This is a genomic window from Bacillus sp. FSL W8-1141 (assembly GCF_038593205.1).
Lineage (GTDB): Bacteria > Bacillota > Bacilli > Bacillales > Bacillaceae > Bacillus > Bacillus altitudinis.
On record NZ_CP151973.1, the window covers coordinates 3,205,998 to 3,263,668 of the forward strand.

The 57,671-nt window shown below is 40.0% G+C and carries 55 protein-coding genes and 1 other annotated feature (2 of these 56 cut by a window edge); of the genes, 14 read left to right on the forward strand and 41 right to left on the reverse strand.

The annotated features are described in order from the left end of the window. Both NSQ52_RS16570 and NSQ52_RS16575 read right to left on the reverse strand, forming a co-directional pair. Positions 1-949, reverse strand: the 5' portion of a protein-coding gene (locus NSQ52_RS16570) for a DUF4097 domain-containing protein (protein WP_076821163.1). Its footprint begins 143 nt before the window's first position; only the first 949 of its 1,092 coding nucleotides appear in the window; the start codon lies at positions 947-949; its stop codon lies off the left edge, out of view. Positions 950-960: 11 nt separating this feature from the next. Continuing rightward, the gene (locus tag NSQ52_RS16575; protein ID WP_024719900.1) at positions 961-1,296 is read right to left on the reverse strand and encodes a hypothetical protein; all 336 of its coding nucleotides are present in this window, start codon (positions 1,294-1,296) and stop codon (positions 961-963) included. Between the two features lie 197 nt (positions 1,297-1,493). On the opposite strand from NSQ52_RS16575, the gene NSQ52_RS16580 reads away from it, so the two are divergent. Continuing rightward, entirely contained in the window at positions 1,494-1,724 is a 231-nt protein-coding gene (locus tag NSQ52_RS16580) for a hypothetical protein (RefSeq protein WP_008348188.1), read from the forward strand. Positions 1,725-1,955: 231 nt separating this feature from the next. Here NSQ52_RS16580 and uvrA read toward each other — a convergent pair whose 3' ends face one another. The 3 genes from uvrA to NSQ52_RS16595 all read right to left on the reverse strand — a co-directional run bounded on the left by uvrA (position 1,956) and on the right by NSQ52_RS16595 (position 7,361). Next, positions 1,956-4,832 (reverse strand): excinuclease ABC subunit UvrA, encoded by a 2,877-nt coding sequence (gene uvrA, locus NSQ52_RS16585; protein WP_017357887.1) that lies wholly within the window; start codon positions 4,830-4,832, stop codon positions 1,956-1,958. 7 nt (positions 4,833-4,839) lie between these two features. Beyond that, on the reverse strand, positions 4,840-6,825 hold the full coding sequence (gene uvrB, locus NSQ52_RS16590) for an excinuclease ABC subunit UvrB (protein WP_058336968.1): 1,986 nt from the start codon (positions 6,823-6,825) through the stop codon (positions 4,840-4,842). A gap of 290 nt (positions 6,826-7,115) precedes the next feature. After that, entirely contained in the window at positions 7,116-7,361 is a 246-nt protein-coding gene (locus NSQ52_RS16595) for a CsbA family protein (RefSeq protein ID WP_008348197.1), read from the reverse strand. Positions 7,362-7,645: 284 nt separating this feature from the next. Between NSQ52_RS16595 and NSQ52_RS16600 the strand changes: the two genes are divergently transcribed. The 8 genes from NSQ52_RS16600 to NSQ52_RS16635 all read left to right on the forward strand — a co-directional run bounded on the left by NSQ52_RS16600 (position 7,646) and on the right by NSQ52_RS16635 (position 18,846). Beyond that, the gene (locus NSQ52_RS16600; protein WP_342473603.1) at positions 7,646-10,171 is read left to right on the forward strand and encodes a PEP/pyruvate-binding domain-containing protein; all 2,526 of its coding nucleotides are present in this window, start codon (positions 7,646-7,648) and stop codon (positions 10,169-10,171) included. 90 nt (positions 10,172-10,261) lie between these two features. Further along, positions 10,262-10,834, forward strand: a complete 573-nt coding sequence (locus tag NSQ52_RS16605) for a TetR/AcrR family transcriptional regulator (protein ID WP_008348201.1) — start codon at positions 10,262-10,264, stop codon at positions 10,832-10,834. Positions 10,835-10,874: 40 nt separating this feature from the next. Next, positions 10,875-12,209 carry an MFS transporter gene (locus NSQ52_RS16610; RefSeq protein ID WP_017357883.1) on the forward strand — a complete coding sequence of 445 codons (1,335 nt, stop codon included), beginning with the start codon at positions 10,875-10,877 and terminating at the stop codon, positions 12,207-12,209. 268 nt (positions 12,210-12,477) lie between these two features. Further along, a complete protein-coding gene (locus NSQ52_RS16615; RefSeq protein WP_342473604.1) occupies positions 12,478-13,461 on the forward strand; it encodes a YncE family protein in 984 nt (327 codons plus the stop codon). Next, positions 13,458-14,144 carry a response regulator transcription factor gene (locus tag NSQ52_RS16620; protein WP_342473605.1) on the forward strand — a complete coding sequence of 229 codons (687 nt, stop codon included), beginning with the start codon at positions 13,458-13,460 and terminating at the stop codon, positions 14,142-14,144. The genes NSQ52_RS16615 and NSQ52_RS16620 overlap by 4 nt, the downstream gene beginning before the upstream one ends. Beyond that, complete coding sequence (locus NSQ52_RS16625; protein WP_342473606.1) at positions 14,141-15,559, forward strand: ATP-binding protein; 1,419 nt, start codon at positions 14,141-14,143, stop codon at positions 15,557-15,559. The genes NSQ52_RS16620 and NSQ52_RS16625 overlap by 4 nt, the downstream gene beginning before the upstream one ends. Before the next feature lie 148 nt (positions 15,560-15,707). Further along, a complete protein-coding gene (locus NSQ52_RS16630) occupies positions 15,708-17,822 on the forward strand; it encodes a glycosyltransferase family 39 protein (RefSeq protein ID WP_342473607.1) in 2,115 nt (704 codons plus the stop codon). 31 nt (positions 17,823-17,853) lie between these two features. Continuing rightward, positions 17,854-18,846, forward strand: a complete 993-nt coding sequence (locus NSQ52_RS16635) for a glycosyltransferase family 2 protein (RefSeq protein ID WP_058336974.1) — start codon at positions 17,854-17,856, stop codon at positions 18,844-18,846. Between the two features lie 48 nt (positions 18,847-18,894). Here the strand turns inward: NSQ52_RS16635 and NSQ52_RS16640 are convergent, their stop codons facing one another. Both NSQ52_RS16640 and NSQ52_RS16645 read right to left on the reverse strand, forming a co-directional pair. Next, the gene (locus NSQ52_RS16640; RefSeq protein ID WP_008348215.1) at positions 18,895-20,244 is read right to left on the reverse strand and encodes an amino acid permease; all 1,350 of its coding nucleotides are present in this window, start codon (positions 20,242-20,244) and stop codon (positions 18,895-18,897) included. Positions 20,245-20,319: 75 nt separating this feature from the next. After that, positions 20,320-20,544 (reverse strand) — a binding site (T-box leader). Between the two features lie 91 nt (positions 20,545-20,635). Next, positions 20,636-21,310 carry an NAD(P)H-dependent oxidoreductase gene (locus tag NSQ52_RS16645; RefSeq protein WP_035701558.1) on the reverse strand — a complete coding sequence of 225 codons (675 nt, stop codon included), beginning with the start codon at positions 21,308-21,310 and terminating at the stop codon, positions 20,636-20,638. 220 nt (positions 21,311-21,530) lie between these two features. Here NSQ52_RS16645 and NSQ52_RS16650 point away from each other — a divergent pair, with 220 nt between their 5' ends. Beyond that, positions 21,531-21,896: a winged helix-turn-helix transcriptional regulator gene (locus NSQ52_RS16650; protein WP_017357877.1), complete on the forward strand. Its 366-nt coding sequence runs from the start codon at positions 21,531-21,533 to the stop codon at positions 21,894-21,896. 9 nt (positions 21,897-21,905) lie between these two features. Here the strand turns inward: NSQ52_RS16650 and NSQ52_RS16655 are convergent, their stop codons facing one another. From NSQ52_RS16655 to NSQ52_RS16665, 3 genes are all read right to left on the reverse strand, one after another. Beyond that, on the reverse strand, positions 21,906-23,078 hold the full coding sequence (locus tag NSQ52_RS16655) for a PDZ domain-containing protein (RefSeq protein ID WP_082055543.1): 1,173 nt from the start codon (positions 23,076-23,078) through the stop codon (positions 21,906-21,908). An 83-nt stretch (positions 23,079-23,161) separates the two neighbouring features. Then, positions 23,162-23,515 carry a swarming motility protein SwrAA gene (locus tag NSQ52_RS16660; RefSeq protein ID WP_007500014.1) on the reverse strand — a complete coding sequence of 118 codons (354 nt, stop codon included), beginning with the start codon at positions 23,513-23,515 and terminating at the stop codon, positions 23,162-23,164. A 344-nt stretch (positions 23,516-23,859) separates the two neighbouring features. Further along, positions 23,860-25,305 carry a S41 family peptidase gene (locus tag NSQ52_RS16665; RefSeq protein ID WP_342473609.1) on the reverse strand — a complete coding sequence of 482 codons (1,446 nt, stop codon included), beginning with the start codon at positions 25,303-25,305 and terminating at the stop codon, positions 23,860-23,862. A 153-nt stretch (positions 25,306-25,458) separates the two neighbouring features. Here NSQ52_RS16665 and NSQ52_RS16670 point away from each other — a divergent pair, with 153 nt between their 5' ends. Beyond that, a complete protein-coding gene (locus tag NSQ52_RS16670) occupies positions 25,459-26,199 on the forward strand; it encodes a sulfite exporter TauE/SafE family protein (protein ID WP_017368130.1) in 741 nt (246 codons plus the stop codon). 48 nt (positions 26,200-26,247) lie between these two features. Here the strand turns inward: NSQ52_RS16670 and NSQ52_RS16675 are convergent, their stop codons facing one another. The 5 genes from NSQ52_RS16675 to NSQ52_RS16695 all read right to left on the reverse strand — a co-directional run bounded on the left by NSQ52_RS16675 (position 26,248) and on the right by NSQ52_RS16695 (position 30,803). Beyond that, positions 26,248-27,510 (reverse strand): peptidoglycan DD-metalloendopeptidase family protein, encoded by a 1,263-nt coding sequence (locus tag NSQ52_RS16675; protein WP_342473610.1) that lies wholly within the window; start codon positions 27,508-27,510, stop codon positions 26,248-26,250. A gap of 114 nt (positions 27,511-27,624) precedes the next feature. Beyond that, positions 27,625-28,515, reverse strand: a complete 891-nt coding sequence (gene ftsX, locus NSQ52_RS16680) for a permease-like cell division protein FtsX (RefSeq protein WP_025208057.1) — start codon at positions 28,513-28,515, stop codon at positions 27,625-27,627. Then, entirely contained in the window at positions 28,508-29,194 is a 687-nt protein-coding gene (gene ftsE, locus NSQ52_RS16685; protein ID WP_008348229.1) for a cell division ATP-binding protein FtsE, read from the reverse strand. The genes ftsX and ftsE overlap by 8 nt, the downstream gene beginning before the upstream one ends. A 382-nt stretch (positions 29,195-29,576) precedes the next feature. Beyond that, on the reverse strand, positions 29,577-29,906 hold the full coding sequence (gene cccB / locus NSQ52_RS16690) for a cytochrome c551 (protein WP_008348231.1): 330 nt from the start codon (positions 29,904-29,906) through the stop codon (positions 29,577-29,579). Positions 29,907-29,954: 48 nt separating this feature from the next. After that, entirely contained in the window at positions 29,955-30,803 is an 849-nt protein-coding gene (locus NSQ52_RS16695) for a YitT family protein (protein WP_041091479.1), read from the reverse strand. 189 nt (positions 30,804-30,992) lie between these two features. Between NSQ52_RS16695 and NSQ52_RS16700 the strand changes: the two genes are divergently transcribed. After that, positions 30,993-31,727: an alpha/beta family hydrolase gene (locus tag NSQ52_RS16700; protein WP_342473611.1), complete on the forward strand. Its 735-nt coding sequence runs from the start codon at positions 30,993-30,995 to the stop codon at positions 31,725-31,727. 17 nt (positions 31,728-31,744) lie between these two features. Here the strand turns inward: NSQ52_RS16700 and NSQ52_RS16705 are convergent, their stop codons facing one another. From NSQ52_RS16705 to NSQ52_RS16820, 24 genes are all read right to left on the reverse strand, one after another. Further along, entirely contained in the window at positions 31,745-33,538 is a 1,794-nt protein-coding gene (locus NSQ52_RS16705; RefSeq protein WP_268417758.1) for a M3 family oligoendopeptidase, read from the reverse strand. A gap of 124 nt (positions 33,539-33,662) precedes the next feature. Continuing rightward, a protein-coding gene (gene prfB / locus NSQ52_RS16710) for a peptide chain release factor 2 (protein WP_096881918.1) occupies positions 33,663-34,764 on the reverse strand; the annotation gives its coding sequence in 2 pieces (ribosomal slippage) (positions 33,663-34,691 and positions 34,693-34,764; 1,101 coding nt in all). Between the two features lie 67 nt (positions 34,765-34,831). Then, positions 34,832-37,357, reverse strand: coding sequence for a preprotein translocase subunit SecA (gene secA / locus NSQ52_RS16715; protein WP_047945628.1), 2,526 nt, complete (start codon positions 37,355-37,357; stop codon positions 34,832-34,834). Between the two features lie 198 nt (positions 37,358-37,555). Beyond that, complete coding sequence (raiA, locus tag NSQ52_RS16720) at positions 37,556-38,119, reverse strand: ribosome-associated translation inhibitor RaiA (RefSeq protein WP_007499992.1); 564 nt, start codon at positions 38,117-38,119, stop codon at positions 37,556-37,558. Between the two features lie 189 nt (positions 38,120-38,308). Continuing rightward, on the reverse strand, positions 38,309-39,994 hold the full coding sequence (locus NSQ52_RS16725) for a methyl-accepting chemotaxis protein (RefSeq protein ID WP_342473612.1): 1,686 nt from the start codon (positions 39,992-39,994) through the stop codon (positions 38,309-38,311). Positions 39,995-40,027: 33 nt separating this feature from the next. Further along, positions 40,028-40,408, reverse strand: coding sequence for a hypothetical protein (locus tag NSQ52_RS16730; RefSeq protein WP_008348244.1), 381 nt, complete (start codon positions 40,406-40,408; stop codon positions 40,028-40,030). A 13-nt stretch (positions 40,409-40,421) separates the two neighbouring features. Next, positions 40,422-40,763: a flagellar protein FliT gene (locus tag NSQ52_RS16735; RefSeq protein WP_008348246.1), complete on the reverse strand. Its 342-nt coding sequence runs from the start codon at positions 40,761-40,763 to the stop codon at positions 40,422-40,424. After that, on the reverse strand, positions 40,760-41,164 hold the full coding sequence (gene fliS, locus NSQ52_RS16740) for a flagellar export chaperone FliS (RefSeq protein WP_008348247.1): 405 nt from the start codon (positions 41,162-41,164) through the stop codon (positions 40,760-40,762). The genes NSQ52_RS16735 and fliS overlap by 4 nt, the downstream gene beginning before the upstream one ends. Before the next feature lie 17 nt (positions 41,165-41,181). Further along, a complete protein-coding gene (locus NSQ52_RS16745) occupies positions 41,182-42,696 on the reverse strand; it encodes a flagellar hook-associated protein 2 (RefSeq protein WP_342473613.1) in 1,515 nt (504 codons plus the stop codon). 20 nt (positions 42,697-42,716) lie between these two features. Further along, positions 42,717-43,058 (reverse strand): flagellar protein FlaG, encoded by a 342-nt coding sequence (flaG, locus tag NSQ52_RS16750; RefSeq protein ID WP_007499987.1) that lies wholly within the window; start codon positions 43,056-43,058, stop codon positions 42,717-42,719. A gap of 153 nt (positions 43,059-43,211) precedes the next feature. Continuing rightward, entirely contained in the window at positions 43,212-43,436 is a 225-nt protein-coding gene (csrA, locus tag NSQ52_RS16755) for a carbon storage regulator CsrA (RefSeq protein ID WP_008348252.1), read from the reverse strand. Next, on the reverse strand, positions 43,430-43,864 hold the full coding sequence (gene fliW / locus NSQ52_RS16760) for a flagellar assembly protein FliW (RefSeq protein WP_203143732.1): 435 nt from the start codon (positions 43,862-43,864) through the stop codon (positions 43,430-43,432). Before fliW ends, csrA begins: the two co-directional genes overlap by 7 nt. 28 nt (positions 43,865-43,892) lie before the next feature. Further along, complete coding sequence (locus NSQ52_RS16765) at positions 43,893-44,471, reverse strand: DUF6470 family protein (RefSeq protein WP_342473616.1); 579 nt, start codon at positions 44,469-44,471, stop codon at positions 43,893-43,895. A gap of 46 nt (positions 44,472-44,517) precedes the next feature. Further along, positions 44,518-45,429, reverse strand: coding sequence for a flagellar hook-associated protein FlgL (flgL, locus tag NSQ52_RS16770; protein ID WP_039169789.1), 912 nt, complete (start codon positions 45,427-45,429; stop codon positions 44,518-44,520). Positions 45,430-45,437: 8 nt separating this feature from the next. Next, complete coding sequence (gene flgK / locus NSQ52_RS16775; protein ID WP_099496871.1) at positions 45,438-46,958, reverse strand: flagellar hook-associated protein FlgK; 1,521 nt, start codon at positions 46,956-46,958, stop codon at positions 45,438-45,440. 15 nt (positions 46,959-46,973) lie between these two features. After that, positions 46,974-47,456 (reverse strand): flagellar protein FlgN, encoded by a 483-nt coding sequence (locus tag NSQ52_RS16780; RefSeq protein WP_342473618.1) that lies wholly within the window; start codon positions 47,454-47,456, stop codon positions 46,974-46,976. Between the two features lie 18 nt (positions 47,457-47,474). After that, a complete protein-coding gene (gene flgM, locus NSQ52_RS16785; RefSeq protein ID WP_003213252.1) occupies positions 47,475-47,738 on the reverse strand; it encodes a flagellar biosynthesis anti-sigma factor FlgM in 264 nt (87 codons plus the stop codon). A gap of 79 nt (positions 47,739-47,817) precedes the next feature. Beyond that, positions 47,818-48,237 carry a TIGR03826 family flagellar region protein gene (locus NSQ52_RS16790; protein WP_017357864.1) on the reverse strand — a complete coding sequence of 140 codons (420 nt, stop codon included), beginning with the start codon at positions 48,235-48,237 and terminating at the stop codon, positions 47,818-47,820. Between the two features lie 56 nt (positions 48,238-48,293). Continuing rightward, positions 48,294-48,980, reverse strand: coding sequence for a ComF family protein (locus tag NSQ52_RS16795; RefSeq protein WP_172793290.1), 687 nt, complete (start codon positions 48,978-48,980; stop codon positions 48,294-48,296). Then, a complete protein-coding gene (locus NSQ52_RS16800; protein WP_008348267.1) occupies positions 48,977-49,270 on the reverse strand; it encodes a competence protein ComFB in 294 nt (97 codons plus the stop codon). Before NSQ52_RS16800 ends, NSQ52_RS16795 begins: the two co-directional genes overlap by 4 nt. Positions 49,271-49,334: 64 nt before the next feature. Continuing rightward, a complete protein-coding gene (locus tag NSQ52_RS16805) occupies positions 49,335-50,462 on the reverse strand; it encodes a DEAD/DEAH box helicase (RefSeq protein ID WP_342473620.1) in 1,128 nt (375 codons plus the stop codon). A gap of 371 nt (positions 50,463-50,833) precedes the next feature. Beyond that, the gene (locus tag NSQ52_RS16810) at positions 50,834-51,676 is read right to left on the reverse strand and encodes a DegV family protein (RefSeq protein WP_342473622.1); all 843 of its coding nucleotides are present in this window, start codon (positions 51,674-51,676) and stop codon (positions 50,834-50,836) included. A 211-nt stretch (positions 51,677-51,887) separates the two neighbouring features. Next, positions 51,888-52,577 (reverse strand): two-component system response regulator DegU, encoded by a 690-nt coding sequence (gene degU, locus NSQ52_RS16815; RefSeq protein ID WP_008348273.1) that lies wholly within the window; start codon positions 52,575-52,577, stop codon positions 51,888-51,890. A gap of 64 nt (positions 52,578-52,641) precedes the next feature. Next, positions 52,642-53,817 (reverse strand): sensor histidine kinase, encoded by a 1,176-nt coding sequence (locus tag NSQ52_RS16820; protein WP_024719243.1) that lies wholly within the window; start codon positions 53,815-53,817, stop codon positions 52,642-52,644. 221 nt (positions 53,818-54,038) lie between these two features. Between NSQ52_RS16820 and NSQ52_RS16825 the strand changes: the two genes are divergently transcribed. Continuing rightward, the gene (locus tag NSQ52_RS16825) at positions 54,039-54,707 is read left to right on the forward strand and encodes a YigZ family protein (RefSeq protein WP_017357860.1); all 669 of its coding nucleotides are present in this window, start codon (positions 54,039-54,041) and stop codon (positions 54,705-54,707) included. Further along, positions 54,692-55,789, forward strand: a complete 1,098-nt coding sequence (locus NSQ52_RS16830) for an LCP family protein (protein WP_024719244.1) — start codon at positions 54,692-54,694, stop codon at positions 55,787-55,789. The genes NSQ52_RS16825 and NSQ52_RS16830 overlap by 16 nt, the downstream gene beginning before the upstream one ends. Before the next feature lie 37 nt (positions 55,790-55,826). Here the strand turns inward: NSQ52_RS16830 and NSQ52_RS16835 are convergent, their stop codons facing one another. Continuing rightward, entirely contained in the window at positions 55,827-56,894 is a 1,068-nt protein-coding gene (locus NSQ52_RS16835) for an MraY family glycosyltransferase (protein WP_007499956.1), read from the reverse strand. Between the two features lie 134 nt (positions 56,895-57,028). Beyond that, a protein-coding gene (locus tag NSQ52_RS16840) for a glycosyltransferase (RefSeq protein WP_144666230.1) crosses the window boundary here: on the reverse strand, positions 57,029-57,671 show its 3' portion. The gene runs 605 nt beyond the window's last position; 643 of the gene's 1,248 nt are visible here — the last part of the coding sequence; its start codon lies off the right edge, out of view — the gene reads right to left on this strand; it ends in the stop codon at positions 57,029-57,031.

Consider the following 57,671-nt stretch of genomic DNA (forward strand, 5'->3'; position numbering starts at 1 on the left):
CATCAAGCAGCTCATGAGAGATCGATCCGAGATTGCTTTTCAGCTCCGCAGTCACTGCACAAGCACGCGGAATCTGAACGTCCACACTGCCTGTTGTCGTTTTTGCATAGATCGAACGGCATTTCTCATCTGACAGCTGAACAGCAATGTTCCCATTGAAGCTCTGTGCATCAATTGATTCACTTTTCCCGCGCAGGTCAATGAGCCCATTAATGGTTTCTACTTCAATCATACCACACTCGTGATCAGCCAGTTTGATTTGTCCATTTGCTGTTTCAATTCCGACTTTTTCTGCTTGTAAAGAGGCAAAAGAGACGACGCCATTTGTTGTTTTTGCAGCCAGTTCTTTTGTCTTTAGCTTTTCCCCGCGAATCGGTCCATTAAACAGTTTGACTTTGATTTTATCGTATTGGATACGTGGTACATACAGGGTGACATTGACCTTCATGGTCTTCTTTTCAGTTCGGATAAAAAATTTGTCCCCTTCAAGTCCGCAATCCAGATGTTGAAGAAATTGATGTCTTGCCTGCTCTCCATCCTCTGCACGGTAAATTTTCGCATGACACTCTGCTCGAACATCCCCATCATCCCAAGGCATCAAATTGAGACTGCCGTTTGCCAATTGAATATCTAAATGGGACAGTGCCGCGTCTTTGAATTGAAAAATGTGTTCAACGTCGACGGACTGTCCAAAGTTCAAATCAAGATCTACATCTTTGACCTTTTTCACCGCCGAATCTAACCATCCAAACAGCTTTGCACCGAGGTTTTCAGTACCAGTTCCTTTATTCTCTGTGCCAGCTTTTTCTTCATGAAAGGTATGATCAGCCGTTGATTTTTCTAGTGAAATGGACTGATTTTCTTCTAATTTTTCAAGTAGCGTAATTGCTTCTTTTGCAGATAATGTCCCGTCTTCTACTAATTTTAAAATGCGCTCTTTTTCATTCATACAAAGCCCTCCTACGATTTGATGGATTGAAGCACTTTAATACCTTGAATGATATTCCAAATGACAGAGATCAAAAAGCCAATGGCGACTAAAAAGGACAAGATAAGTACGGTGAACACTGGAACGAGTGAGTCGCTTGCCTGTGTCGTCAATAAAAAGGGGATAGATCCAAAAACCAGCAGCACACACGCTGCGACTGGCAAAACATGTGACCACAATGCACGCAACGAATGCCGTTTCGTTTCCTTTTGATCCACTACAAAATATGCCACGATCGGTACAATAAACGGCATGAAAAATACACTAAAATAACAAATAGATGCAATGATCGACTGATCTCTGTTCATATATATTCGCTCCTTCATGATGAAAATTCCTTTCTAACTCATACGTTTATGGCGTATAAAAAGTTTCAAACTCATTCGATTTACATATGACCTTAGACACAAATTATTTCTTTTTGCACCTAAGTGTAGATTCTTCATGGATTACCCTTTAAAATATGTTGAAAAGATGGTGATTATCATTATAGGGGGTAATTATTTTGACAGATCATCATAATGCTAACCACACGGCGCAAACGCTTTTAGACCTTATACAGAAACAGAAAAGCATGAACAGCGATATGATCAAGGAGCTAGAGGCCATTCATCCGTCTCATCCGAAGTATGGTGATATCCGTTATTTAAAAGTACTGCTCGATAGTAGCAGCACTCATATTTTAAAGGATTTAACGCACCTCAGTAACTTAATGCCAAAGGAAGATGTGCAATAAAAGGAAAACCCCTCTTTCGGAGGGGGTTCAGATTGTTGACAAAGGGCTAAAATGAACTTGATTTTAGCCCTTTGTCTTCTTTTCAGCGTGATAGAAAACCTTTGCAGTCTAGGAAGGACGAGTACTGGCGCGGAGCGAATTTGACATTCGTGGAGCACCGGCACGCAGGACTGACAAAGAATGCGAGGGTTTGTCTACACGCTGAAACCCCTCTTTCGGAGGGGTTTTTCTTTATGAGGATGTCACACTTTCTGTTTCTTTGACTAACTGTTTCATTCGCTCACGATCACGCTCTAAAATCGGTTTTAAGTATCGACCGGTGTAAGAAGCTTCTTCTTTAGCAATGTGTTCAGGTGTTCCTGAAGCAATAATCGTTCCTCCACCAGCACCGCCTTCTGGTCCTAGATCAACAAGGTAATCGGCTGCCTTAATAATATCAAGGTTGTGCTCAATGACCAATACCGTATCCCCGTTTTCGACCAAGCGCTGGAGCACTTTTAACAACCTAGCAATATCATCCACATGAAGACCCGTTGTCGGTTCGTCTAAAATATACAAGGATCTTCCGTTTGAACGGCGGTGAAGCTCGGATGCCAATTTCACGCGCTGCGCCTCTCCACCAGACAATGTCGTGGCAGGCTGCCCAAGTGTAATGTATCCTAATCCAACATCAAAGATCGTTTGCAGCTTCCGCTTAATTTTCGGGATATTCTCGAAAAATTGAAGTGCGTCCTCTACCGTCATTTCAAGCACATCGGAAATATTTTTCCCTTTATACGTGACCTCTAACGTCTCGCGGTTATAACGTTTCCCGTGACACACTTCACAAGGCACATATACATCAGGTAAAAAGTGCATTTCAATTTTAATAATGCCATCTCCACGACACGCTTCGCAGCGTCCACCTTTCACGTTAAAGCTGAATCGCCCTTTTTTATAGCCTCGTACCTTCGCTTCATTGGTTTGCGCAAAGACATCCCGCACGTCATCAAATACACCTGTATACGTAGCAGGATTGGATCTTGGTGTACGGCCAATTGGAGATTGATCAATATCAATGACTTTGTCTAAGTGATCCATTCCTTTGATTTCTTTGTGCTGTCCTGGCTTCGCTTTTGCTCTGTGCAGTTTTTGGGCAAGGGATTTCAATAAAATTTCATTCACAAGTGTACTTTTCCCTGATCCTGACACACCTGTCACAGCGGTAAAGACACCTAAAGGAAACTTCGCATTCACGTTTTTAAGGTTGTTTTCTTTTGCCCCTTTAATTTCAATGAATCGGCCGTCAGGCTTTCGTCTCTCAATCGGAAGCGGGATGAATTTCTCACCAGATAAATATTGTCCAGTCAACGATTTTGGGTCTTTCATGACTTCTTCTGGTGTTCCAGCTGAAATCACTTCTCCTCCATGAACCCCTGCACCTGGTCCAATATCAATGAGATAATCAGCGGCAAGCATCGTATCTTCATCATGTTCTACGACAATCAGTGTGTTTCCGATATCACGCATGTTTTTCAATGTTCCAATCAATCGGTCATTATCCCGTTGATGCAGACCAATCGATGGTTCATCTAAAATATAAAGAACGCCTGTCAGTCTTGATCCAATTTGTGTCGCCAAACGAATCCGCTGCGCCTCCCCGCCTGATAATGTGCCAGCAGACCGGCTTAATGTCAAATAATCTAATCCGACATTATTTAAGAAGGATAAGCGCTCTTTGATTTCACGTAAAATGAGCTGGGCAATCTGCAAATCTTTCTCAGATAACTCAATTTTCTCATAGAAATCAAGGGCATCAGATACAGACAAATCGGTCATTTCTCCGATATGTTTGCCATTGATGAGAACCGCAAGTGTTTCTTTTTTCAGGCGATATCCTTTACAGGTCGGACATGGCTGATTGGCCATATATTTTTCCATTTGCTCCCGGATATAATCGGAGCTCGTTTCCTTGTAGCGCCGTTCAATGTTACGAAGCACACCTTCAAACTCGATTTCATTTTCACGGACCTGGCCAAAATCATTTTCATATTTAAAATAAATCAGCTCAGAGCCGCTGCCATATAAAATTTTATCAAATAAATGCGCCGGAATATCTTTTACTGGAATATCCATGTCAATTCCATAGTGTGTACATACCGCCTCAAGAAGCTGCGGGTAATATTGTGAGCTTTGAGGCTCCCATGGGGCAATGGCATGCTGACGTAAAGTCAAATCCTTATTCGGAATCACAAGCTCTGGATCTACTTCTAGTTTAGAACCAAGCCCATCACAGCTTGAGCAGGCACCGAAAGGGCTATTAAACGAGAACATTCTCGGCTCAAGTTCCCCAATAGAGAATCCGCAGTGCGGACAAGCATGATGCTCACTAAATAACAGCTCCTCTTGTCCAATCACATCAATCATCACGCGGCCTTCACCAAGTCGGAGTGCCGTTTCAAGAGAATCAGACAACCGTGCAGCCACGCCTTCTTTCACGACAATTCGATCAATCACCACTTCAATGGAATGCTTTTTATTCTTTTCAAGCTCAATCTCTTCTGACAGGTCCTCCATCTCGCCATCAACTCTGACTCGAACGTAGCCCTGCTTCCGAATTTGATCAAGTACTTTCACGTGTGTTCCCTTACGTCCAGATACGATCGGCGCAAGCACTTGTAGTTTCGTTCGTTCTGGATACTCTAAAATACGGTCTGTCATTTGCTCAATCGTCTGTGATGTAATTTCGATCCCATGAATAGGACAAATCGGTTTTCCGACTCGAGCATATAATAGACGCAAGTAATCATAAATTTCTGTAACAGTCCCAACGGTTGATCGAGGGTTCCTGCTTGTCGTTTTCTGGTCAATACTAATCGCTGGAGAAAGCCCTTCAATCGCATCTACATCTGGTTTGTCCATTTGACCGAGAAATTGACGTGCATAGGCTGACAGTGATTCAACATACCTGCGCTGACCTTCTGCATAAATGGTATCGAAGGCAAGCGACGATTTTCCCGAACCAGATAAACCCGTAATGACCACTAGCTGATCGCGCGGGATATTAACATCAATATTTTTAAGGTTGTGGGCTCTTGCCCCTTTCACCTCTATTCGTTCCATAGCCATCTGGCATTCATCCTTCCGCTTTTAGCTCTAGCAATAGATCTCTTAATTCTGCTGCTTTTTCAAAATCAAGCGCTTTTGCTGCATCTTTCATTTCCATCTCGATGTTTTCGATCACTTTTTCTCGTTCTTTTTTGCTCATTTTTGACAACTTTGGTGCTGCTTTTGTTTCGTATTCTTCCGAATCCTCATGTACTTTTGTTGCCTTGATCACATCTCGAATCTTCTTATGGATCGTTTGCGGAGTGATACCAAATTTCTCATTATACGCTTCTTGCTGCTCACGTCTCCGCTTTGTTTCTTGTATGGCAATGTCCATTGATTTCGTCATATTGTCTGCATACATAATAACCCGGCCTTCTGCATTTCTTGCAGCACGGCCAATCGTCTGGATGAGGGATCTTTCTGAACGTAAAAAGCCTTCTTTATCCGCATCTAAAATCGCCACGAGCGACACCTCTGGAATATCCAAACCTTCTCGAAGAAGGTTGATCCCAACAAGCACATCATATTTTCCGAGACGTAAATCACGAATAATCTCAATCCGCTCTAGTGTCTTAATTTCTGAGTGCAGATAATTGACCTTGATTCCGATTTCTTTCAGATAATCTGTCAGATCCTCAGACATTTTCTTCGTTAAAGTCGTCACAAGCACACGCTCATTTTTCTCAACCCTTGCATGAATTTCCCCAATTAAGTCATCGATTTGTCCTTCAATCGGACGGACTTCAATGATTGGATCAAGCAAACCGGTTGGACGAATAATTTGTTCCACGACCTCTGGCGTTTTCTCAAGCTCGTATGGGCCAGGTGTTGCGGATACATGCACAATATGGTTAATGTGCTTTTCAAACTCAGCAAATGTGAGTGGTCTATTATCAAGTGCTGACGGCAGACGGAATCCGTGATCAACAAGCACTTGTTTTCTTGCCTGGTCCCCATTGTACATGGCGCGAATTTGCGGGATGGTCACGTGTGACTCATCGACAACAATCATAAAATCATCCGGAAAATAATCAAGCAATGTATAAGGTGTTGAACCAGGCGGACGTAAGGTGAGATGTCTTGAGTAGTTCTCAATCCCTGAACAAAAGCCCATCTCTCTCATCATCTCAAGGTCATACCTTGTCCGCTGCTCAAGACGCTGTGCTTCAAGTAGTTTTCCGTTTTCACGAAGCTTTTCCAACTGTTCCTCAAGCTCTTTTTCAATATTAATAATCGCTTTTTCCATCTTTTCTTCTCTTGTGACGAAGTGAGATGCTGGGAAAATAGCAACGTGGTCACGATCACCGAGAATTTCTCCAGTGAGAGCATCTACTTCACGAATACGTTCAATTTCATCACCGAAAAACTCCACTCTGATACAATGCTCATCTCGTGAAGCAGGAAAAATTTCAACGACGTCTCCTCGAACTCTGAAGGTTCCGCGCTGAAAATCTATATCATTACGAGAATACTGAATATCCACAAGCTTACGCAGCAGTTGATTGCGTTCAATTTCCATTTCAGTTCGTAAAGACAGCACAAGCTCTCTGTATTCCTCAGGAGAACCTAAGCCATAAATACAGGACACACTGGCAATGATGATGACATCTCTTCGCTCAAATAATGAGGATGTGGCGGAGTGCCTTAGCTTATCGATCTCATCATTAATGCTGGCATCCTTTTCAATAAATGTATCAGTTTGAGGCACGTACGCCTCAGGCTGGTAATAATCATAATAACTCACAAAATATTCAACAGCATTATTCGGAAAGAATTCCTTAAACTCGCTGTATAATTGTCCGGCAAGTGTCTTATTATGCGCAATGACAAGTGTTGGTTTGTTCACTTCTTTGATCAGGTTAGATACAGTAAAGGTCTTTCCCGTACCTGTAGCACCTAACAGCGTTTGATGCTGTTTCCCCTGATGGATGCCCTCCACAAGCTTTTCAATGGCTTTTGGCTGATCTCCTTGGGGCTGATAGTTAGAAACTAATTCAAAGCGGTCACTCACATCAAAGCCTCCGTTTCGTTACGAAATCTATCTAATGAATATATTATCATAAAAGAACACAAAAATACGAACTAAAGTTCGTGTCTGACTTGATTTTTATTTCCAATACAACCATACCCTCTCTGCCGTGGCTCATAACCCTCTAAAGAAACCTTCCTTTCAGTATGGAACATTTTGGAGCGAGATATTCGATCAGCAGAAAAACCACAAAAAAGAAAGCTGCACTCACTAGAATCGTAAGCACAGCTCCTGCAATCAAAAACATTTTCTTTTCATCAAGAGGGATCACATCAATGATGTTTTTCAGCCTTCTCTCTTTTTTCGACTTCTTTCTTGGCCATAAACAATGCCCCGGCCACTAAAGAAATAATATCTAATCCTACGATAAAGTAGGTTTCTGTATAGCCTTTCATATACGAAGCAAATAAAAGCGCTGCTGTTAATGCAATGCCAACGTAATGATTATAAGTAACCTTTGAAAATAAAATAACGAGCAAGAAAGGAAAAACAAGTGCAAATATGGCTTTTGTAATCACAAAAACCCTCCCTCTACATGGTCTACTCCCTTGATTATAGTAAAGATTGGCATAATGAACAATTCACAGTTTTCAATTTCAGCTTTTTTCTTCTCGGTTGAAGACTTTTGATATAGATGAGGAGGAAAATTAGTGAAAACGTCCCCTTTCTAAAGATAGGTCTTTACGTCTTTGACAGTTACATCCAATAAATTCTATGATGAAAATGATAGTGCGCACTATCATTTTAAAAAACAAAAAGAGACAAATGAAACCATTGGCTATTTGGATAAGGGGGCATTCCCATGTATTCAGTATTATTTCATGCGGCTGAAGAATCCGCATCACTCGCAGGGGCAAAAGGCGTGAATTTAATTAAATTAAACAATCACGGACTGCCAGTTCCAGATGGATTTATTATTAAAACGAACAGCTTTGCAAGCTTTCTTTCATATCACAATTTCCATCCAACTGATCAAAATCTTGCCCGAAAAATCACAGAAGCTTCGTTTCCTTCACAAATGGAGACAGAATTACTTTCATCCTTTCAATCATTGTTGAAAACATATCCGTCCGTTGCAGTGCGATCCTCTTCTGTTGCGGAAGATCTCGAAGGCGCCTCCTTTGCAGGTCAATACGAGACCTATTTAAATATCAAAACAAATGAAGAATTCTTGCAAGCCGTCAAAGAATGTTGGTCGTCTTACTTCGCAGCAAGAGTCACAGAATATAAGGAAGAAATGATTGAGAACGAGGAAGAGATGCCGCTCATGGCTGTTGTTGTACAAGGCTTGATCCATTCTGACATCTCTGGTGTCATCTTTAGTGAGAATCCTGTATCAGGAAAAACAAACGAAGTCATGATGACTGCAAGCTATGGACTAGGAGAAGCCATCGTCTCCGGCCTTGTGACGCCAGATACATTTATTGTAAACAAAGAAACGTACTCTATTGAAAAATCACTAGGAACAAAAGAAGTGCAAATTGTCCCCTGTCAAGAGGGCGTCGTTGAACAACCCGTAGGTGAGGAGATGGCTGGCCAATTTTGTCTTCGAGATGATCAATTGATCCAAATCACGAAAATGACAAAACAAGTAGAAGAACTTTATGGACATGGAGTAGATATCGAATTCGGCATGTCAGATGGTACTTTTTATTTACTTCAAGCAAGACCGATTACTGCTTCTTTTTCCAATACAGCAAATGGCTCCTCAGGTGCAGCCTTTCAAATGAAACCTGAAGAGCTGCAAGACTTCTGGATCTCAATGGACGATCATATGCCTGGACCCACAAGTCCTCTTTTTTCAAGTTTGATCATACCTGCTTTAAAAAACGGGATGAAGAAAAACGGAGAGAAGTATCAAGTACCAGACCTTAATATTAAAGATATCAAGCTTTATAGAGGTCATTTGTATTCTTCACCGTCTATGCCAGAAGCGTCAGAGGAACCAGTTTTTGACGAGAGCCTATTCGAAATGTTTCCTCGTTTAAGCGAAAGAATGTATCGCATTTTAAAGCAAAACTTGTTCCCATTATACGAAAAACTTGATCAGCAAATCACTCAACCGCTAACAATTGAGGAAGCCATTAATGGCTTTCAAGAATTAAAGGAGATTTATCTAAGAGCGTATGACGACCATTTTGATATTGTCATACCTCAAGTCATTCTATCAGCGATCATTGAAGACATGCTTGTCACATATACTGGGGATCAAACACAAGTCGTTCTGCTGCATGAAATGATGATAGGTGTGATGAACAAGTCTCTTGAAACAGATCAAAAGCTATCTCACTTGGCAAAAGACGTTCTTCAAGATTCCGAGCTTCTTCAGGCATTTAAAGATCATTCAACGAATGCTGAACTATTATTTGCCCTCAATCACACAGATAAAGGAAAAAACTTCATTTCCGACGTAGAAGCTTTTCTCCGAGTCTATGGTTGGCGGTCTGGTAAAAGCCATGATTTCACAGAGGAAACATGGGTGGAAAATCCTGAATTTGTCTTGGACATCATTAGAAACAACATTCGGTATCAATCTGATTTTGATGAAGAATTTGCACAAGCCGTGATCAAAAGGCAAGAAACGTATGAACAGTTTATCAGTCAAGTGACAGATGAAGCGTTTAAAACAAAATTTGAGGAACTTTATCATTTTGCACTCCATGCAGCCAATATTCGAGATGATCATCACTTTTACATTGATGCCATGTTAGATGCAAAAGCGAGACTCTATCTCTTAAAAATTGGTGAACTTCTTGTTCAAAAAGGAGCGATCCCTCATCAAGAAGACCTTTGGTATCTTTACGATGATGAAGTACTCAATGCGCTCACAACTTCGACCACATACGATTCGATCATTCAGCAAAGAAAAATTGAAATGAAGGAAAATGAATCCATCCAACCACCAGCTTATACAGGAACGCCTTCTGAAGCTGAATTGCAGCAAGTAGAAAGAATGCTCGGTTCGCTAAGGGAAAATGAAAACAACACAGACGATGCAATCTATGGAATTGGTGCATCTAGCGGCATTACTTCCGGAAGAGTCAGAGTCATTACATCTGCTGATGAATTTTCACAATTTGAGAAAGATGACATTTTAGTTTGTAAAACAACGACACCTTTATGGACCAGCTTATTTAGAGACGCAAAAGCAGTCATCACCGATTCTGGCGGCATTTTGTCCCATTCCGCTATTATCGCTAGAGAATATATGATACCTGCTGTCTTAGGTACACGGATCGCAACTGAAAAACTAAAATCTGGTGACCTCGTGACAGTAGATGGAGCCAATGGGCGTATCCAGTTATTAAATCAGCATTCACGGGCATAGTCGTCACTGTTTGGATCATATTGGCGGTCACAGATTTTATCGGTATACTTACTTTGTTGCAAACACATTCATAACCTGAGGTGAGTATGCTTGTTAAAATCAACAAATCAGCGGATCATTCGCGCAACAATGGAATTATTGTCTGAAAAGGGCTATCAAAAAACAACGACAAAAGAAATTGCGACAAAAGCGAATGTAAGTGAAGCGACAATTTTTCGTAACTTTAAAAACAAACGCGGCGTGATTGCTGCCATTATGAAAATGAAATCAACACCGACCAAAACCCTTGAAGCTGAATTTAAAGACGATTTATACACCGATTTAAAATTTCTCGGTAGCTATTTCCTTGAAGATTTGACTTCAAAAAAAGAATTTATCTATATCAGCATGAGAGAACCCGCTATGTTTAAAGATTTAACAGACCATGAAAAAATTTATCCTCAAGAATTGAGAGACATGCTGATTCATTATTTCAAAAAAATGAGTGCTCAGCATCGTGTATTAGAAGGAAAAGAAGACATCTATGCTGATATATTTATTAGCACGTATTTTGGCTTTTTCATTCAACAGCTAGAGCAAGACATTCAGCTTGTTTTAACACAAAAAGAAGACTTTATTGAGACATGCACACACATTTTCATGAGAGGAATTTCCCCCACTTAATTGGGTGGAATTCTTCTTTTTTACAAAGGTGGTAAACACATTGAATCTTAAAAAAGAGAACTTGATCATTTATTCTTTGCTGCTTGGAGCTATTTTAGTTCCAGTCAATTCAACCATGATCGCAGTCGCTCTATCATCCATATCAACTTATTACGATCAATCCATATCAAACATTACTTGGGTGGTCACGATTTATCTAATTGTCATGGCAGTCACTCAACCTATTGCGGGTAAGCTGGGAGATATATACGGCCACCGCAGCATGTATTTAGCCGGTGTGATACTCTTTTTGATTGGCTCCATTGGATGTGCTTTCGCACCTAATCTTGCTTTTCTTATTAGCTTCCGATCAATTCAAGCGGCAGGCGGAGCTATATTAACACCGAACAGCATTGCTTTAATTCGAGCAACAGTATCACATGAAAAGCTTTCTAAAACTATGGGTTTTTTCGGTTTTGGAGCGGGAATTGGTGCCGCACTTGGACCTTTTATCGGCTCTATTCTCATTCAGAGCTTTGACTGGCATTCCATTTTCCTAGTGAATATACCATTTTTGATTCTCACACTTGTGACAGGCGTTTTTATGATTCCGAAGATGAAACATACGCGTTTACAAGCCAATGTAGATATCATCGGTTCGTTATACTTAACAATCGGGATCGCCACACTCATTTTGTTTACTAAAAGCCAATTATTAAACGAATACATGATCTATGGCGTTCTAGCGGTCATTTCCATTCCTTTATTTTTCAAACACGTACGGAAAGTTACAAATCCCATCATTGATTTGACATTATTTAAAAACAGTACCTTTACGAACGCTAACCTTTCTATCATGCTTAGTAATTTTGTGATGTACGCGATTCTTCTCATTATGCCGCTGTTTATGGAGCAAAAACTTGCGCTTTCTCATACACAAAGCGGGATTTTCCTTTCGATCTTTTCACTCTGTATGTCTATTAGTGGATTACTCGGGGCAAAGCTCCATCCAATAAAAGGCGCCAAAAAAATGATTCGATTTTCATTTCTCTGTCTTACTTTATCAGGTGTTATGCTGATCACACTAAGCAGCTACCCAAATTTACCACTCCTTATCATCACATTAGTCGCTGGGGGGATCTCATCAGGTATTGGCATGACTAGCATGCAGATGGCTTCTTTAACATCTGTTGATCAGAGTTTATCCGGCTCTGCATCTGGAATTTTTTCTACCTTTAGATATTTCGGAAGTATCATTTCATCTACTTTAATTGGTATATTAAGTGGTTTTCAATCTTTATTTATCATATTAATGGGCGCAGGTATTCTTGGTTTCCTCCTCTCTCATCGTCTAAAAACGAAACCCACTTCTCATTCATCTGAACACTCTGCTTAATGACTCCCTTCGCTCTATTTAGGGCGGGGGAGCTATGATTATTTGTTACTGTAACCGATTATGGATACAATGATCAAACTGTGAAAATGATCTTTTACTCATGAAAAAATGTCATATGAATAAACGAAAAAGAAATTTCAGCTTTCATTTACCTCTACTTCCCCACCTAAAAACTTCTTTTCATTTCTTCCAGCATTCATAACTTCGATTTTTTTTCACAATTTTTGTGTTATGCTTTTTGAAAATAGAGCACCAAAGGAGCAGAAGGATGAAACGAGTGAAATATTTTTTAATATGCTTGTCAGCTCTACTATTTTTCCTAGCAGGCTGCGGAAAAGACCAGCAATTTACGCCCCCTGGCAGCTCTCAATCAATTGCTGTCATTTCTCAACTAAAAAAAGCCTCCTTTTCAATCGTTGATTTACAAAAAAATAAAATTGTCTCTTCCGTTGATTTAAAACATCCTCTCACTGATCTTGTTCACATCAACAAAGACGTGATTATTGCATCAAGTAAGGAAGGACAATCTCTTATAGAAATCAATTTAAAAAAAGGAACAGCAACGGACTATATGGATGTGAATAAAGGTCTGACTTCACTTGCGTATGATACGGATACCAACACTTTACTTGTGACCGATTCAGAGAAAAATGTCGTTTATTTTATCGATACAGTGCACAAGAAAATAAAAGCAACTGTGAAGACCGGGACATTACCCTCTTCTATGGCGTTGTCTTCTTCAGGAACGTTGTTTGTTTTAAATGCAAAAAGTCATTCTGTTTCAGTCATTGATATTGAAAAGAAAAAAAAGATACGAACGATTTCCGTACTAGAACGGCCATCTGGCATTCATTTTGATGGGCATTCTATTTGGGTTGGAGGACACGGTAAACCGGGCACATTAAATAAGAGCATTTTTGCTTACGACCCTAAAACAGGTAAGAAACAGCGAGAAATCAAACTAGGTGTTATGCCAGTCGCATTTTTTTCAGAAAAAAACTCTTCTACTTTATATGTATTATGTCATGGAGACCATACACTATATAAAGTAAATACCGAGAAAAACAAACTACTTTCCTCTGTTGAGACCGGTCAAAATCCGAATTATATCACTGCTGATTCCTCATCTATATATGTCAGTAACTTAGATGACAATTCAGTATCCGTCATCGACAAACATACATTTATGTTGAAGAACCGACTGAACATCCCAGCAGGACCTTATGCTATCATGTTGGAGGAAAAGAAATGAAAGAACAGATGAATATTTTAATAGTAGATGATGAATTAGATATGCTTGAGTTAATCGGATCCTTTTTGCAGAGACAAGGCTTTCACGTGATAACTACAAATAATGGCACGGGCGCCTTACATCAGCTTGAAAAAGAGGCCATTGACCTTGTTGTATTGGATATTATGATGCCAGATATGGATGGATTCGAAGTCTGCCAGCGCATCAGGCAAACCTCTCAAATCCCCATTTTATTTTTAACAGCTAGAAGTTATGAAGAGGATCGCATTAAGGGGCTGGAAATTGGAGCAGACGACTACATCATGAAGCCTTTTAGTCTACGTGAGCTTGCAGCTAGAATTGAAACGACATTAAGACGAATTAGAGGTCTTTCTTTAAAGCGCAGTCGAATCATGATTGGTGACTTGGAGATCGATCAAGATGGCAGACAAGTCTATCTCAAGCAAGAGCCCATCAATTTAACAAGAAGAGAATTTGATTTACTTATGTTTCTTCTGCTCAATCAAGGCCAAGTCTTTTCCCGTGAACAGCTCTATCAAAAATTGTGGGAATCACACTCACCTAGTGGCTCTTTAAGAACAGTCGATACACATATTAAAACACTAAGACTGAAATTAAAGGAAGCGGAACGGTATATTAAGACCGTTTGGGGTGTCGGCTATAAGTTTGAGGAGGACAAATGAAGCCATTATCTATTAAAAGGAAAGTGCTTTTCTTAATCCTTTCCGTTATAGGCATCGTTGCTGCCTCAGCTCTTGCCCTGACTTATTACTTATACCAGCACTTATATATAGATAAACAGATTGACTCTTTAAGTTTACAAGGAAAGAAGCTGGCAGAAATCTATCACAAACACGGGAAAGACACATATTTTACTGACAGAATGAAGTGGGCAAATGACTCAAGTCAGGCAAGTGTTATTTTTACTGATGATCCTATGGAGCTTTCAAGCGGTATTCCTTTCGATACGAATACAAACGATAACCTCATTACGTTTAAAGAACGCCAAAAGCTTCTTCAGGGGAAAACAGTTGTGTTAATTAGAGAACACCCCCAGTTTCATCAAGATATTCTCGGAATTGCCATCCCTGTGTTCTCAAACAAAAATGATTTATCAGGAACCATTTTCCTCTCTATGCCTTTATCTGATGTGTATGAACCGTTTGTTCAAATTCGATTAACGCTTGGCATCTCTATTTTAATTATCCTGCTTTTGATTTTCTTTATTGGATATAAAAGTTCTAATAAAGTCGTAAGGACGATCAATCAAATGAAAGAAATTGCAATGGAAATGGAATCTGGTGATTTTTCAAAACGCATGGCTGTGACCAAAAAAGGGGATGAGTTAAATCAGCTGAGCCGTTCCTTTAATAAACTGTCCTCTACCTTAGAAAAAGTTGAACAACATCGCAGAGAGTTCCTTGCCAATGTCTCCCACGAACTGAGAACGCCTTTAAGTTATATGAAAGGCTATGCTGAAGGAATTGAAGAAGGCATTATTGATCAAAAGAAAGGCATGCAGATTATTCAAGACGAATCCACACGATTAAGCCGGCTCGTACATGACCTTCTTGATCTCGCACAGTTAGAGGGGGAATCTTACCCACTAACGATGGAGCCGATCGTCTTTGCGCAGCTTATTCATGATGTTCTTGATCAAATGACATTCATTGCTAATCAAAAGAGAATCTCGTTCAACCGCGAACTCGAAGAGGATTGTATTATTTATGGTGATAGCGATCGACTTGAGCAAGTCGTTCGTAATTTATTGGACAATGCCATCCATTACACGCCTTCAGGAAAATCGATTTCGATTCAATTATTCGTTCACCAACAAACTGCTGAATTGAGAATTACAGATGAAGGCAGCGGAATTCCAAAAGGAGATCTCCCTCATGTTTCTGAGCGTTTTTATCGAGTGAATAAAGCCCGCACAAGAAAAGATGGCGGCTCTGGTCTTGGACTAGCCATTGTTTATCAAATTATAAAAAAACATCGTGGCACGTTCGTTCTTCAATCTGAACAAGGCCTAGGTACGACCGCTATTATACAATTACCAAGTGCAGAGACCACTGAAACTCCGCCTGTCTCCTCATAAAATAAGATGACATCTTAAACAAAACAGCTCTTTTCTAGAGCTGTTTTTATTCAACAGAAAAATAAAGAATTGGCCTTTTTTTATTAACAGTTTATTCATATTTGCTTGTTACACTTTTTTCAAGTTAAGAAAAAGGAGTGACAAGCTTTTGATTAGACGCTTTCAGAAATTTGATCTTTATTTATTTTTCATATTGATTTTATCTGCCATTTTAAACATTTATAACATTTGGAACGACGATACGGTGAACGCTTATTATACAGCGGCGGTCACAAGTATGATGCAAAGCTGGCATAATTTCTTCTTTGCTTCGTTCGATCCCTCAGGTTATGTCACGGTTGATAAACCACCGCTCGCCTTCTGGCTGCAAACGATCAGTGCCAAAATTTTCGGCCTGCATGGCTGGAGTGTGATCTTACCCCAAGCTTTAGCTGGCATTGGATCTGTTTATTTAATCTACCGCCTAGTCAAACCTACATTTGGCCAGGCTGCTGCAAGACTGTCAGCGCTTATTATGGCGTGTACACCAATCGCAGTTGCTGTATCTCGTACAAATAACATTGACAGCTTACTCGTCTTTATTCTTTTACTCGCAACAGCCATGATGTTCAAGGCTGTGAAACAGCAGAAAGTGCTTTGGGCGATTGCTTCTTTTGCAATGATCGGTGTCGGTTTTAATACAAAAATGCTACAAGCGTATATGATTGTACCGGCTCTCGTCCTGTTTTACATCATTGCCTATCGAACGACATGGAAGAAAAAGTTGTTATCGCTGATGATTTCGATGATTGTTCTTTTAGGTGTATCTGCTTCATGGTCTATAGCGGTTGATCTCACTTCCAAAGACAATCGTCCTTATATGGGATCAAGTCAATCGAACTCAGCACTAGAATTAGCCTTTGGTTACAATGGTCTTCAGCGGTTGACTGGTCAACAGTCTGGCGGAGGAGGCGGCACAAATCAGGGTGAGGGACAGCCACCTTCACAGCAGGGTGATCAGCAAAATGACAATAATTCTTCCACCATGCCTCAGCCGCCATCAAATGGGACTCAAAACAACTCAGACAATTCAAACCAATCATCCAGTCAGGAACAGCCTTCCATGCAAGGACCACCAAGCAGTGCAAACGGCACAACACCACCTGATATGCCTTCAGGCGGTAATGGTGATGGACCGCCAAATGGTGGGGGCGGAAAAATGGGAAGTGGTTCTGGCATGTTTGGAACAGGAACAAAAGGGCCATTACGTCTGTTCCAATCTGAACTGTCCGATCAAATCAGCTGGCTGCTTCCATTTGCGCTCTTTGGTGCGATTGGTATCTTCTTCTCGACAGCCTTTGAAAGAAGACGTCTCAATACAAAACAAAAAGAAACACTATTTTGGTTAGCTTGGCTTATACCTGTTGCTGCATTTTTCAGTGTAGCAGGATTTTTCCATCACTATTATTTAATCATGCTGGCACCGCCAATTGCTGTATTAGCAGGAGCCGGATGGGTGTCTATGACTCAATTGTTTCAAACGGGAACTGGCTTTAAAAAATGGCTACTGCCAATTGCGATATTCGTCACAACCGCATTTGAAATCTTTATCCTATCCACATTTACAAGCACAATCGGTCTTGGATTAAGCATTGCAGTCGGTATCATTGGTATTGGAACGATCCTTTCTCTACTTTTGATAAAAGGGAAAGAAAAACTAAAACAATTCATGTCTCTCATTGCCATCCTTGGGATGCTGATCGCACCCCTATACTGGGCAAGCACACCTCTTCTTTACGGAGGAAACAGTATGCTGCCAGAGGCTGGTCCTCAGCTTGCAACTTCAAGTGGCAGCATGAGTTCACAAGTCAATGAAAAGCTGATCAGCTATCTGGAGAAAAACAATACGGGAGAAGAATTCCTATTCGGGACAACAGATGCAACCACTGCTTCGCCTTACATTATTAAAACAGGAAAAGCTGTTATGGCATTAGGTGGATTTAGTGGATCTGATAACATTCTCACGCTTAATGAATTCAAACAGCTCGTTAAAGACGGCAAAATCAAATACTTCTATCTTTCTGGTATGAGAGGCGGCAGCTCTGACATTCTCACTTGGATTCAAAAAAATGGCAAAGAAGTATCTGCTTCTAAATGGCAGAACAGCTCTACATCCAAAACGAATCAGCAAACAGACAGCCAACAATCAAAACAAAATGATCAGTCAAATGGACGAATGGGCGGAATGGAGAGCGGTACTCTTTATGAACTATCCGTTGATTAATTCATCTATTAAAAGGGAGGAACGATGACTGATGGAAAAGAACATACAATACTCTGTTGTAGTCCCAGTGTATAATGAAGAACTTGTGATCCATGAATCGTATCAGCGCCTCAAGACCGTCATGGATTCGACGGGAGAAGCATATGAGCTTCTCTTCGTCAATGACGGCAGTATAGATCGAACAGCTGAACTGATTAAAGGGTACTGCCAGACCGATCCGCATGTGAGACTTATTGATTTTTCTCGTAACTTTGGGCATCAAATTGCCATTACAGCGGGAATGGATTATGCAAAGGGAGAAGCTGTCGTAGTGATTGATGCGGATTTACAAGATCCACCTGAATTGATTTTAGACATGATTGAAAAATGGAAGGAAGGCTATGAGGTCGTATACGCGGTCCGCACGCAACGAAAAGGCGAAACAGCTTTCAAAAAGTACACGGCTTCCCTTTTCTACCGAGTGCTACGTCAAATCACCGAAGTAGATATTCCTATCGACACCGGCGACTTTAGATTGATGGATCGTAAAGTGTGTCATGAAATGAAAAAAATACGCGAGAAAAACCCATTTGTCCGCGGATTAGTGAGCTGGGTTGGCTTCAAACAGATTGCGGTAGAATATGTTCGGGATGAGCGGTTGGCAGGAGAAACAAAGTACCCTCTCAAAAAGATGCTCAAGCTCTCGATGGATGGGATCACATCTTTTTCTTACAAACCTTTAAAGCTAGCCAGCGTGGCAGGTATTGCCCTTTCAGCTATTGGCTTCATTTCGATGTTTCTAGTTTTATATTTAAAGCTTTTTACAAACAGCACCATCACCGGCTGGAGTTCATTAATTGTCATTCAGCTATTCTTTAGCGGGATCATCCTCTTTATGTTAGGCATGATTGGGGAGTATATCGGCCGAATCTACGATGAAGCCAAGGACCGGCCGCTTTATATCGTCAGGGATAGCTATGGCCTTCAGGCAAAGCCACATCCCGTTCAATCCCCTGTCCACTTCAAGCAATATAAACAGCATTAAAAAAAGCGTGCGAGACCCTTCAGAAGGTCCTGCACGCTTTTTAATAAATTAGACGGCTGTTTCAAACCGTTTTCTGTTAATAAAGAAAGATAGTGTAATGATTAAATAAATGCCCATGGTGACCAGCGTTTGAACAATTGGTGTATTGAATACAACGCCGACAAAAATGGCCATGATCGCAATAACTGAAAACCACGTTGTGAAAGGATACAGCTTCACGCGATATCCGCCTGGCTGTGCGACGCTTCGAGATTTCAAATGACCGACAGCAATGATAAACCAGATGAATAGAACTGTGTAACTTAAAGAGCCCATTAAGTAATTAAACGTTTGACTTCCTACAAAAAGAGAAATCAATACAGCTGCATACAAGGTAGATGTACATACAAGGATGGCTCGAACAGGCACCTGCTGTTTTGACAGCTTGGAGAATCCTTTCCATACACGGCCATCCATTGCCTGTGTATAAAGCACCCGTGATGAAGCATACAAGCCAGAGTTCATAGAAGACAAAATCGCTAGTAAGATAATACCATTCATGATATCACTAGCATACGGTACTCCGATTGTTGCAAACACTGTCACAAATGGACTTACTTGCTCATTGTTTACTTGATTCCAAGGGATTAAGCTGACAATGATAAAGAACGGTAGTACATAAAAACCGATGATGCGTACAAACGTACTTTGAATGGCCTTTGGGATGACTTTTTCAGGGTTTTTTGTTTCTGCTAACGTGACCCCAATCATCTCCGTCCCACCATATGAATACACGACAACCAGCATTGCTGCAATTAATCCGCCAGTACCATTTGGGAAAAATCCACCGTGATCCGTTAAGTTAGACAATCCAGGTGCTGCATGCTGTCCGAATGAGACAAATAGCATGGTAAATCCAATGATAATAAATAAGATGATGACAGCAATTTTAATAGAAGCCAACCAATACTCTGTCTCAGCAAACATTTTGACTGAGCAAACATTAATGATTGTGACTACAAGTGAAATGATTAACACAAGCATCCAGATTGGCACTTGTGGGAACCAGTACTGAATAAAGATGGCCGACACAATCGCTTCTGCTGCAATGTTCAGCACCCACATCTTCCAATAGATCCAGTCTAAGAAATAGGCCGGATACTTTCCTAACACAGGTTCAATCAAGTCACGAAATGTTCTTGCTCCAGGTCGTGCAACGGTCATTTCGGCAAGTCCTTGCATAATAAATAATAAAATAAGACCACCAATCATGTATGCCAAAATGACAGCAGGACCCGCAATATCAATGGCAGAACTGCTTCCTTTAAACAGACCAGCACCGATGGCACCGCCAAGTGCAAGCATCATAATATGCCTTGATGTCATTGTTCGTTTTAACTGCACATGTTCCTTTTCCATTTTCTATAGCTCCTTTAAATTTGAATCTTCAGACAAATATGAGATAAAAGCATATAAAAAGGCCAGCCATCTCCTGGAAGAGACGACTGACCTTGCAACCGCGTTACCACTCTTATTGATTCAGCCATGGCTGAATCCAACTTAAAACCCGATAACGGAGGTCACACGTAAAGACTTACTATTCATTCAGTCTTACCGCTCTTTGAGCGAGTTCAATGATTCGTTTTACTGCGTTGCACCGACCCGCAGCTCTCTTAAAAAACGGATGTTCATTTACTATTCTCAAGTCAAAGCGTTTATAGTCAAATTTGTATATTCGTCAAAGATTTTATTTTTTAAATATACTGACTAACCACGCAATTGTCAACAGCCTTTTTCAGACAAACAGCGATTAACGAATCCAAACAGCTACTTCATCCATCGGGCGACGTGTTTTGCCGCGTTTTGGCTCAGTGACACGATAACCGAAGGCTGCCATGACAGAGATGTCGTATTGACCATCCTCCAGTAACCCTTCTTCTTCTAAGATACGATGGATGTGATCGTAGCTAAATCCTTCAACTGGGCATGAATCAATGCCGATCTGTGCCGCAGCTGTCATCATGTTACCTAAGGCAATATACGTTTGTTTTGAAGCCCAATCAAATAATGTACGGTCATTTTCTAGTAGATGAAGATCGTTCTCTTGGAATTCTCTGTAGCGCCCCTTGACCATTTCAAACGTTTCGTCTGTCATTCCTTTGATTTGCTTGTTGATGTATTCTGCATATGCTGAATCATAGCGGGCATCTGTTCTTGCCAAGATGATCACAAAATGGCTGGCAGTTGGAAGCTGCTTTTGCGCCCCCCATGTATACTCTTTTAATTTTTCTCTGAATGCTTCATTTTGAATAACGAGGAACTTCCAAGGCTCAAACCCTACAGAGCTTGGAGAAAGTCTTCCTGTTTCTAAAATAAATGCAAAATCATCCTCTGGAATCTTTTTCGCTGGGTCAAACTCTTTTGTCGCATGACGGAATTCATACGCCTCAATGATTTCTTTTTTTAATAGCTCTTTGTCTCGCATATTATTCATCCTTTCTAATGAACAGGTGTGTTCCCACAATCCAATTTCTTTCCATTCCCTAATAGAAATTGTTATGATAGGAAAACAAACAACCCGAATGTGTGATGTCTATCTCTATGGTAAAAGAAAAGCTTCCATTGATTCAAGTACGCACATTTTTGTTCGTTAGGTACAAACATGTTCGTTTATGACCATTTTCGTTTAAGAAAGGAATGTTGAGATGAGTGCACCATCCAATCCAGTCAGTATTGTGAATCATGGCTGTCCCGTGTCTATCACTACAAATGTCATCGGAGGGAAATGGAAAGGCGTCATCCTTTATCATTTGACTTGCGGTCCAAAGCGTTACAACGAAATACGCCGGCTTCTGCCAAGAATTTCGCAGCGTGTCCTGACGTTGCAATTACGAGAACTTGAACAAGACGGGATTGTTCACCGTGAAGTCTATGAGGAAGTTCCTCCTCGTGTCGAGTATTCACTGACTTCTCTTGGAAATACGTTAAAGCCCATTATCTTTGCCATGCGTGAATGGGGCGAATCCTATGGGAGAGAAACGCGCCCAAAAGAAAAAAGCTGCCATCTCTAGCAGCTTTTTTTAAGATGAAATCGCCGTTGGCTCTTGCTCAGGATCGTCCTTCACAAACAGGATACCAAGCTGGTGATGCTCCCCTTCGTAAGAGGCGCGTTTCTCAAACCTTGTTTGACCATTGAGACCAATGATCTCAAGCTTTGTCAGAGCACGATTGGTTTGTAGTGCTTCATAAAATTCTGAAACGGTTTTGATCTCGATTCCATTGACCTTTGTAATAATTTCTCCGATCTCAAGCTTTAAATCAGCCGCAGGGGTATTCGGAATGATACCAAGCACCATAAGCCCTTGATTCCGCTTAGAGAAAAAGAATGGTGCAGCGTTGTCATTCGCCCTCTGCTTCCATGATAAAAAGGCTCTTCCTGCAATCGCTAGAACAACAGCTCCCCACGCAATCGGCTCAAACCAAATACTTGCCGCACCTACTGCAGCAACAACTAGACCGAGCATCATTATTCGGCGTGACGTAATTTGAATACTCACAATTGGCAGCGATCCTTGAATACGCTGGCCAAAGCCGATGATGTACGGGATCACAATAAATGAAAAGCTTTGATCGTGCACTTGAAGCACAGGCCACCATGGCAGAGAAGAAGTCCATTCACCTGCCGGCATCAGCAAAACAAGTGGTAGAAGCCACAGACGGTTTGCTCGCTGCTGGCCGATCAAAAGTCCTCTCGCACTCATCACCATTGCAGGCGATGTACGTAAATGCGCCGTTCGATAGGCTAAGATGCCTTCGGTCATTAACAGTAGCCCTAACAGGATCACAACGGCTGATGCATTCATCATTGAAAGCTGCGGCAGCCAAGAATGGCTCACTTGAACAGACATCAGTCCAAATGCCGCAATAAAACTGAAACCGAGTGTGTATGCAGACGAAAGCGCACTCGCCTTAAAGAATAAAGAGAAAACGATGGTCATCGCTGCAATCAGCACGATGAATCCAGGCGGAAGGGAAATCCCTAAGCCTACAGATATGATCGATAGACAAATTCCTGGAACCCATCCCTTTGAATATGTAAATTTCAGTTCATCGTAAACATCTTCTATTCTTGTTTGAAACGCTTTTCTCTCCCGCTTTACGCGGATGTAGCCATATAATAGGCTGATTAATATCATAAAATAAAAAAGAGGATGGATTAAAAACAGACCGACCGCTTTTAATCCGGCTCCCATCCACTCCGAGCTCATTATCGTTCACCGCCCAAGTCAAGCATTTTCTCTTATTCTATCAAATAAATCGATGCTTGACATCAGGTTTATTTCTCCTGATTCATCCAAAGTGTGACATTCGACAGTGAAAAATCTTTTAAATAGTGATTTACATCTACATCTAGTATGCCGCCGAGAAGCTGCATGGACCTCTTGATGTCGGTTAAGTTTATACCAAGTCTCTTATGATTATCCATTAAATAATTGAAGTATATCTCAGCACAGTCTTCATCGATCTCGTCGACTGATTCTACCGTTGTGTAATTGACCAAGTACCTGCTTAACAGCATGAGTAGACTTAATGCCTTTGTAGCCGAAAACGTCACATCTTTCGTACGACTCTTAAGCTCCTCTACCAACTCGTAATATTTTTTCTCTCTCACAATACTTGCCCTTTTCAATTGTGTACCCCCATTTACTAGTTCTTTTAAGAAAAGCGCAAACCTCGGTACAGCTCAATGCTTAAGCTGAATATCCGCAAAAAATAAAATATTTAAAATGAGTGCTACTTTTTATTGTAAGAATTATTTATGTAACATACAACTTTCAAAAGTTTCATTTTCATGACATGTTTAAATCAACAGAAAGTCTCTTATATAAATATGTTATCGGGTAAAATCGAAGGAATGTTATGTTTTTTGTAAAATAAATGAATATATTTCTCGATATAATATATTTTTAAGAATAAATTATTACATGTTCGTAACACTTATGAACCAAAATAAAGAGGCATTTATTCGCCTCTTTATTTTTTGAGATATAGTGCTTTTAGTGCAGTTTGTAGCTGAAGATCATTCTTTTCATAAGATTTCACTTCATCTACCATCTTGTTCATCATTTCCGCTGTCTTTAAATCAATCACACCTGATTTTTCGAGATTGTATGTGCTTTGAAATGCGAGTACAGCCTTTTTCGTTTCTTCGTCAAAATATCCATCTACTCTGCCTGGGTCAAATGATAACCCTTTTAACAATGTCTGTGCTTGTCTGACTTCTTCATTGTTCATATCAAGCTGAAGCGGTTCTTTCAGCTGGAGCGGGCCAACGGTGAAGTAATCTGGTTGATGAATCGCAATGGTCGGCACAACACCTTTTTTGTGAATCCAATTCCCTTTCGGTGTCAGCCACTTATACAGCGTTAATTTAATGTTACTCCCATCTCCCATTGGTACCGCCTGCTGCACAGTCCCTTTACCAAAGGAAACGTCACCTACCACTTCATACTTCCCTGCTTCTTTCATGGCACCAGCCAGAATTTCAGAAGCGGATGCACTTCCTTTATCAATTAAGACATTGACCGGGTATGGTTTTTGTTCTTTTCGTTTTGAAAAATATCGTTTTCGATCGCCATTCCGTTCTGCAATTTGAATATATGGCTGATCCTTTGTGATAAAATGTTTCAAAATGTCTTCCACACTTTGTAGATAGCCGCCAGGATTTCCTCTCACGTCCAGCACAAGGCCTTCCATGCCCTTTTTCTCGAGCTTATTCAAGCTTGCCGTGAAATCCTTCGCCGTATCTTCAGAGAAGCTAGAGATCGCAATATAGCCTGTTTTATGACCATTGACCTCTTTCATTGAAGCCGTTACGGTTTCAAGCGGGATTTCTTCTCGTTTGATATGGAATGTTAGCTCTTTTTCAATTCCATTTCGTCTGATTTTCAAGGCGACAGACGTTCCTTTTTTTCCTCTTATTTTCAGTACAGCATCGTTTAGGCTTTTTTCTTTCATCGTCTCACCGTCAATGCTGATGATTTCATCTTTCGGTTTCAGACCCGCCTTTGCCGCAGGGGATTTTTTAAAGGCAGAGACAATGATAATCTTTCCTTCATCCATTCCAACTTCTGCCCCAATTCCTTCAAATGAGGAATCAAGTGAATCCGAAAATTGCTTTGCGGTTTGCTTGTCCATGTATACTGAATACGGATCATTTAAGGTTGAAAGCATTCCTTGTATGGCACCTTCAAGCAGCTTTTGACGATCCACTTCCTCTACATATTCATTCGAAATGAGGTCATAGGCTTTCTCAATTTTCTCCATTCCGTTTTCCTTCGCTCGATCACTTGATTGAGCTTGTCCAGCCACTGCAGCCGCTTTCGGTGACTCCGCTTGAGTCGCCTCTTTATGCGTCATAACCCCTGCACTGATGATGAGAATGACACTTGCCATGATGGATGCGATTTGTTTTTTCATATTTGGCCTCCTTCTTCAACTCTTCCTGATGACCTGAGTTATTATATGCCAGAAGAAGGGATTTCATGTAAAGACATTCTCCTAAGGAGGCTTGACTAATCATTTCAATAGGTGTAATTTTTATTTTGTTACGATCGAGAAGGAGTCTTCGCTATGTATATTATATTGACGATGCTTTTATTAGGAATTTTACTAGGGTTTGTAGGAGCTGGCGGGGCTGGTTTTGTCATCGCATTGCTGACGTTAATCTTTGATGTACCAATCCATACTGCACTTGGGACATCTTTAGCTGCTATGGCATTTACGACTTTATCTGGTGCATACAGCCACTACCGGGAAGGAAATATCCAGCTCAAATCAGGTTTGATTGTCGGTGCACTAGCTTGTATTGCTTCATTTGCCGGAGCAAAAGTGGCTCCTTTTATTCCAGAGGATAGCCTGCACTATTTAACAGCTGGTATGCTCTTTTTATCTGCTGTTTTTATGATGATCAAATTGTTTGTCCTAAAAGAAGATGCTGAGCAGCAGCCGCTTTCTTCACGCCAATTGCTGATCAGGGGCATTATATTAGGCCTTGTATCAGGGATGCTTTCAGGGATGTTCGGTATCGGATCAGCACCATTTATTCAAGTGGGGCTTTTGATTTTGCTGAAGCTGTCTATTAGACAAGCTGTTGGCACAACGATGCTAGTGATTATTCCAATCTCTATTGGCGGTGGAATTGGTTATATTTCAGAAGGCTATGTTGACTTTATCCTGCTCGTTCAGATCTTAATCGGTACCGTATTAGGAGCTTTTATTGGGGCAAAATTTACACGCCTTGCGCCGAAACCTCTCTTAAAATCCGCTGTGCTTTTAACACCTATTATTGCCGGATTACTGCTGTTATTTTAACTTCATCTACTTGAAAAAAGCCGATAACATGCTGTTATCGGCTTTTTGTCAGCGGATATATTGCGCTGGATTGACTGCATTTGATTTCGCGCCATTCCATAATCCTTTATGAATTTCAAAATGAAGATGCTGGCCATAAGACTGACCTGTGTTGCCCATATATCCAAGGAATTGACCTTGCTCGACTCTTTGACCTGTTGACACACTTCTTGTTGAAAGATGAGCGTATACCGTTTGATACGTTTGGCCATTGATGTTATGTGTAATGAACACCACGTTGCCATAACTCGACGAGTAGCTTGAGTTCGTGACTGTTCCAGATGCGGCTGCAACGACAGATACAGTGCCCTTTGCAGCGATATCTAATCCGTAGTGCTGTCCGCCAGAACGTCCGCCAAAGCCTGATGAGAAACGGCCTGCAGCTGGTTTAATGAAACCTGAGCTACTTGCTGGTGTATCTGACACTTGATCAGATCCTCCACTTGGTGCAGGTGCACTTTTTTCAGCAGCTGCTTGTTCTGCTTTCTTCGCTTCTTCTTTTTGACGGCGTGCTTCTTCAGACTTTACCGCCGCTTTTTGATTCGCTAAAATTTCTTGTTCATTTTCAAGCTTTCCTAGTTCATCATGTGCATGTTCTTTTTCTTTCGTTACATGACCAAGGACTTTTCCTTTTTCTTTTTGCTGTTTAGATAGGTCCTTTTTCAACGTTTCAAGCTCTTTCAAAGATGTTTCAAGTCCACTTAGCTGTTTATTTAGCTCTGCTTCTTTTTGCTCTACTAGCTCCAAATCATTTTCGTGTTCTGTAATCATGTCTTTATCTGCTTCGACAATGGTTGTAACAGCTCCCACACGACTGACAAAATCACTAAAGCTACGAGCACCTAGCAGCACATCTAAATAGTTGATTGTACCGCCACTTTTTTGCATAGAACGAATTCGATCTTTGAAAATCGCTTTTCTCTTTTCAATTCGTTCGTTGATGACTTCAATCTCTTTTTTTAGTTTTTTGATCTCTTGTTTCGTCTTTTTGACCTCTTTTTCTTTTTCAGCGACTTTTTCAGTTGCGGCACTTACTTTTTGGTCAATTTTTTCAATTTCTTGCTTGAGCTTTGATTCTTTCTTTTCAAGCTTTGCCAGTTCTGATTTCTTTTTCTTCAAGGTTGATTCAGTCTTCGATGTTTTCTCTTCAATTTGTTGACGTTTTTGATCTAGGTCTTCGTATGCGAATGCACGATTTTCGTTCCCTGGAATGTATAGCCACGTTGTTCCAATAAACGCTGCCATTCCAGCCATTATCAGCTTTCTTTTCAAAACGATATTCCCCTCCCATGACAACTGTCGACATGAAGAGTCGACCGGATGAATTGGATCAGCCGGTCACATCTTCTATAGAATCTTCGAGTGCTGCCATCAATATAAATAGATTTATACTTTCAAGAATTTACGGATGGACGTTAAACTTCCCCACACACCGATAATGGCACCGATCAATAGAAGGATCAGTGATACTTGATAGACAAACGGATTGTATGGAAGCATTGAAATAAATGAACCTTGTACCCTTGGCGCCACCCAGCCGACAGCATAATGATATGTGCCAAGCAATACAGCGATTGGTATAATCGAGCCAAATACACCAAGTAGTAATCCTTCGATGAAGAACGGCCAGCGGATAAACCAGTTCGTTGCACCTACTAGTTTCATAATCTCAATTTCTTTACGTCTAGCAAAAATCGTAATTTTGATCGTATTGGAAATCAAGAACATCGCTGTAAATAAAAGCCCAATAATAAGTGCGATGCCGACATTACGCGCCACTCCGACAACATTAAAGAGTCGGCTGACCTCTTCTTTTCCATAAGTGACTTTATACGTCCCTTTTAGGTTTTCTAATTTCTTCGCTACTTTTGGTGTATCGTGAGGATCTGTTGTTTTCACAATAAACGCATCATTTAATGGATTTTCTTGATCAACCAGTCCCATAGATTGTCCATTTTCACCAAAGCTTTTAATCAGTGCTTTTAGTTCATCATCCTTGGATGAGTATTTCACATCACTGATTTCAGGAATCTTCTCAATTTCTGCTTTTAATTCATCCTGCTGCTTTTGATTCGCCGTTAAATCGATGAGAACTTTTACTTCTACTTCTTTCTCAGCGTTCGATGCCATGTTATTCAAGTTGAGCATAATGACAAGAAAAACCCCAACTAAAATCAAAGTGACAGTGACCGCACTAATTGATGCAAATGTCATCCACGTGTTTCTTCCAAGTGAACGGAAGCTCTCACGTAAATGCCGCGAGAGAGTTTTAATCATAAATTCCGTACTCCCCTCTTGCTTCGTCACGCACAATCATTCCATCTTCGATTGCGATGACGCGTTTCTTCATGCTGTTTACAATCTCTTTGTTGTGTGTCGCCATGACGACTGTTGTTCCGCGGTTATTAATCTCTTCGAGTGTCTTCATGATTTCCCATGAAGTATCTGGATCAAGGTTTCCTGTCGGTTCGTCTGCAATGACAACCTCAGGATGATTGACGATCGAACGAGCGATCGATACACGCTGCTGTTCACCGCCGGAAAGCTGATCTGGAAATTGACGAGCTTTGTGCTTTAATTGCACCAAATCAAGTACCTCAAGCACTTTTTTCTTAATAATACTTGGCTGTTCACCAATGACTTCAAGAGCAAATGCCACGTTCTCAAAGACCGTGAGACTTGGAAGCAGTTTGAAATCTTGGAATACTACGCCAATTTCTCTTCTCACATAAGGAATTTCTTTTTCCTTCATCGAGCCTAAATCTTTGTTATTAATTAAGATTTTCCCTTTTGTTGGCTTCTCTTCACGATACATCATTTTAATGAACGTGGATTTACCAGCGCCACTGGGACCAACAACATACACAAACTCTCCTGGATGGATAGAGACATTGATTCCATTGATCGCCTTTACACCATTAGGATAGATCTTATAGACTTCCTTCATTTCAATCATGTAATCACCTAATCTTTTCTTATTCGCTGTCAAACAGCTTATCATGATGTTCTGACACTTCTCGTCAAAAAACGTTATGTATGGTCACGCACATACCCTTCGATACGCACAAGCAATTTATGTCCTTTTCATCCAAAAAGATGAAAAAATTGAATCGTCTAAATTTCAACAACTCCAATTATACGTCATGAATCGACGCAATGGTATTACATTTATATTTCAAAACTTATAAATAAAAGGTAAATAGAGCAATCAAAACCGAAAAACGTGTCTTTTTACCCTTATTTTTTAAATAAAATTTAATATAATACGTTTTCATACTATCCAAAAGTCTTTTTCTATAAATAGAAAATAAAAAAACCTTGTCGATTAGACAAAGGTTTTATTTTTTCTCTGCAAGCCATTTGGCGACTTCTTTTGCTTGTTTTTCATCTACCATTCCGCTTGGCATAGATCCTTTACCGTTCTGGGCAATATCTGCAATTTGGCTTTCATTATATTTCTTCCCGACTTCTTTCAGGCTTGGGCCGCCTCCGCCAGATAAGTCTTTTCCATGACAGCCAATACAGTTTTGCTGATAAATCTCTTCACCACTGCTCACACTTGAAGCACTTTTACTGCCTTCTTTGTCACTGCTACTTGAATTTCCTCCACAGGCCGCAAGTACAAAAAGCATAGCGACAAAAAGAAGCGTTAATCCGCTCTTTTTCATGTATTTCCCTCCCTTACAATCATTTGGTCAACGTTATTATATCCTTGTTTACGCCCTTTTAAAACCCTCACCAAGCACCTCTTTTGCATCCATGACGATGACAAACGCTGATGCATCGATCGCTTTTACCACTTGTTTCAACTTTGTGAATTGTGACTGCCCTACCACACACATTAAAATAGGCCGGTCATGGTCGGTGTACCCACCTACTGCTGAAATCTTCGTTACACCACGATCAATTTGATCAAACACCGCCTGTCTGACCTCATCCTCATGGTCCGTAATAATCATGGCCATCTTCGAGTGACTAAAGCCAGCCTGAACCACATCAATCGTCTTACTAGAAATGAACACTCCGATCACAGCGTACAGTCCTTCTTCAATCCCAAAAACAGTCATGGCCGCCAAAACAATCAAACCGTCCATCATCGCTAAACAAGTACCTAACGTCAGCCCTGTATATTTATTGATGATTTTGGCCGCAAGTGCCGTTCCTCCCGTTGAACCATTGCCGAGGAAAACGAGCCCAATCCCGATCCCAATCACTACACCGCCAAATATTGCGGCGAGCAGTGCTTCATGGGTGACAGGAGCAATGTGTCTTGTTAAGAACACCATTAAAGGTAAAAAGACAGAACCAACGAGCGTTTTTACCCCAAATGTTCCACCTAATAAATAAAAGCCTGCGATAAAGAGCGGAATATTGAGACCCCATTGTACATATGCAGCTTCAAAACCGAATGACTGCATAATGGTACTGATTCCACTCACACCGCCAGCAGCAATCTGATTTGGTAATAATAACGTATTAAAGCCAACCGCCACGATGGCTGATCCTATTAAAATAAGTACATAATTTTTCACTTCAATCCAAAGTTGAGAATGTTCCTGCTTCATGTCTTTCTTCCTCCGTTACTTCTGAATGCACACCTATTTTAAGCCCTCTCATTCAGATTGTAAATAACAGCCAAATGCAGTGCTAATGGATTAATACTTTATCACACAGCCGGATCAGCGTACTTGCCGTTTGGCAGAAGAGTAAATGATGGTATATTTAATATGTACATGAGAAAGAAGGGACATACGATGAAGAAAATACTGAAGATCACCGGTATTACATTACTTGCACTCATCATCTTAGCTTTTGGTGCTTTCTATACATGGAGCCGCTTTACATATGGACCATCGGAAGCGTTAAAAAAGCAGATGAAGATTGAGCAGGTCGATCATAAAAATGGGGTATATTCATTTGAAGCATCAAATAGCGATACTGGCATCATTCTCTATCCTGGGGCAAAAGTTGAACCTCTTGCGTATGCCTATCTAGGGAATGCGCTGATGAAGAAAGGCTATTCGGTCTTTATCCCAGACATGCCATTTTCCTTCGCGATTTTTAATACGAAGAAGGCAGAGGATATCCTCAAAAGTCATCCAGCCATCAAGCATTGGTACATTGGCGGACATTCGCTAGGCGGGACAGCTGCCGCTATGTATGCAGAGAAAAATCAAAGCAATCTGGACGGCCTCTTTTTCCTTGCCTCCTATCCTGCATCAGATGATTTGAAACAGGCTTCCTTGCAAGTATTATCTATTTCAGGCGAAAAAGATGGGCTAGCGACACAAGAAAAAATCAAAAAATCGAAAAAGCAGCTACCTTCCCAAACGGTGTACCATGAGATAAAAGGCGGTAATCATGCTCAATTTGGCATGTATGGCAAACAAAAAGGGGATCAGCCTGCAGACATTCCAGTCCTCACGCAACAAAAAGACATCGTTCAGACGATGCTGGAATGGTTAAAACCAGCAAAAAAGCTCCCGTAATGGGAGCTTTTCATTTTTTATGCCTTCGTCGCTTCTAAAAACTCTTCAGCATCTGCGACAGCCAGTGAAATGGCCTCTTCCCAAAATGCTTTTTGAGTCAGGTCGACACCTAGGTGCTTATATGCCAAATCTTCTACAGTCATTGACGCTGTATCTTTTAATAGCGCAATATATTTCTCTTCAAATGATGCCCCAGCCTGCAATGCTTTTGCATAAATACCTAGAGAGAACATGTACCCGAAGGTGTAAGGGAAGTTATAAAACGGGACACCTGTAATATGGAAATGCAGTTTAGACGCCCAGAAATGCGGATGGTATTCATCTAAAGAGTCACCAAAGGCTTCCTTCTGTGCTTCTACCATCAACTCATTCAAGCGGTCAGCTGGCACTTCTCCTTGTTTGCGCTCTTCATAAAAGCGTTGTTCAAATAAGAAGCGTGATTGAATATTCATAAAGAATGCCACACTGCGCTGCAGCTTATCCTCTAGCAAACTGAGACGCTCTTCTTCATTGGCCGCCTCTTTTAATGAAGCATCTGCCACAATCATTTCTGCGAATGTCGACGCAGTTTCAGCTACATTCATCGCATATTTACGATTTAACATCCGAACATCCTGCATGACTTCCTGATGGAACGAATGACCAAGCTCATGTGCTAGTGTCGCTACATTGGATGGAGTCCCTGAGAAGGTCATAAAAATACGTGATTCTCCGCTATCAGGGAAATTCGTACAAAAACCGCCCACTCGTTTGTTTGGGCGATTCTCAGCTTCTACCCAGCGTTCATTAAAAGCTTTTTCAGTAAAAGCAGCAAGTTCTTTTCCAAACCCTGCGAAATGCTTGATAATAAAAGCGGCTGCATCTTGATAAGAATAGGTTTTTGTCTCACTTCCAATAGGCGCTCCCACATCAAACCAGCTCAGTTTATCAACCCCAAGCATGTCAGCTTTACGTTGTAAGTAATCAATGAATGGCTGTTTATGTTCATCAATGACAGACCACATTGTATCGAGCGTCTCTTGTTTCATCCGGCAAATATCAAGGGGCTCTTTTAATATATGATCCCATCCTCTTGCCTCATATACTTGCAGACGAAAACCAGCGAGATGATTGAGTGTGCTTGCAAACAAATGTTCATCCTGTGTCCATGCATGTTCTAAATTATGATACACGGCTTTTCTCACTTCACGGTCTGAATCATCCATCGCATTTTCTGCTTGGCCTACAGAGATCATTTGTGTTTCACCATTTTGCTCAAATGGAATGGTAATTTTGTTCACCAAGCTAGAATAAAGTTCATCCCACGCATGATACCCATCTACTGCTAGTTTTTGAATGAGTGTTTCCTGTTCAACAGGCAGCTGATCTTTCACATGTTCTCTTCGTTCATTTAATATGTAACGAACATCTGAAAAAGCGGCTGAATCCATTAATTCTTCCCACTGGCTAGTAGGAATCTCAGCAAGTGATTGATCAAACCCTGCTAGAATGGTTCCTAATTCAGCTTCCAGCTTGGCAATAGCCCCCCGGAGACTGCCCGCCTTCATATCCTTTGTATTTTGAGATTGTAGACAGGATACAAATGAACCTGCTTGCGCTAGTTTTTTATATGTGATTTCATACGTTTCAAGGACAGCTGTTAACTTTTTTTCAATTTGTGTATCTTCTTTTGAAAAGGCATCTACCTTTTGTCGTAACTCATCTAATAGCTGCTGTATATGCTCTAAGTATGTGATAAATTCTGATGAAGAACTGCCTCCTTTAAAAAAGGCATCTAAATCCCACGTCTCTTGTAATGGTTTTAATCCCAAATTATTTCCCCCTTTAATTGCTAATTTCATCATACAAAGGATATAGAGTCAGTATGGCATATGTATTCCTTTATATTCATTATATTTTCTCACAATTAAAAAAACCCGGCAAGAAGCCGAGTTTTTATGATAATTTTGAACGTAAATACGCATCGATAAAGGAATCTAAATCTCCATCCATCACCGCTTGAACATTTCCCATCTCCGTGTTGGTACGATGGTCTTTCACAAGAGAATATGGGTGGAAAACATACGAGCGAATTTGGCTTCCCCAGCCAATTTCTTTCTGTTCTCCTCTGATTTCATCCAATTCCGCCTGCTGTTCTTCGATCCGTTTTTGATAAAGCTTAGATTTCAGCATTTTCATTGCACGTTCTCTGTTTTTGATTTGGGATCTTTCCGTTTGGCACGTCACGACGACATTTGTTGGGATGTGTGTGATACGAACCGCAGAGTCCGTCGTATTGACGTGCTGACCCCCTGCACCACTTGCACGATACGTATCCACCTTAATATCCTCTGTACGAATATCGATATCAATTTCTTCATTAAATTCTGGCATGACATCACAGGAAACGAAAGAGGTGTGTCTACGGCCTGATGAATCAAATGGAGAAATACGGACTAAACGATGGACACCTTTTTCTGCTTTTAAGTAACCATAAGCGTTATGTCCTTTAATCAGTAATGTCACAGACTTAATTCCCGCTTCATCACCAGGAAGGTAATCAAGTGTTTCGACCTTAAAGCCTCTGCGCTCTGCCCAGCGAGTGTACATTCTGAGTAGCATAGAACCCCAGTCCTGTGATTCAGTACCACCTGCACCTGGGTGAAGCTCAAGAATGGCATTGTTTTTATCATAAGGTTCGCTTAAAAGAAGCTGTAGCTCAAATTCATTAAACTGCTTCGTTAAGTTCTTCAGCTCTTTTTCAAGCTCTGCATGAAGCTCCTCGTCATAATCTTCCTTTAATAAGTCATGTGTCATTTGTAGTTCTTCATGCGATTCACTGAGTTCATGATAGGAGTTCACAGAATCCTTTAGTGCATTGGCTTCATTGATTACCCCTTGAGCCTTTTGCTGATCGTTCCAAAAATCAGCCTCTGACATCGTCGCTTCAAGCTCTGCGATTTTGACTTCTTTTGTTTCTAGGTCAAAGAGACCCCCTAAAATCAGCTAGCCTGCTAGCCATATTTTCAAGCTCTTGTCTAATTTCTACTAATTCCATATCCTTCACCTCATAGATGTATCGGGGCTGACATGAATAGAAAGAGGTTTTCACCTCTTTCCATTACTTATTCTGTCTTCCCATGACAATTTTTATATTTCTTGCCGCTTCCGCAGTGACATGGTGAGTTTCTTCCGATATCCACCACTTTACGCACCGGCTTTTTCTTCACTGTTTTCTCCTCATCGCCTTCTTGAGGCTGATGAGCAGTTGTTTGTCCTTGAACGACTTCTTCACGTTCTAGGTTGTTTTGGATTTCTGATTTCAGCACATATTTAGCGACGTCATCTTCAATTGAAGCGACCATATGCTCAAACATCGCAAATCCTTCCATTTGATACTCACGAAGCGGATTGGTTTGTGCATATGCACGTAAATGGATTCCTTGACGCAGCTGATCCATTGCATCGATATGATCCATCCACTTCGAATCTACTGCACGAAGAACGATGACTTTTTCAAATTCACGCATTTGTTCATCGCCAAATGTCTCTTCTTTTGCATCATATTTCTCTTTAATCCGCTCCATGATGAATTCGGTGATCTCATCTGCTTCTTTACCGAAGATATCTTTGACCGAAATGGCACCTTCATCTAAATAGTTTGTGTTGATTAATTCAACAAGACCATCTAGTTTCCATTCTTCTGGAAGCTCATCTTTCGGCGTATAAGAGCCAACAGCCCGCTCAATAGACGATTGAATCATATTGATCACAATCGATTTCAAGTTATCAGAATCGATGACTTCAAAACGCTGTTTGTAAATGACTTCACGCTGTTGACGAAGAACATCATCATATTGCAGAAGCTGCTTACGCGAATCAAAGTTATTCCCCTCAACACGTTTTTGAGAAGATTCAACAGCTTTTGAGACCATTTTACTTTGAATTGGAGTAGAGTCATCCATACCGAAGCGATCAAGCATCGCCATTGTCCGCTCTGCACCAAATCGGCGCATCAATTCATCTTCCATTGAGAGATAGAATTGAGTAATCCCTGGGTCTCCTTGACGACCAGAACGACCACGGAGCTGGTTATCAATACGGCGTGATTCATGACGCTCTGTCCCAATAACAGCAAGACCGCCTAGTTCTTTCACACCTTCGCCAAGCTTGATGTCTGTTCCACGTCCCGCCATGTTTGTCGCAATTGTGACGGCACCTTTTTGTCCAGCTTCCTCAATAATTTGTGCTTCACGCTCATGGTTTTTCGCATTTAACACTTGATGAGGGATGCCTTTATTTTTAAGCAGTTTTGAAATCAATTCAGATGTCTCAACCGCAACAGTTCCGACAAGGACCGGCTGTCCTGTCATATAACGCTGTGCGACGTCTTCAGCTACTGCTTTAAATTTGCCATCCATTGTACGGTAAATTAAATCAGGTCTGTCATCACGCACAACCGGTTTATTGGTTGGGATTGTGACAACTTGCATATTGTAAATGTTACGGAATTCCTCTTCTTCCGTTTTCGCTGTACCTGTCATACCAGATAGCTTTTCATACATACGGAAATAGTTCTGGAACGTAATGGTTGCAAGTGTCATGCTTTCATTCTGCACTTCAAGACCTTCTTTTGCTTCAATGGCTTGGTGCAGACCTTCACTATAGCGGCGTCCTTTCATTAAACGTCCTGTGAAGGAGTCAACGATGACGACTTGACCATCTTCCACAACATAATCAACGTCTTTTTGCATCGCAACATGCGCCTTAAGAGCCTGCGCGATATGGTGGTTAAGAGCAACATGTTTGACATCAAACAAGTTCTCGATGCCAAATGCTTTTTCCGCCTTCGTCATTCCGCTTTCAGTCAGCTGTACACTTTTTGTTTTAATATCATAAGTGAAATCGTCTTCTATTTTTAACGTACGAACAAAGGCATTTGCTTGTACGTAAAGTTTCGTCGATTTTGCAGCTTGTCCAGAAATAATAAGAGGTGTTCTCGCTTCATCAATTAAGATGGAGTCAACTTCATCAATGACGGCATAATGAAGTGGTCTTTGAACCATTTGCTCTTTGTACAGCACCATGTTATCACGTAAATAATCAAAGCCAAGCTCATTGTTTGTTGAATACGTGATATCAGCAGCGTACGCTTCTCTTTTTTCATCTTTGTCTAAGCTGTTTAAGTTTAAGCCAACCGTTAAGCCAAGAAATTCAAAAATCTTGCCCATTTCCTCTGCATCACGACTTGCCAAATATTCGTTGACTGTCACAATGTGGACGCCTTTTCCAGAAAGAGCATTCAAATAAACAGGCATTGTTGAAGTCAACGTTTTACCTTCACCTGTTTTCATCTCAGAGATATTCCCTTCATGTAGGGCAATCCCCCCCATGAGCTGCACCTTAAATGGGAACATTCCTGTCACGCGGCGGGAAGCCTCACGAACCGTTGCAAATGCTTCAACCAAAAGGTCGTCTACAGATTGTCCTTTTTCAAGTTTTTCTTTAAATTCGATCGTTTTATTTCGTAAAGCCTCGTCAGATAATTTCTCAAAATCTTGAGCGAGAGCTTCGATTTCATTTGCCTTTTTTTCATATCGGCTGATCGTACGTTTCGTAGGATCAAACACTTTGTTTAAGATTCCAAGCATATAATAACGCTCCTCTATTTCATGCAATTTTTCGGCATGTCCAAAAGTTTGACAGGTCCATATTTACCTGCATTTATCATACCATACCTTCCTTGATTTCCAAAGAATTTGCAATGATTTAGCACAAAAAACCCGCCCCTAATGAAGGGAGCGGGTTTACTTTTTTTAGGTCATTTTCGGATCAAAAGGAACGAATGATTAAGCGTTTGGCTCAATGAGTCCATATTTACCGTCATTTCGGCGGTATACCACATTGGTCAAATTTGTCTCAGCATTTGTGAAGACAAAGAAACTGTGACCTAACATGTTCATTTGGAGAATGGCCTCTTCGCTATCCATTGGTTTTAAATTGAAGCGTTTTTGTCTGACGATTTCTGTTTCATCAATCTCTTCGTCATCTTGAACTGCTACTTCGGACGCACCGTTTCCTCCAGCAAATAAATGCTTTTTCGCACCTTGCTCACGGAATTTACGGTTCACTTTCGTTTTATGTTTTCTAATTTGACGTTCTAATTTACTGGTTGCTAGGTCTACTGCATTGTACATATCCTCATTATGCACCTCTGCTCGAAGTGCTAGATCAGTCATTGGAATGGTAACCTCAACTTTAGATTCTTGATCGTTGTAAAATTTCAAGTTCACGTTGACTGAAGCATCAACATCTGACTCAAAATAACGCTCCAGCTTTCCAATTTTTTTCTCGACATGATCTCTTAGTGCAGGTGTTACTTCGATGTTTTCTCCTCGGACATTGTAATTCATGTAAAGAACGCCTCCTTTAAAATTAAGGATATGTAAACTTATTTCTACTTTTCCCTCCTTTTCTCCTGCTCAAACGTAAAAAAAATGTGAATTTTTATTGAAATTTGTCGAATCCTGCGGTGCTTCAGCTTTTACTTGATAGGTGATGAATATATATTCGATTGATTCTTGAAAAAGACCATCGCACTGTTAAATCTTGAAAGATGAAATAGATGTTTTCAGTGATTGAGACAAAGATTTTAAATCTTCCGCAGCTGCTTTCATTTCCTCATTCGCCGCTAGTGATTCTTCAACAGCCGCCGACATGTACTCTGTTTCCTGAGAATTTCGCTTGGCTCCTTCTTCTATCACACCAATTGTTTGAGAAATTTCTTCTGTACTAGCTGAGATTTGCTCTGTCGTGGCAGAAAGCTCCTCTGCTTTCATCGAGATATCACGGATGGATTCCAGAATTTCTTGAAAACTCTGTTCAGACAATTGCGATACTTTCACACCTTCTGCTATATCTCGTTCCACTTTCGTCATAGATTGAGACGATCTTTCAGTATCTTTGTTCACGTTGGCGAGTAGCTGACTAATTTGATCAGTCAGCTGACTTGATTCTTCCGCCAGCTTTCTGACTTCATCTGCAACAACCGCAAAACCTCGTCCATGTTCCCCAGCCCTTGCTGCTTCAATGGCTGCGTTTAAAGCAAGTAAATTTGTTTGATCTGCAATGGCATGAATATTCCCCAGCAGGTCTTGAATGCCGGTAAACTGTACTTGTACATTGGCCATTGTAGAATGATGTTCATTCACAGATTCCTTAATAGAACTCATTTGTTTCACAAATTGTTGAATGAGGGATGCACCCTCTTCAGCCTTTTCAGTCACTGAAATTGAGTGACCCGAAACATCAGACGTATGTTCAGCCGCATTATGCATACCAGTCGAGACTTCTTGAATCGCCGAAGCTACTTTTCCTACTGCATCCGATTGTTCACGTGAAGCTTCACTGACCTGTTCAATCGAGCTAGACGTCTGTTCACTCGCCGAAATGGTTTGACTGATGGTTTCTTCAAATTGAGCAGCAGAATCAGCTAATTGCCTTGACCCGTTTTGCACCTGTAAGATGAGCTGACGCAAATGAGCTGTCATTTGGTTAAAAGCCGTACCGAGCTGGCCAATTTCATTTTTAGAGGTTACTTCAATCTCTTCAAGTGTGAGGTCACCATCTGCCATTCTTCTTGCTGCATGTGTGACAGAGACAATCGGTTTTGTCATACGATGAACAAACCTTGTGCCAATGACTAAAAAGCCGACTATAATCGCTGCGCTAACGAGAATGAGCGTCAGCAATAATTGGTTACTTTCTTCATTGAGCTGACTGATTTTTTGATCCCGCTGTTTCAATTGTGTTTGAGCAAATTCTTTTGTAAAGGTATGTATTTCTTGTTCGATAGGTTGTAATTCTTGACTGAGGCGGGTGTTGAATTCTTTTTGATTGTTGGTATTCAATGAGATAAATAGCCTTTTCGTGGATTCATAATAAAGCTCATTCTTCTGAGAAATCTTTTCTAACAATTTTTTTGCTTGTTTGACTGTACTCAGTTTTAAAGCATCACCTGTTTTTTTATTAATATCAACATAGGTATCTTCAATATTTTGTGAGACTTTCCTATCCTGCACAACCACATACGTTTTGATTTGTGCTTCCTGCTTTTGTAGCAGTGCCTCTAATTCCAGTGAGGTCTGGTACAGCTTTACTTCTTTGGTGAGGAGTGCTTTATACGATTGATCTGTTTTGTAATAGATAAAGCTAGAAAATCCTAAAATACTGACAAACAATACACATATGACAATAAGCCCAAATAAAAATTGATTTTTTAGTCTCATAAATTCCTCCGAATGGTCTGAATTGAACAAAAATTAATGAATGACATACGGCCTCATACAGGCATGTATTTCATCCATCCACTTTCTATATTCAGGTATAAAATATGATGTAAGGAATGACTGGAAGTGATTTGAAGGGAATGTATAGAAAGCTAGTATATCGAAACTTAAAAAAATTTGGTCAAACGATCGAATCGTCTTGGCAAAGTGCTCATTTTCAATAATCGAAAGCAGAAGCGGATGTGTTGTCTCTAAATGAAAGAAGGCATGGATCAGATCATTAAAGATCCGATCCCCTTCTGTTTTAGCGAAATCCTTCTCAATTTCATCTAAATATTTTAGACTCTCTTCTATCGTATATAGAAGGTCATAATATGTGGTTAATAAAATATAGTCATCTGAACGATACGCCACAGGTCTCACCTATTTATTTCCGTTTATCGTAGTATACGCCGTCACTTGTCATGGGCTGATACGGATTTTGATAATTCAGCTGTTTTGTTTTCTTACGTTGAATGGCTTGAATATCTGCCTTGATCCCATTTTGAATCTCCGTTAATTGCTTGGCCATCAGTTGATCTGTTTGAATGATTTCTTTGATTTTCTCTTTTTCTTGAACGGAAAGCTCATGTTGAATGTCTCTCATTAGTTCGTCTCTCTCAACTAAAAAAGCATCAAAGTCTTCAACGAGTGTTTCGCTTTGCGGGTTGGCCTCTATTTCCGCTGCCATTTTTAACGTTTGGTCGTGCAGTTGATCCACAATACTCATAGAGATCCCCCAATAGAGTGGTGACGCCCTTTTCGATCGGTTTGAATGACTTCCTTCCAAGCATCTCGGAAATCAGTCACATATTGCTCTACTTCATTCAGGATCTCTTCGTCATTTTGCAGATTGGCTTCAATCAGTCTTCGATAGATGTAGTCATACATACTTGCCATGCTCTTTGATACATCATACGTACGATTTAAGGTGACATTTAATTCTTGGATGATGTTTTGAGCCTTTTTCAGGTTCAAGTTTCTCATTTCAGCATCTTCTTTTTGAATGCCATGCTTTGCTAGTCTAATAAACTTTAAGCATCCTTCATAAAGCATAAGCGTTAACTCGGCCGGTGTTGCGGTCTCAATAGAATTTTTCTGATAGGCGGCATAAGGGTTCTGAATTGCCATATGTTATAAACCTCCAATTATTGTCCAAGCAGTTGAGAAAGATAGCCAGATTGGTTGTTTAGCTTTTGAATCGCACTATCCATGGCGTTAAACTTTTTGTAGTAACGAGCTTCTACCATTTTTAAACGGTCTTGGAATGTGCTCATTCGTTGAGTCAAAGAATCAAGGTCCTTACCAAGTCCGTATTCCTTTGATGCCATCGTTGTGCTACCAGCCTTTGTCTGAATGCTCTTTGAGAAGGCTGATAAGGAATTTTTGATACGATGAATGATTCCTTGTTCTTTATATTGCTGCTGCGCTTTATCTTTATCTTTTGAATCTACATTTAGCGAACCTGACATAAATATTTGACTAATCTTCTGTGGGTCTTCTTGAATGGCTTTTCTTAGTTTCGGTTCATCAATGACAAGCTTTCCGCCATCTTTATATTTATCTGAAGTGGCAATTCCGATTTGTGTCATGTGAATTTTATTCCCATCACTTGTCGTAATATCAACATAAAAATCACTTCTTAATTTAGATGCACCAGATCGTAAAATTGAATCACTTCTCAGCAAGCCAGACTTCGCAGTCGTTTCCCATAGCTCGACTTCTTTGTCAGACATGGCTTTTTTCTCTTCTGCTGTTAATGGATAGTAGTCTCTATTTCTTTTTTCATTGACTTTACCATTAATCTCTTCAACAAGTTCATTGTATTTATCAACGAATTGTTTGATTTTATCAAAGATGGCATCGACATCTGTTGAAACGTTCAAACTGACAGGCTTATCTGTTGTTCCTTTAAGTTCATATGTGATACCAGCCTGCGTGAAGGTATTATTGTTATTTTCCATTTTGAGACCATTAATTTCGTATTGCGCTTTCTGCCCTTGAGTAGTCGCAACTAATTTATTACCTCCATCCACTTGGAATCCTAATTGCGTTAAAAATGAAGCAGAATTACCATCCGCTGCCTTAATACTGACACCTTCTCCAGTCGTACGGGAAGTCAGAGCGATTGTATCCACGTAGTTGGTCCCATCAAAGATTTGGCCTTTATAAGCCGTGACACCTAGTTGAGCGTTGTTCAATTTTGACACGATTGAATCAAGGGTATCTGTATCAGTCGTATTAATGGTCACTGTTTTGGGTGTCGTAGAATCTGGTGTCGTCACCTCAAATGTGAACGTACCGTTTGCAGCAGTAAATCCAGATGTACCAGAAGATTTGAATACGGAAGCTGTCGCTAGTTGGGTCACATTAATCGAGCCAGAGGTAGCATTTGTTGATCCAGTTGCTGTGACAGCAGATTCATCGGAGCTTGTGACCTTTTTTGCGCCATAAGTACTCGGATATGTTAAATTTAGTTTGGCAATGAGATCATCTAATTCTTTGACCTTTGAATTGACCTCGCGGTAGCTGTCTCTTTGCCATTCAAGTGTTTGTTTCTGACGTGTCATTTTATCAAGTGGTGCTTGCTCAGTTTTCATTAGCTTTGAGACGATTTCGTCAATATCAAATACATTTGAAAATCCAGTAATTCGATTAACCATTGTTTATGTTCTCCCTTCAATTACATTCTTTTATCGACAAATAAACCGACAATCTCTGTCATTGCCGCATAGAAATCAAGCCATTCTTTGGAAGGAATCTCTCTAATGACTTCTTCGGTTTGGTTATCTACGACTTTGACATAATATTCATTGAGTTTTTCATGTAATTCAAATTGAAGATGAAATTGAGTAGGTTCAATCAGCTTATTTGCTCCTTGAAGCGTTTTCTCAATTTCTTCTTTTGAAACGACTTTTCCATTTGCTTGTAAATCAGTGTTTGCATTGTCATTTTGATGATTCGTAACACGGGTTTGAAATGCATCAATCAGTGGCTCTAGCGAAGTCAACTTACCAACAGACATAGTTATTCAGCTCCTGTGCTTTAATCTATCTTTTATATCGGCTTTGAATTATTAAATTAAATATAGATGGACCGATTTGTTAAAGTTTCATATAGATGGTGTACTTCTACGGTTTCACACGGAGGAGGATAGACAAATAGGATAAAAAAATCCTCACTTTTTTTGTGAGGATAATTGAGAAAGTAGATCAAAGGACAAGCTAGCAGCACGGCTGTTTTCTTCTTGAATAGACAGGTATACTTCCTTCCTGTGAATATCAATATGCTTAGGAGCCTCAATTCCGACTTTTACTTGGTCGCCTTCAATCGCAATAATTTTAACTTCAATATCGTCGCCTATTTGAATCGATTGATTTAATTTACGAGATAGAACTAACATGAGGAAGCCACCTCTAACAAATGTTTTGTATGATAGGCTGTATCATGCAAAATGACCTGCTTGGCTTTCATGTTTTTCCGATTCACAATAATAGGCGCTCTTAAATTGGCTGTCGTTTTTTCAATAGAAGATCCCATTGTTAAAATAACCATGACTTCCACATCATTGGCATCTTCTACCCCAAGAATGTCTACAACCGATTCTTCTAAGTCAAATTCATATTGATTGAAGAACAAAAATGGGCTGCTGACAATAAAGCCTAGTTCTGCATTTTTCAAAGATTGAAGAACTAAAAATGGGGATTCTTCTGATAAAGGTAAAATGACAAATTGTTTTTGATCCAGAAATCCTGGTATACCATTAGAGAAGTGAATGATTTGCTCCTCTTTAATCGTCACTTCGCCATGGTATTTTGTTTGAATGATCATAATTCACGACCTTTTTCATTTTTCTTAACTATACCTTATCACCATTTTGACCTGTTTCGTCAACTTCTATTTTTAATTCTGGGTATTGTAACATATCAATATGAACTTTACCTGGCTGGTAGTTAACAATTGGTTTATGAGGTGTTGCCTCTATAATAGCTTTTTGCGGCTCCACATCAATTTTAAGTTCAGATGGCTGATAGTGAATTTTCACACTAAAAAATGAAGGAATCACACCGATGCTGAATTGTTTTGCTGGAGGACTGCCGTTGATTTTCGCAAACTCAGCAATCGCATTCCCACCATTCTCGATCTTGATGAGTTCACTTCCTTCTTCCGCTCTACGTCCCATTCCTTCTCCAATCGCACGTTTCCCCTCAGCCGCCCATTCCTCTGAACGTCTAAAAATCGACTTAATATCCATATCGGCAAACGCCTCGGTTTGATCTATGGTTAATTTCGACGGTGTCCTTGTGATATTCATGACAGCTCTTGGCTGCTGAATGTCAAGATCCGCTCTTGGCTGCTCTACTTCTTGCCTGGAAGGGGTAGTCGACATTTGCAGCTTTGCATAACTTTGCTCCATTAACAATCTAGGGATTTGCATAGGTTCACCTCCATGATGCAAAAAAGCACCCAACGGATGCTTTTTCTTATCTTAAGAAATCGACAAGGGATGGCTGAATCACTTTAGCTGTCGTCGCTAAAGCAGCTCTATTCACAGTCTCTTGTTGAAGAAGATCAAGAATGGCTTTTTCACTTTCTACATCTTCGGCATCTGATTTAGCCTTTTTCAGCACTTCAAATTGCGAAGTCAAACGGCTCCCGACTAAGTCAACACGATTCGATCGCGCACCAAGATCTGAACGCTCAGCACTCATCACTTCTTTAAACTGATCGATATCCCCTAATGCATCGTCAGAATTCGCAAACGTTCCATTTTTAAATGAGTTTTCTAAGTCAGTCAGCATTTCAATGACATTTTGACCACTGGCAGATTGCCCACCAAAAGCTGAAAGAGGATTTGAATTCACATTTAATGTGATTCCATCAGAAATGTTCGATTGAACCACGTTTGCATCTGTATAGTTTTCAAAGTTAAATGTAAACGTACCATCTGCATTCTCTACAACTGGTTTAACATTGGTATTCGTCCCATTAAAAACAAACTTACCTAACATCTGCGTGTTCATTGCATCAATGATTTGATTCTTCATCTGACCAATTTCTACCCCGATAGCAGCTAAATCTTCTGGCTGTTTTGTTCCATTGGCCGCATCGAGTACTTTATCTCGTATATTTGACATGATATCAATTATTTCAGTGACACTTGTTTCAGATGTATCAATCCAGTTTCGTGCCTCATTTAAATTAGTTTGGTATTGCTCATTTCGAAACATGGCTGTACTATACTGAAGACTTTTCACTGCTGCAACAGGATCATCAGACGTTTTTGTGAAACGTTTTCCAGACTGTGCCTGCTCATTAATTTTAGAGAGTTTTTCATAACTTTTACTAATATTTCGAAGTGAATTTTGAGAAATCATACTTTGCGTGACTCGCATCAGTTACCCTACCTTCCTACGACTCCCATGCCGTTTATTATTTTATCTAATACTTCGTCTTGTAACGTCATAATTCTTGCTGCTGCATTATACGCATGCTGAAATTGGATCATGTTCGTCATTTCTTCATCAATAGATACAGCACTAGTTGACATCCTGCGTTCATTGGCTGAATTCACAAGAGCTGCTGAACTGCTTTCAAGGGTCATGTTCTTTTTAGCTTGTATCCCCATTTCGGCAATGACATTCTGATAGTAATCCTGAATTGTTGTGGTATTTCCGCCGATTGGTAGCTTTAAGTTTTGAATATTAGCTAATTTCGTAGCATTCGAACCATCACCTTGCGTTTGATTAAGAGATGCAGCAATGTTATCTGTCGATGCTAAAATCACGTCACTCACTTTGATACGGGCTGCCAAGCCTTTATTCAAATCATTGTTATTCTCAATATCGAAAAAGTCTTGTCCACTTGTGCCATTTAACGTGTACCCTTGCTTATGGACGTCGTTAAAAGCATCCATAAATACTTTTGCTACTTCATCCAGCTCAGCAAGCATATCCGGGTACATGCCTTTTTCATCTCCATTAGACATGTAGCCATACGCCTCAACAAGTGCTTTTACTTTACCATTCACTTGTAATTGATCAGCTGCGATGGTTGTCGTTCCAAATTGGAGTGAGTTAACAAGTCCCGTCGTATTATCATAGGAAAGTTGCAATTCAGATTTTTCATTGGTAATGCCATTTAAAATTGTTCCAGCAGATTGTCCATTTGCACCGATAATATCGATGTTAACGGTTCCTTCAGCAATTTCCAGAGCATTTCCTCCAGAAGGGTTGTAGCTCACTTTAATATCAACAAGTGAGGAAAGCTGATCTATAAGAGCGTCTCGCGTATCATAAAGATCATTGGGAAGATAACCATTTGGCTCAACTGTTGCAATCTGTTTATTCACTTCATCAATTTGAGTTAATAGGGTGTTCACATTTTTTGCCGTTGAATCGAGTTCAGTTTTTAAATTCTTTTGTATCGTTGTTAAAGAAGAATTTAGCAGGCGGAATTGATCTACTAAAGCTTGAGCACTTGTCTTAACAACTGTACGGGCTGAAGCAGTATCAGCATTTTTCGATTCTGATAAGACTTGTAATGATTTCCAGAGATTATCAAAGGCTCTATTCAAGCCTTCATCTGTCAAATCATTCATCACTCCTTCCATTTGTGAAAGAGCATCAGACTTCGTCGCATAATAAGACAAGTTATTGTTATGATCTCTATACTGAAGATCTAAAAAGCTGTCTCGAATTCTTTCAACAGTTCCAACTTGGACACCTGTCCCCATTTGGCCGTATGTCTTGCCATCATAAACAGAAATCACTGGGTAAGGATTCTCTGCTTTAAAGGTAACTCTCTGTCTTGAGTAGCCATCAGTATTTGCATTGGATACGTTGTTTGATGTGACATAAAGCCCTGCACGCTGGGCTGTGATTCCTCTTTTTGCCGTTTCTAGTCCCATGAATGTAGAACCCATAGATATCCTCCTTGTTTACGCCTTTGAATCAAACAAAGCCCTATGCTGTTTAGGCTTTGAACTCTCAAGACCATTTTGTCCGTAATTCATATTTTCTTTGTTAGGATTCACAAGATCGAATGTCAGTGAAATAAATTGAAGTGACTGCTGAATAAGCTGTTTGTTCAGTTCGTTTACATCTTTCAGTTCCACCATGATGTCATTCAGCTTCTCATATAACGAAATAAGCTCTTCTTGATCCGTTCCTGTAGCTTTTTCGATGCATGCGGTGATTGTCGGCGATTGATCACTTTGTAAAAATTGAACTGCTGCTTCAATCCGCTTTTCTTCTAATTGTGAAATGGCCTGAATATATTTTTGCTCAAGGTTCAGAACCTCTGAAAGAGCATCGATCTCATTATTTTTCAGCATTTCTGTTTTATTCTTAGACAGCTTTAGAAGCTGTTCATGTAATCCGTAGAGACGGTGCAGTTCTTCAATCATTAATTTTACTGACATTCACGCTACTCCCTTTTGTTATTGTTGTTTATAAAAATTCAACATTTTATCTGCAATGCCTTTTGTATCTACTTGATATGTTCCGGCTTCAATGCTTTTTTTAATTTGGTCTATTTTATCTTGACGTTCTTTCATGATATTCGGCACCTTTTGCATTTCGATTGCCTTTTTAGAAATTTCGACTTTGTCAGTTGATTTTGCTTGATTCGATTGCAACGTTTGTTTCTCATATGTTTTCTTGTAAGGATTTACTGGTTGTGTTCCATATCGATTAATTTTCACGGGATTCCTCTCGCTTTCCGTTACAGTCTGTCTTGATTCTATCCATTTTATCGACCAAACTGCAACTTAGTTTAGGGAATCAGTCGTTTTTAGGATTAATGGCATAATAGGTGTCTTTTTTCCTAGATTCAATCTCCCTTTTACGCTCTTCTTCTTGGTCCATTTGGCTGATTTGCGTCTTTATATCCTTTTCACAATGGCTACACAGCTTGTTTTTTCTGATCGGTTGGCCGCATCTTTCACAAGGATAATTGATATTCGGGAATTGACTAATTTGAAGTCTTTTTAAACGGATAAATTTCAGGATTAATTCTTCATCAACTTCTGTTGCGTCTACTATTTCAGCAATGGTTGATTGTCTATTACTTTGCTTACGCAAGAATTTATAAACGATATCAAAAGAACGTTCTTCTTCTTCAAAGCATTTGTTACAAACCGTTTGGATGGTGGTTTTTAAAAATAACTGATTACATTGTGGACAGTTTGCCAATTGATTCATAACCAAAACCCCTTACGTTATTTTCTTTTCTTAATATCGGTTGATTGTCATGATTTTTAACTACGAATCAACGTAAAAGAGGAAACACTTTTGGCGCCTGCGTCTTTTAAAATTTTTGCTGCATGATAGACTGTCGCCCCAGTTGTATAAATATCATCGATTAATATGATATCCTTTAGAACGATCGGGTTTGACTGCCTTAATTGGAACAAATTCTGTTGATGTAAACGTTCATTTTTTCTTTTCTTAGACTGCTTACTTTGATGTACTTTTATAAGTGGCTCCAATATAGGTCCGCCAATCATGGAAGCAAGCATCATTGACTGATTGAATCCTCTTTCCTTTAATCTCTCTTTACTCAAAGGAATTGGGACAAGGACCGGTTCTTTGATTGAAAAAGAACGTTTAAACGCTGACTGTACATCTTTTTTAAATAGATCAGCTAAAGCCGTATCACCTCGAAATTTAAATCGAGCTAGAATATCTTTCATAAAGTCGTTGTAAGCATAAACAGACCGATTCATTACAAGAATCTCAGCAAAATCCCGTCGTTTATCCCACCTTGAACAATCCTGACACAATTGATCATTTGATTGCGCTCTTCCGCATTTGGGACAAGTAGGACCTTGAATCTTCATCAGGTGGTTCTTACATGCTACACATAAACGATCTTCATTTAATAGTAGGAATGATTTCCATGTAAAAGCAGCCACAAAATGGCTCTCACAAATTGGACAAATCAACGCTTTTCTTTGTTCAACGGCAAATGATTTTCGCACCTTGGATATGTAGTGACCGTTGAAGCAGCTTCTGTCAGAATGACGAGCATCGCCGTATTTTTCTGTTTATCCACCATCTCGGATTTACTGTAGGATATTTTATCGATATCTGTTATATATTGCGGTTTCACTTGATTTAGAGAAATGGCTAATACATCTTCTATACATTTTTCACAATGACAAATCATGTTTAATTGGTTGAGATATTGATAGAGAATTTCTTTAAGTAGTATTTCTTTTGCGTTGAGTAGCATATTTTGTCTCTCCTGCCATTTGTGTTTTGTGAATATAATGTACCATGATTTAGTTGAACCCACACTATTTTTCAGAAAACTCTTTTTCAGCTGTATTATTCATTTTTACGATATGTTTCTTTGCTTGTTTCATACTTCTCGTTAAACCAAAATGAAAAAAGTATACGTCTCCGTTAAAAAAATCTGGATGTCTCCCTGCTCTACCAGAAATTTGGACAAGTGCACTTTCTGAAAAAATAGGAGATTCCGCACCTAATACGCCCACCTGAACATCTTGAATGGTAACGCCTCTTTCTAGAATAGTTGTTGTAACCAATACATCATATCTATGATCTCTGAAATGCTGGACTTTTTGCTTCCTTTCTTGATCATCCGCAGAAACACCCTGTACATTTACATCTTGACCTTGAAGAATATGAGTTACCTTCTTCATAGTAGAAATAGAAGGAACAAAGAGTAACACTCTTTTTTTCTTTGTGATATGTTCATGCAGCCAGTTCATTGTAGATGCTGGAAGCCGATTTCTTTTTAATTTCTTTTTCCAATCTCCAACCCATTGAAATGTTGGGACAGGCAACGGTTTTTGGTGGAAGCGCAGAGGAATTTTGATCGCTTCTAATTGTCTACGAGCAACATCTTTTTGCATTTTTTTAGATGGTGTGGCACTTAAGTAAATTCTAACTCCTGTTTTTTTCATTGACTTTAAAACAGCAAACTGAAGCCGTTCATCCATTGAATAAGGAAAAGCATCGACTTCGTCTACAATGAGGACATCAAAGGCGTTTTTATATCTCATTAGCTGATGGGTTGTAGCGATCATAAGCGGCGCCATTTGAAATCTTTGAGAACTCCCGCCATAAAGTGCAGCTATATTCAGTCCTTGAAATGCCTTTCTCATTCGAGGTTCAAGCTCAAGTACAACATCGGTTCTAGGCGTCGCAATACAAACACTCATTCCGTTATTTAACGCATATTTTATTCCATGAAAAAGCACCTCCGTTTTCCCCGCACCACAAACAGCCCAAACGAGCAGATCAAATTTGTTTTGGATTGCTTCTACTAGCCTATCGGACGCTCTCTTTTGCCCTTTAGAAAGCTCTCCCTGCCATGTTAATTCAACTTGTCTTGTTTCTTTCTTTTGTGGACCCGTCCATTCGTAGAGAAAGCCACATTCGCTTACTTTTCCCAGCATGATGCAGGATCTACAGTATACACAGTCTTTTTTACATGTTTCACACGGAGAGAGGGCAAAGTAGCGCTTGTTTGATACACCGCACCGGCAGCAGATCAAACCACTCGCCACCCTATCGACTGCAGGTGTTCTATGGATAAATCCTTGATTCTCCAGCCACTCCAATTCGGACTGTGTACATTGACATTCAACAGGAAGAAGGTGCCTTGATTGTAGCTTGTGACTGAGTTCCATTGCTTTTTCCAGATTCAATTTCACGCACTACCTTTCCATTCATGTTGACCCATTATGTACAAAGAGAAGGCCTTTCGTCTAATTGTAAAAATAGAAAAACAAATCCCCTTTTCCATGAGAAAAGGGGATTTTGATATCTACCTGATGATCCAGCCAAGTGCTAAAGAGCCTTCGCCTAGATGAGTGCCAATCACGGCACCAAAGTAGCTTTTATAAAATTCAACATGAGGATACTTTTCTAATAAGTGCGCAATTAATTCATCTGCTTCTTCTTCTCTATTACCATGTATCAGAGTTGCCCTCATTGGAACACCACGTGATGCATCTTCATCAAATAATTCAAAAATACGTGAAATGGCTTTTTTGCGTGTACGAATCTTCTCAAAAGGGACAATTAGCTTGTTGTCAAAATGCAAGATAGGCTTTACCTTTAAGAGGCTTCCAATAAAAGCCTGAGCACCATTTAATCTGCCGCCTCGTTGTAAATGAGTTAAATCGTCTACCATAAAATAAGCTCTTTGATTTTCTTTCAGATAATTGAGATGGGAAATCACTTCTTCTGGAGAAGCACCACCTTGGATTTTTTCAGCAGCTTCTAACACATAAAAACCTTGCGCCATACAGCTAGTCTCTGTATCAAACGGATAAATGTCGATTCCGTCAACTAGTTCATTCGCTGAGGCCGCACTATTGTATGTTCCACTAATTCCGCTTGACAGATGTATACTAATCACAGCATCATATGTTTCACTAAGTTTTTCATATAATTCTATAAGTTCACCGAAAGCAGGCTGAGAGGTTGTTGGAAGTTCTTTATGTTTCTTGACTTCTTCATAATATGTCTTCCAATCCATTTCTACTTCTTCACGGTATGATTCAGTACCAAAGATGACATTCAGAGGGATCATATGAATATGATGTTTATCACGCAGTGCTTGTGGTATATAAGCAGTACTGTCTGTTACAACGGCTATTTTCATTCTTAAATACCTTCCTTATCCGTTAAGTTGCTTTTTAAAAAAGAATGATCATTGTTTTTCACTAGATTTATAATACTAATCAAAAAAGCTTGCCTAATCAATAGGCAAGCCCGCTATATCCGAAAAAGACTCCTTACCTGCCTATCATTACTCTCTAACTTGAATGTGAGAGAACTAAAAACAGGCGAAAAAGGAGTACTTGTCCGGAACATTATCTCATTTCTACCCAGCCGTTTTTAATTGCTACAACAACAGCTTGAGTACGGTCGTTTACATTCATTTTTTGCAAGATGTTACTCACGTGGTTTTTGACTGTTTTCTCACTAATAAAGAGCGACTCACCAATACCTCTGTTGCTCTTTCCGTCAGCTAACATTTGAAGAACTTCACATTCACGTCTTGTTAAGATATGAAGTGGTCTGCGAATTTCAGGATATACCTCGTGCTGTGGATGTGCTGAAACGCCGCTTGTTGCTAAGCGTCGGAATTCATTTACTAAGTTATGAGTGACTTTCGGATGTAAATAAGAGCCTCCGTCAGCTACTACTTTTACTGCTTCAATGAGGGTATCTGCATCCATTTCTTTTAACAAGTAGCCTCTTGCTCCTGTTTTTAATGCATGTGTCACATAGTTTTCATCGTCATGAATAGATAGGATAATGACTTTTGATTCGGGATAAAGCTCTACTAGCTGTTTTGTAGCCTCCACACCATTTACATTCGGCATATTAATGTCCATAATGACAACATCCGGATGATAGTGTTCTACGATACGTGCAGCTTCGTCACCGTCGTCTCCTTCTGCAACTACTTCAAAAGTAGGTTCAAAATCTAAAATCCGTTTGACACCTTCACGGAATAATTGGTGGTCATCGATAATTACAATATTTACTTTAGTCACAAGCTACGCCTCCCCATGTTTATTGTTCTACACCTGAACTTTATGGTCAATATGTCTTTTGTCTCTATTTTACAATTTTATTTTGTAATGTTAACGGTACTCTAATCATGATGAATGTCCCTAGACCTATTTTTGAGTCTATGGTCATTTTACCTTCTAGTAAGTCTACGCGCTCTTTCATACCAAGTAACCCAAAGGATTTGTTTTTATTTGTTTTCACATCTTTCATATCAAAGCCTTTTCCATCGTCTTTGATAATTAACGTGACAAAGTCTTTCGTCACTTCAACCTTCACAGAGATTTCTTCAGCTTCAGAATGCTTTAAAGAATTTGTGACAGCTTCTTGAGCTAGTCTAAACAGTGCCACTTCGAATTGAGAAGCAATTCTTTCATTTTCTGTATCCCCTAGGCATTGGAACGTGATCTTGGTTTTTCCATCATACTCTTCGATTGTGTTTAAATATTTTCTTAGCGTCGGAATGAGACCCAAATCATCTAAAGCCATTGGTCTTAAATCATAAATGATTCTTCTCACTTCGTACAGAGCATTTCGCACATTCTGTCTGAGACTTCTAATTTCTTTAAAGCCTTCTTCTGTCCCACGATCTCTGAAAATCCGTTCAATTAATTCAGAGCGCATCATCACGTTTGCCAGCATCTGTGCCGGACCGTCATGAATTTCACGGGATACCCTTTTACGTTCTTCTTCTTGGGCTTCAATAATTCTAAGTCCAAAATCTTGTTTTGCTTGAGCATCTTCAAGTAACACGCCAACTTGGCGTAAGTCCTGATTGAGATAGTTGAGAACCACTGTGATCTGGCTCACAAGCGTTTCAGAGCGTTCAATGACGTCTTGCAGGCTTAACAATCGTCTTTCGAGATCATCTCTTCTTTCCCTCAGCTGTTTTTCGCGCTGCTGGATCATGGTCAATTCTACTTGCAGGTTATGTGCTTTTTCATAGGCTTCTCGTATTTCTTCTTCGCTGAATTTGTTGAAGTTTCTGCTGACCTCAGATAATCGATTTCTAGCATGTCTCGTATGTACTTCTAGTTTATCCCCAAAATCAATTACTTCGTTGACTTGCTGTTTAATTTGCTTGAGCTCTTCTACTAGGCTTTCATATTGTTGACGGGACTGTTCGCCGATTCTAAATACTTCGTCCTTACTGCCATCAACTGTACTTAGCATTTTCATGATGATTGAATCCAATAACTTCGGATCCATTTTAGGTGTTGTCATGGCTTTTCCCTCCCGTAACAGTGATGTCATCTTTTTTTATTATAAATGTCATTGATCTGCATTTTATGTCGAATTATAATGAAAGAATGCGTATAAATCATGAAATTTTTATGACGACCCTTTTTCCGCTCCTATCATCATAACAAAATACGCTGTAAAATTCTAAAACCAATGCAAATTTTCTCTAGCCTTACAATTTGCTTGTCAGGAGGGTATGTCTTTTGCTGAACCGCTATCTCACAGTAAAAAGCCGTGGCGAGCATGAGATCGTCATTGAAAAATCACGTTTTATTTGTCATATACAACGTGCTGTCTCAGAAGAAGAAGCACAAGCCTTTATACAATCCATAAAAAAACAACATTGGAACGCCACTCATAATTGTTCCGCCTATTTGATCGGTGAACATGATCTGATTCAAAAAGCAAATGATGATGGTGAACCAAGCGGTACGGCAGGGGTACCTATGCTTGAAGTGCTAAAAAAACGCAAGCTGAAAGATACAGTTGTTGTCGTCACTCGTTATTTCGGCGGTATTAAGCTAGGTGCCGGTGGATTAATTCGTGCGTACGGAAAATCTGTGTCTGAAGCTATTAATCATGTTGGTATGGTAGAACGCTGTTTAATGCGTACGATGCACACAACAATAGATTATACATGGCTTGGAAAGGTAGAGAATGAGCTTAGAGCCTCATCTTTTCAGCTAAAAGACATCCATTATGCAGAAGATGTGATTTTTGAAACGTATGTAGAAGAAACACAAACAGAGCAGTTCATTGAATGGATGACTGAGTTAACTAATGGAAAGAGTGTTACTAAAGAAGGCGAATTGATTTATTTAGAAAAGGACGTTGGTCCGATAAAGGAGACAGATGAATGGCACAACGAGTAAAAGTGCGTGTACGAAAGAAAAAGAGTAAGAAGAAAAAGATTTTCAAACGGATTCTGGTCTTATTTTTGCTTCTCTTCATCTGCATGGGCGGATTTGCAGTTTATAAGATTGTGAATACACTCCAGGCTGCTGACAAAACTTATGATGAATTAGAGCGTGGGGAGAAATCGAAACTCCGTGATGCTGTCATTGATATAAAGAAAAAACCTTTCTCTGTCCTATTTGTTGGTATAGAGGATTACGCCACAAATGGTGATCACGGCCGTTCAGATTCACTCATCGTCGCAACGATTAATCCTCAGGATAAAACGATGAAAATGGTCAGTATCCCCCGTGACACACGAGTACAGCTTGCTAGTGACACAACGGGAAATAAAGTAAAGATCAATGCGGCATTTGCTAAAGGCGGTAAAGACGAAACGATTGAAACTGTCGAACAATTCTTGCATATCCCAATTGACAAATATGCAACAGTGGACTTTGACGGTTTTAAGGATGTCATTGATGAAGTTGGGGGAATCGATATAGACGTTCCATTTGACTTCAATGAAAAAAGTGACGTCAAAAAATCGAAAAAGATTTACTTTAAAAAAGGGAATATGCATTTAAACGGGGAAGAGGCACTTGCTTACGCGCGAATGAGAAAACAAGATCCACGTGGTGATTTCGGGCGTAACGATCGTCAGAAACAAATCTTACGTGCCATGATTGATCAAATGGCGAAACCTCATAACATTGCAAACGTGGATAATATTGCAAAAGAAGTAAGTGATCATATAACAACCAACTTCCGCATCACAGAAGGACTTGCGCTACAGCAAATTTACAGTGGTTTTAAAGGAGACGATACTGAAACACTATCTATTAAAGGATCAGACCTTTATTTAGGACCAAATCGAACATACTTCTTTGAGCCAGATCAAACCAACTTGGCTGAGGTGCAAAATGAGTTAAGGACGCATTTAAAGCTTCCTGCTGAGTCATCGTCCTCAACTGAAACAAATACACAAACCGATTCATCTTCTGGTACAACAGGGTCAGCCGATACCCAGGCCCCTTCGACCAGCACATCAGGACAATAATAGGAAAACAGCCCGTTCCTTGGAAGCGGGCTGTTTTTTATTGTCTTTTGACCATACGTTTGTAGAATTTCGTAAATGGTTTAAACTCTTCGTTCACCAAACCAGTGACTTCAGCAATAACTTGCATAAACATGACCAGTAAAAAAATGATGATCAATGACAGCCAAATGGTGGCACTTGTCAGCAAAATCGCACTTAAGCTGAAGACTAAGCCAATCATGTAAATCACAATCACTGCCATTCGATGTGATAAGCCAAAGGCCATCAGTCGATGATGGATGTGTGATTTGTCAGGTGCTGAGATAGGCTGTTTATTCAATATTCGTCTTATGATCGCAAAGGTCGTATCAAAAATAGGCACACCTAAAATAATCACAGGGACAACAACACTAAACAAAGTAACACTTTTGTACAATCCTAAAAGTGACAGGACCGAGATCATATAGCCTAAAAATAACGAACCTGTATCACCCATAAATATTTTTGCTGGATGGAAGTTATAAAAAAGAAAACCGATGGTACTGCCAATGACGACAAGAGATAACGAAAGAATCAGGATCTTGTCCGCAGAAAATGCCATGACGGCAATCGTGGTTAAACCGATAACCGAAATTCCAGCAGCCAGTCCATCTAATCCGTCAATTAAATTGATCGCATTTGTAATCCCAACAATCCATAGTACAGTCAGGGGATACGCCATCCATCCTAACTCCAGTCGATCTGTTAAGAAAGGAACAGAGAAAAAGTCCATTTTTAAGCCCGTGCTCACGATTAAGCAAGCAACGAGAACTTGCACAAGAAATTTAAATTTTGCACTTAAATTATATTTATCATCAAATATACCTAAAATGACGATGAGTACAGCGCCAACTGATATAGCTGTAATTTTATTATGTAGAAACAGCCCGCCTGCTAGTGCTCCAGCCGCTACCCCAATAAAAATCGCCAAACCGCCCATTCGAGGCATTACTCTATCATGAACTTTTCGTTTATTCGGCTGGTCCACTGCACCAATCTTAATTGCAAACTTTTTGACGATTGGTGTCACAATTAAAACTGTAGCCAGAGAGACAAAAAACGCTAATAAGGCGCGTTCGTAATCCATAGGTCAGTCTCCTTCTAAATTGAAATCTGTATTTTGTATATTGGCCGCTCTTTCCATTATACAATTGAATATAGGATGATCACAAGCTCCCCCTAAGAAGAAGAAACAAATAAAAACGCACAATCCTGAATGAATTATGCGTTTTCTTTAATATTCGTTAATTCCACCATGTTTGTGAACAGTGCGTGCCAATCTTTTTTCTTTGCCCGGCTTTGTCTTAGATGTCTGCATTTCATGTCATCTTTTTTACTGATCACTTTCTGGCAGGCTTCGACGAAGAGAGCTGGATCTTCGCCCTCTACATATTCATACACATCATTCTCTTTTAGCCTTTCCGTTGATGGAAGATTTAAACCAACAACAGGGATTCCGGCAGCTAAAAATTCATACAGCTTGAGCGGAAAAACCGCTTGATTGTAAGGAGACTGTTTGTATGGCATCATCCCTACATCAATTAATTTCATATAAGCAGGCACTTCTTCTGGTGCGACTGCTCCAGTCCATAGGACATTGGGCAGTTTGAGTGCATGCTGAAAAGATGGATCTCCATTCGTTCCATCCGGACCGACAAATAAAAATGTCCAATCTGGCTGCATGCGAGCAGCTTGAGCGATCATGTCAAAATCGAGCTTCGGCTTGATCCCACCTATAAAGCCAAGAACCGTTCCCTCTCTTCCCTCTAGCACGTCTTCCCTGCTAGGGAGGTTGCTTTTTGCAAACACATCATACTCGACGCCATTTTCCACTGTAAAGACATCTTTCGGTTCACCCATGAGC

Bases quoted from the DNA above. Each gene is read 5' to 3' on its own strand.
- NSQ52_RS16575 (WP_024719900.1), bottom strand. From the start codon at position 1,296: ATGAACAGAGATCAGTCGATCATTGCATCTATTTGTTATTTTAGTGTA.
- uvrA (WP_017357887.1), bottom strand. From the start codon at position 4,832: ATGGCTATGGAACGAATAGAGGTGAAAGGGGCAAGAGCCCACAACCTT.
- NSQ52_RS16600 (WP_342473603.1), top strand. From the start codon at position 7,646: ATGTATTCAGTATTATTTCATGCGGCTGAAGAATCCGCATCACTCGCA.
- NSQ52_RS16615 (WP_342473604.1), top strand. From the start codon at position 12,478: ATGAAACGAGTGAAATATTTTTTAATATGCTTGTCAGCTCTACTATTT.
- NSQ52_RS16620 (WP_342473605.1), top strand. From the start codon at position 13,458: ATGAAAGAACAGATGAATATTTTAATAGTAGATGATGAATTAGATATG.
- NSQ52_RS16625 (WP_342473606.1), top strand. From the start codon at position 14,141: ATGAAGCCATTATCTATTAAAAGGAAAGTGCTTTTCTTAATCCTTTCC.
- NSQ52_RS16635 (WP_058336974.1), top strand. From the start codon at position 17,854: ATGGAAAAGAACATACAATACTCTGTTGTAGTCCCAGTGTATAATGAA.
- NSQ52_RS16640 (WP_008348215.1), bottom strand. From the start codon at position 20,244: ATGGAAAAGGAACATGTGCAGTTAAAACGAACAATGACATCAAGGCAT.
- NSQ52_RS16645 (WP_035701558.1), bottom strand. From the start codon at position 21,310: ATGCGAGACAAAGAGCTATTAAAAAAAGAAATCATTGAGGCGTATGAA.
- NSQ52_RS16650 (WP_017357877.1), top strand. From the start codon at position 21,531: ATGAGTGCACCATCCAATCCAGTCAGTATTGTGAATCATGGCTGTCCC.
- NSQ52_RS16655 (WP_082055543.1), bottom strand. From the start codon at position 23,078: ATGGGAGCCGGATTAAAAGCGGTCGGTCTGTTTTTAATCCATCCTCTT.
- NSQ52_RS16665 (WP_342473609.1), bottom strand. From the start codon at position 25,305: ATGAAAAAACAAATCGCATCCATCATGGCAAGTGTCATTCTCATCATC.
- NSQ52_RS16670 (WP_017368130.1), top strand. From the start codon at position 25,459: ATGTATATTATATTGACGATGCTTTTATTAGGAATTTTACTAGGGTTT.
- ftsX (WP_025208057.1), bottom strand. From the start codon at position 28,515: ATGATTAAAACTCTCTCGCGGCATTTACGTGAGAGCTTCCGTTCACTT.
- ftsE (WP_008348229.1), bottom strand. From the start codon at position 29,194: ATGATTGAAATGAAGGAAGTCTATAAGATCTATCCTAATGGTGTAAAG.
- cccB (WP_008348231.1), bottom strand. From the start codon at position 29,906: ATGAAAAAGAGCGGATTAACGCTTCTTTTTGTCGCTATGCTTTTTGTA.
- NSQ52_RS16695 (WP_041091479.1), bottom strand. From the start codon at position 30,803: ATGAAGCAGGAACATTCTCAACTTTGGATTGAAGTGAAAAATTATGTA.
- NSQ52_RS16700 (WP_342473611.1), top strand. From the start codon at position 30,993: ATGAAGAAAATACTGAAGATCACCGGTATTACATTACTTGCACTCATC.
- secA (WP_047945628.1), bottom strand. From the start codon at position 37,357: ATGCTTGGAATCTTAAACAAAGTGTTTGATCCTACGAAACGTACGATC.
- raiA (WP_007499992.1), bottom strand. From the start codon at position 38,119: ATGAATTACAATGTCCGAGGAGAAAACATCGAAGTAACACCTGCACTA.
- NSQ52_RS16725 (WP_342473612.1), bottom strand. From the start codon at position 39,994: ATGAGACTAAAAAATCAATTTTTATTTGGGCTTATTGTCATATGTGTA.
- NSQ52_RS16735 (WP_008348246.1), bottom strand. From the start codon at position 40,763: ATGAGTATTGTGGATCAACTGCACGACCAAACGTTAAAAATGGCAGCG.
- fliS (WP_008348247.1), bottom strand. From the start codon at position 41,164: ATGGCAATTCAGAACCCTTATGCCGCCTATCAGAAAAATTCTATTGAG.
- NSQ52_RS16745 (WP_342473613.1), bottom strand. From the start codon at position 42,696: ATGGTTAATCGAATTACTGGATTTTCAAATGTATTTGATATTGACGAA.
- flaG (WP_007499987.1), bottom strand. From the start codon at position 43,058: ATGTCTGTTGGTAAGTTGACTTCGCTAGAGCCACTGATTGATGCATTT.
- csrA (WP_008348252.1), bottom strand. From the start codon at position 43,436: ATGTTAGTTCTATCTCGTAAATTAAATCAATCGATTCAAATAGGCGAC.
- fliW (WP_203143732.1), bottom strand. From the start codon at position 43,864: ATGATCATTCAAACAAAATACCATGGCGAAGTGACGATTAAAGAGGAG.
- NSQ52_RS16765 (WP_342473616.1), bottom strand. From the start codon at position 44,471: ATGCAAATCCCTAGATTGTTAATGGAGCAAAGTTATGCAAAGCTGCAA.
- flgL (WP_039169789.1), bottom strand. From the start codon at position 45,429: ATGCGAGTCACGCAAAGTATGATTTCTCAAAATTCACTTCGAAATATT.
- flgK (WP_099496871.1), bottom strand. From the start codon at position 46,958: ATGGGTTCTACATTCATGGGACTAGAAACGGCAAAAAGAGGAATCACA.
- NSQ52_RS16780 (WP_342473618.1), bottom strand. From the start codon at position 47,456: ATGTCAGTAAAATTAATGATTGAAGAACTGCACCGTCTCTACGGATTA.
- NSQ52_RS16790 (WP_017357864.1), bottom strand. From the start codon at position 48,237: ATGAATCAATTGGCAAACTGTCCACAATGTAATCAGTTATTTTTAAAA.
- NSQ52_RS16800 (WP_008348267.1), bottom strand. From the start codon at position 49,270: ATGCTACTCAACGCAAAAGAAATACTACTTAAAGAAATTCTCTATCAA.
- NSQ52_RS16805 (WP_342473620.1), bottom strand. From the start codon at position 50,462: ATGCTGGGAAAAGTAAGCGAATGTGGCTTTCTCTACGAATGGACGGGT.
- NSQ52_RS16810 (WP_342473622.1), bottom strand. From the start codon at position 51,676: ATGAAAATAGCCGTTGTAACAGACAGTACTGCTTATATACCACAAGCA.
- NSQ52_RS16820 (WP_024719243.1), bottom strand. From the start codon at position 53,817: ATGACAACACCTAAAATGGATCCGAAGTTATTGGATTCAATCATCATG.
- NSQ52_RS16830 (WP_024719244.1), top strand. From the start codon at position 54,692: ATGGCACAACGAGTAAAAGTGCGTGTACGAAAGAAAAAGAGTAAGAAG.
- NSQ52_RS16835 (WP_007499956.1), bottom strand. From the start codon at position 56,894: ATGGATTACGAACGCGCCTTATTAGCGTTTTTTGTCTCTCTGGCTACA.